The sequence below is a fragment of the Neorhizobium sp. T6_25 genome, assembly GCF_002968555.1.
Lineage (GTDB): Bacteria > Pseudomonadota > Alphaproteobacteria > Rhizobiales > Rhizobiaceae > Neorhizobium.
In genome coordinates this window covers 1-57,671 of record NZ_PVBL01000010.1, presented here as the reverse complement: position 1 = coordinate 57,671, position 57,671 = coordinate 1, and the positions used below count along the sequence as shown (strand labels likewise).

General features: G+C 62.4%; 50 protein-coding genes (1 of these 50 running past the window's edge). 25 read left to right on the top strand and 25 right to left on the bottom strand.

The genetic code is table 11. The features are described from left to right. From C5L10_RS15700 to gyrB, 4 genes are all read left to right on the top strand, one after another. On the top strand, window positions 1-788 hold the 3' portion of the coding sequence (locus C5L10_RS15700; RefSeq protein ID WP_105430447.1) for a murein transglycosylase A. It extends 331 nt beyond the left edge of the window; the window shows 788 of its 1,119 coding nt (coding positions 332-1,119); the start codon falls outside the window, past its left edge; it ends in the stop codon at window positions 786-788. Next, entirely contained in the window at window positions 785-1,378 is a 594-nt protein-coding gene (locus tag C5L10_RS15695) for a Smr/MutS family protein (protein WP_105430446.1), read from the top strand. The genes C5L10_RS15700 and C5L10_RS15695 overlap by 4 nt, the downstream gene beginning before the upstream one ends. Continuing rightward, entirely contained in the window at window positions 1,375-1,740 is a 366-nt protein-coding gene (locus C5L10_RS15690) for a helix-turn-helix domain-containing protein (RefSeq protein WP_038547381.1), read from the top strand. The genes C5L10_RS15695 and C5L10_RS15690 overlap by 4 nt, the downstream gene beginning before the upstream one ends. 139 nt (window positions 1,741-1,879) lie before the next feature. Then, window positions 1,880-4,315, top strand: coding sequence for a DNA topoisomerase (ATP-hydrolyzing) subunit B (gyrB, locus tag C5L10_RS15685; protein WP_105430445.1), 2,436 nt, complete (start codon window positions 1,880-1,882; stop codon window positions 4,313-4,315). 134 nt (window positions 4,316-4,449) lie between these two features. On the opposite strand, the gene C5L10_RS15680 is transcribed toward gyrB, so the two are convergent. Then, window positions 4,450-5,049: a nitroreductase family protein gene (locus C5L10_RS15680; protein WP_105430444.1), complete on the bottom strand. Its 600-nt coding sequence runs from the start codon at window positions 5,047-5,049 to the stop codon at window positions 4,450-4,452. Between the two features lie 155 nt (window positions 5,050-5,204). On the opposite strand from C5L10_RS15680, the gene C5L10_RS15675 reads away from it, so the two are divergent. The 9 genes from C5L10_RS15675 to C5L10_RS15635 all read left to right on the top strand — a co-directional run bounded on the left by C5L10_RS15675 (window position 5,205) and on the right by C5L10_RS15635 (window position 14,278). Beyond that, window positions 5,205-6,047, top strand: coding sequence for a fumarylacetoacetate hydrolase family protein (locus C5L10_RS15675; RefSeq protein WP_105430443.1), 843 nt, complete (start codon window positions 5,205-5,207; stop codon window positions 6,045-6,047). A gap of 261 nt (window positions 6,048-6,308) precedes the next feature. Then, entirely contained in the window at window positions 6,309-7,592 is a 1,284-nt protein-coding gene (locus C5L10_RS15670; protein ID WP_105430545.1) for a polyhydroxyalkanoate depolymerase, read from the top strand. Window positions 7,593-7,740: 148 nt separating this feature from the next. After that, window positions 7,741-8,163, top strand: coding sequence for a DUF2852 domain-containing protein (locus tag C5L10_RS15665; RefSeq protein ID WP_105430442.1), 423 nt, complete (start codon window positions 7,741-7,743; stop codon window positions 8,161-8,163). A 91-nt stretch (window positions 8,164-8,254) separates the two neighbouring features. Further along, a complete protein-coding gene (locus tag C5L10_RS15660) occupies window positions 8,255-9,016 on the top strand; it encodes a M48 family metallopeptidase (RefSeq protein ID WP_105430441.1) in 762 nt (253 codons plus the stop codon). 210 nt (window positions 9,017-9,226) lie between these two features. After that, complete coding sequence (locus tag C5L10_RS15655; protein ID WP_105430440.1) at window positions 9,227-9,883, top strand: phosphoribosylanthranilate isomerase; 657 nt, start codon at window positions 9,227-9,229, stop codon at window positions 9,881-9,883. A gap of 11 nt (window positions 9,884-9,894) precedes the next feature. Beyond that, window positions 9,895-11,115 carry a tryptophan synthase subunit beta gene (trpB, locus tag C5L10_RS15650; RefSeq protein ID WP_105430439.1) on the top strand — a complete coding sequence of 407 codons (1,221 nt, stop codon included), beginning with the start codon at window positions 9,895-9,897 and terminating at the stop codon, window positions 11,113-11,115. 1 nt (window position 11,116) lies between these two features. Continuing rightward, window positions 11,117-11,956: a tryptophan synthase subunit alpha gene (gene trpA / locus C5L10_RS15645; protein WP_105430438.1), complete on the top strand. Its 840-nt coding sequence runs from the start codon at window positions 11,117-11,119 to the stop codon at window positions 11,954-11,956. Window positions 11,957-11,995: 39 nt separating this feature from the next. Then, window positions 11,996-12,892 (top strand): acetyl-CoA carboxylase, carboxyltransferase subunit beta, encoded by an 897-nt coding sequence (accD, locus tag C5L10_RS15640; RefSeq protein ID WP_105430437.1) that lies wholly within the window; start codon window positions 11,996-11,998, stop codon window positions 12,890-12,892. 33 nt (window positions 12,893-12,925) lie between these two features. Next, the gene (locus C5L10_RS15635) at window positions 12,926-14,278 is read left to right on the top strand and encodes a folylpolyglutamate synthase/dihydrofolate synthase family protein (protein WP_105430436.1); all 1,353 of its coding nucleotides are present in this window, start codon (window positions 12,926-12,928) and stop codon (window positions 14,276-14,278) included. 81 nt (window positions 14,279-14,359) lie between these two features. On the opposite strand, the gene trxA is transcribed toward C5L10_RS15635, so the two are convergent. The 12 genes from trxA to chvI all read right to left on the bottom strand — a co-directional run bounded on the left by trxA (window position 14,360) and on the right by chvI (window position 32,055). After that, window positions 14,360-14,680 carry a thioredoxin gene (gene trxA / locus C5L10_RS15630; RefSeq protein ID WP_007770439.1) on the bottom strand — a complete coding sequence of 107 codons (321 nt, stop codon included), beginning with the start codon at window positions 14,678-14,680 and terminating at the stop codon, window positions 14,360-14,362. Between the two features lie 72 nt (window positions 14,681-14,752). Continuing rightward, on the bottom strand, window positions 14,753-18,298 hold the full coding sequence (gene addA, locus C5L10_RS15625) for a double-strand break repair helicase AddA (RefSeq protein ID WP_105430435.1): 3,546 nt from the start codon (window positions 18,296-18,298) through the stop codon (window positions 14,753-14,755). Next, window positions 18,291-21,494: a double-strand break repair protein AddB gene (gene addB, locus C5L10_RS15620; RefSeq protein WP_105430434.1), complete on the bottom strand. Its 3,204-nt coding sequence runs from the start codon at window positions 21,492-21,494 to the stop codon at window positions 18,291-18,293. Before addB ends, addA begins: the two co-directional genes overlap by 8 nt. Then, the gene (locus C5L10_RS15615; protein ID WP_105430433.1) at window positions 21,491-22,237 is read right to left on the bottom strand and encodes a nucleotidyltransferase family protein; all 747 of its coding nucleotides are present in this window, start codon (window positions 22,235-22,237) and stop codon (window positions 21,491-21,493) included. The genes addB and C5L10_RS15615 overlap by 4 nt, the downstream gene beginning before the upstream one ends. 12 nt (window positions 22,238-22,249) lie before the next feature. Beyond that, window positions 22,250-23,761 carry a tRNA (adenosine(37)-N6)-threonylcarbamoyltransferase complex ATPase subunit type 1 TsaE gene (gene tsaE, locus C5L10_RS15610; RefSeq protein ID WP_105430544.1) on the bottom strand — a complete coding sequence of 504 codons (1,512 nt, stop codon included), beginning with the start codon at window positions 23,759-23,761 and terminating at the stop codon, window positions 22,250-22,252. Further along, on the bottom strand, window positions 23,758-26,337 hold the full coding sequence (locus C5L10_RS15605; protein ID WP_371411943.1) for an ATP-binding protein: 2,580 nt from the start codon (window positions 26,335-26,337) through the stop codon (window positions 23,758-23,760). Before C5L10_RS15605 ends, tsaE begins: the two co-directional genes overlap by 4 nt. A 273-nt stretch (window positions 26,338-26,610) precedes the next feature. Further along, window positions 26,611-28,011, bottom strand: coding sequence for an adenosylhomocysteinase (gene ahcY, locus C5L10_RS15600; RefSeq protein WP_105404803.1), 1,401 nt, complete (start codon window positions 28,009-28,011; stop codon window positions 26,611-26,613). 175 nt (window positions 28,012-28,186) lie between these two features. Further along, window positions 28,187-28,465 (bottom strand): HPr family phosphocarrier protein, encoded by a 279-nt coding sequence (locus tag C5L10_RS15595; RefSeq protein WP_105430432.1) that lies wholly within the window; start codon window positions 28,463-28,465, stop codon window positions 28,187-28,189. Between the two features lie 13 nt (window positions 28,466-28,478). Then, window positions 28,479-28,880, bottom strand: a complete 402-nt coding sequence (locus tag C5L10_RS15590) for a PTS sugar transporter subunit IIA (protein WP_037086324.1) — start codon at window positions 28,878-28,880, stop codon at window positions 28,479-28,481. Between the two features lie 126 nt (window positions 28,881-29,006). After that, on the bottom strand, window positions 29,007-29,471 hold the full coding sequence (locus C5L10_RS15585) for an HPr kinase/phosphorylase (RefSeq protein WP_105430431.1): 465 nt from the start codon (window positions 29,469-29,471) through the stop codon (window positions 29,007-29,009). After that, window positions 29,468-31,222, bottom strand: coding sequence for a sensor histidine kinase (locus C5L10_RS15580; RefSeq protein WP_245448020.1), 1,755 nt, complete (start codon window positions 31,220-31,222; stop codon window positions 29,468-29,470). The genes C5L10_RS15585 and C5L10_RS15580 overlap by 4 nt, the downstream gene beginning before the upstream one ends. 104 nt (window positions 31,223-31,326) lie before the next feature. Further along, complete coding sequence (gene chvI / locus C5L10_RS15575; RefSeq protein WP_038591664.1) at window positions 31,327-32,055, bottom strand: two-component system response regulator ChvI; 729 nt, start codon at window positions 32,053-32,055, stop codon at window positions 31,327-31,329. Between the two features lie 328 nt (window positions 32,056-32,383). On the opposite strand from chvI, the gene C5L10_RS15570 reads away from it, so the two are divergent. The 3 genes from C5L10_RS15570 to C5L10_RS15560 all read left to right on the top strand — a co-directional run bounded on the left by C5L10_RS15570 (window position 32,384) and on the right by C5L10_RS15560 (window position 35,225). Beyond that, the gene (locus C5L10_RS15570; protein ID WP_105430429.1) at window positions 32,384-33,997 is read left to right on the top strand and encodes a phosphoenolpyruvate carboxykinase; all 1,614 of its coding nucleotides are present in this window, start codon (window positions 32,384-32,386) and stop codon (window positions 33,995-33,997) included. A 165-nt stretch (window positions 33,998-34,162) separates the two neighbouring features. Further along, entirely contained in the window at window positions 34,163-34,597 is a 435-nt protein-coding gene (gene arfB / locus C5L10_RS15565) for an alternative ribosome rescue aminoacyl-tRNA hydrolase ArfB (RefSeq protein ID WP_105430428.1), read from the top strand. A gap of 16 nt (window positions 34,598-34,613) precedes the next feature. Beyond that, complete coding sequence (locus C5L10_RS15560; RefSeq protein WP_105430427.1) at window positions 34,614-35,225, top strand: alpha-ketoglutarate-dependent dioxygenase AlkB; 612 nt, start codon at window positions 34,614-34,616, stop codon at window positions 35,223-35,225. Window positions 35,226-35,256: 31 nt separating this feature from the next. On the opposite strand, the gene coaA is transcribed toward C5L10_RS15560, so the two are convergent. Genes coaA through hisB form a run of 7 tightly spaced genes read right to left on the bottom strand, consistent with a single transcriptional unit; the run spans window position 35,257 to window position 39,918 of the window. Further along, complete coding sequence (coaA, locus tag C5L10_RS15555) at window positions 35,257-36,252, bottom strand: type I pantothenate kinase (RefSeq protein WP_046668093.1); 996 nt, start codon at window positions 36,250-36,252, stop codon at window positions 35,257-35,259. Further along, on the bottom strand, window positions 36,249-36,572 hold the full coding sequence (locus C5L10_RS15550; RefSeq protein WP_105430426.1) for a phosphoribosyl-ATP diphosphatase: 324 nt from the start codon (window positions 36,570-36,572) through the stop codon (window positions 36,249-36,251). Before C5L10_RS15550 ends, coaA begins: the two co-directional genes overlap by 4 nt. Window positions 36,573-36,590: 18 nt before the next feature. Then, window positions 36,591-37,379 carry an imidazole glycerol phosphate synthase subunit HisF gene (hisF, locus tag C5L10_RS15545; RefSeq protein WP_105430425.1) on the bottom strand — a complete coding sequence of 263 codons (789 nt, stop codon included), beginning with the start codon at window positions 37,377-37,379 and terminating at the stop codon, window positions 36,591-36,593. After that, window positions 37,376-38,119, bottom strand: coding sequence for a 1-(5-phosphoribosyl)-5-[(5-phosphoribosylamino)methylideneamino]imidazole-4-carboxamide isomerase (gene hisA / locus C5L10_RS15540; protein ID WP_105430424.1), 744 nt, complete (start codon window positions 38,117-38,119; stop codon window positions 37,376-37,378). Before hisA ends, hisF begins: the two co-directional genes overlap by 4 nt. A gap of 29 nt (window positions 38,120-38,148) precedes the next feature. Continuing rightward, window positions 38,149-38,799, bottom strand: a complete 651-nt coding sequence (hisH, locus tag C5L10_RS15535; protein ID WP_105430423.1) for an imidazole glycerol phosphate synthase subunit HisH — start codon at window positions 38,797-38,799, stop codon at window positions 38,149-38,151. Further along, on the bottom strand, window positions 38,799-39,290 hold the full coding sequence (locus C5L10_RS15530) for a DUF2628 domain-containing protein (RefSeq protein ID WP_172717052.1): 492 nt from the start codon (window positions 39,288-39,290) through the stop codon (window positions 38,799-38,801). The genes hisH and C5L10_RS15530 overlap by 1 nt, the downstream gene beginning before the upstream one ends. A 19-nt stretch (window positions 39,291-39,309) precedes the next feature. Continuing rightward, complete coding sequence (gene hisB, locus C5L10_RS15525; protein ID WP_105430542.1) at window positions 39,310-39,918, bottom strand: imidazoleglycerol-phosphate dehydratase HisB; 609 nt, start codon at window positions 39,916-39,918, stop codon at window positions 39,310-39,312. A 190-nt stretch (window positions 39,919-40,108) separates the two neighbouring features. Here hisB and hslV point away from each other — a divergent pair, with 190 nt between their 5' ends. The 8 genes from hslV (at window position 40,109) to C5L10_RS15480 (ending at window position 50,450) form a co-directional block, all read left to right on the top strand. Continuing rightward, window positions 40,109-40,636, top strand: a complete 528-nt coding sequence (hslV, locus tag C5L10_RS15520; RefSeq protein ID WP_038547464.1) for an ATP-dependent protease subunit HslV — start codon at window positions 40,109-40,111, stop codon at window positions 40,634-40,636. Further along, entirely contained in the window at window positions 40,629-41,147 is a 519-nt protein-coding gene (locus C5L10_RS15515; RefSeq protein ID WP_105430421.1) for a GNAT family N-acetyltransferase, read from the top strand. The genes hslV and C5L10_RS15515 overlap by 8 nt, the downstream gene beginning before the upstream one ends. Then, window positions 41,144-42,451 (top strand): ATP-dependent protease ATPase subunit HslU, encoded by a 1,308-nt coding sequence (gene hslU / locus C5L10_RS15510; protein ID WP_046636667.1) that lies wholly within the window; start codon window positions 41,144-41,146, stop codon window positions 42,449-42,451. Before C5L10_RS15515 ends, hslU begins: the two co-directional genes overlap by 4 nt. A 213-nt stretch (window positions 42,452-42,664) precedes the next feature. Further along, the gene (locus C5L10_RS15500) at window positions 42,665-43,600 is read left to right on the top strand and encodes a DUF1402 family protein (RefSeq protein ID WP_105430420.1); all 936 of its coding nucleotides are present in this window, start codon (window positions 42,665-42,667) and stop codon (window positions 43,598-43,600) included. A gap of 44 nt (window positions 43,601-43,644) precedes the next feature. Next, window positions 43,645-45,063, top strand: coding sequence for a cytochrome P450 (locus tag C5L10_RS15495; protein WP_105430419.1), 1,419 nt, complete (start codon window positions 43,645-43,647; stop codon window positions 45,061-45,063). 53 nt (window positions 45,064-45,116) lie between these two features. After that, window positions 45,117-47,144, top strand: a complete 2,028-nt coding sequence (locus tag C5L10_RS15490; protein ID WP_105430541.1) for a hydantoinase/oxoprolinase family protein — start codon at window positions 45,117-45,119, stop codon at window positions 47,142-47,144. A 101-nt stretch (window positions 47,145-47,245) separates the two neighbouring features. Beyond that, a complete protein-coding gene (locus C5L10_RS15485; RefSeq protein WP_105430540.1) occupies window positions 47,246-48,166 on the top strand; it encodes a LysR family transcriptional regulator in 921 nt (306 codons plus the stop codon). 112 nt (window positions 48,167-48,278) lie between these two features. After that, window positions 48,279-50,450 carry a malate synthase G gene (locus tag C5L10_RS15480; protein ID WP_105430418.1) on the top strand — a complete coding sequence of 724 codons (2,172 nt, stop codon included), beginning with the start codon at window positions 48,279-48,281 and terminating at the stop codon, window positions 50,448-50,450. Window positions 50,451-50,534: 84 nt separating this feature from the next. On the opposite strand, the gene C5L10_RS15475 is transcribed toward C5L10_RS15480, so the two are convergent. Beyond that, a complete protein-coding gene (locus C5L10_RS15475; RefSeq protein WP_105430417.1) occupies window positions 50,535-51,206 on the bottom strand; it encodes a L,D-transpeptidase in 672 nt (223 codons plus the stop codon). Between the two features lie 179 nt (window positions 51,207-51,385). Here C5L10_RS15475 and C5L10_RS15470 point away from each other — a divergent pair, with 179 nt between their 5' ends. Next, window positions 51,386-51,889, top strand: coding sequence for an MmcB family DNA repair protein (locus C5L10_RS15470; protein WP_105430539.1), 504 nt, complete (start codon window positions 51,386-51,388; stop codon window positions 51,887-51,889). On the opposite strand, the gene C5L10_RS15465 is transcribed toward C5L10_RS15470, so the two are convergent. The 4 genes from C5L10_RS15465 to C5L10_RS15450 all read right to left on the bottom strand — a co-directional run bounded on the left by C5L10_RS15465 (window position 51,890) and on the right by C5L10_RS15450 (window position 57,373). Further along, window positions 51,890-52,465, bottom strand: a complete 576-nt coding sequence (locus tag C5L10_RS15465; RefSeq protein WP_046607960.1) for an ActR/PrrA/RegA family redox response regulator transcription factor — start codon at window positions 52,463-52,465, stop codon at window positions 51,890-51,892. Between the two features lie 66 nt (window positions 52,466-52,531). Then, complete coding sequence (locus C5L10_RS15460; protein ID WP_245448014.1) at window positions 52,532-53,848, bottom strand: ActS/PrrB/RegB family redox-sensitive histidine kinase; 1,317 nt, start codon at window positions 53,846-53,848, stop codon at window positions 52,532-52,534. Between the two features lie 85 nt (window positions 53,849-53,933). Then, window positions 53,934-56,420, bottom strand: coding sequence for an ATP-dependent helicase HrpB (gene hrpB / locus C5L10_RS15455; protein ID WP_105430415.1), 2,487 nt, complete (start codon window positions 56,418-56,420; stop codon window positions 53,934-53,936). After that, on the bottom strand, window positions 56,420-57,373 hold the full coding sequence (locus tag C5L10_RS15450; protein ID WP_105430414.1) for an ornithine cyclodeaminase family protein: 954 nt from the start codon (window positions 57,371-57,373) through the stop codon (window positions 56,420-56,422). Before C5L10_RS15450 ends, hrpB begins: the two co-directional genes overlap by 1 nt. Between the last annotated feature and the right edge of the window lie 298 nt (window positions 57,374-57,671).

Genomic DNA, 57,671 nt, shown 5'->3' with positions numbered 1-57,671 from the left:
CGCGGGACGACGTCTGGATCCACCCCTTCTATTCTCGCCCGGACGATCTCATCGATCTCGACGACGGTAACCGCCCGACAGGATTGGACTCCGGCTACATGTTCGGGAGGCAGACGCCCGGTGGCATCGCGCCCTATCCGGACCGCGGCGAGATCGACCGAGGTTTTCTCGAAGGCCGCGGCCTGGAGATCGCCTATGCGAAGTCCAAGGTCGATGTCTTCTTCATCCATGTCCAGGGCGCTGCGAGGTTGAGATACCCGGATGGAAACATCCGCCGGATCACCTATGCCGCCAAAGCGGGTCATCCGTTCTCGCCGATCGGCAAGCTGCTGATCGACCGCGGCGAGATCGACCCGGCGAAGATTTCCATGCAAAGCATCCGCGCCTGGCTGGCTCAGAATCCGGCTAAGGTCGATGAAGTGCTCTGGCATAATCGTTCCTACATCTTCTTCCGGGAAGCGGATGTCTCCGATCCGTCGCTCGGGCCGGTGGCGGCCGCCAAGGTGCCTCTGATCCCGGGACGCTCGCTGGCGGTTGATCGCCAGATCCACACATTCGGTTTCCCCTTCTTCATCCGGTCCGAGACGCTGACCCATATGGATGGTGGCAAACCCTTCGCGCGGCTGATGCTGGCGCTCGACACCGGATCCGCGATCGTCGGCCCGGCGCGCGGCGACATTTTTACCGGCTCCGGCTTCGAGGCAGGCGAACTTGCTGGAACGGTGCGCAACGACGCGGACTTCTACATCCTCATCCCCAAGGCAGCGTCCGTCAGGTACGGCGGATGAAGGGTGGTCGCAAACTCGATCCGGAAGAGCGGATATTGTGGGGAAGGGTCGCGAAATCGGCCCGCGCCTTGCCCGGCCGCATGAAGGAGATCTTGCAATTCGAAGAAGCGGAGGCCGTAAAGATCGCCGCGGAGGAAGCGGCCGTCGAAGCGAAAAAGCCGAAACCCGCGCCGCGGCAGCAGAGTTATGCGGTCGAGCTTCCGGCGCCCGTCCCGGCCAGGCGTCCCGTAGGTTCTCATCAGCCGCTTGAAAAGCCCGTCAAGAAAAAGCTCGCCAAGGGCCGGCTGCCGATCGATGCCCGTCTCGACCTGCACGGACTTTTCCAGGGCGAGGCTCACGACCTGCTTCTCGATTTTCTGCTGCGAGCCCATGAACGCGGTCTTCGCCATGTGCTGGTGATCACCGGCAAGGGCAGCTCGATGGGCAGCGAAGGCGCGCTGCGACGCGCCGTGCCTCTGTGGTTTTCGAAAGCGGAGTTCCGTTTCCTGATCTCGTCCTACGAATGGGCGGCGCGTCATCATGGCGGGGAGGGCGCCATGTATGTGCGGCTTTCGCGCGGCAGAGGGGACAATCGCGGAGATCGGGAATGACTCCCTTCGGTCACGCACTGAGGGAGCTGCGCCGCCGCAAGGGCATCACCCAGCGCGAGCTTGCCGAGGCGATCGGCGTCACGCCTGCCTATCTTTCGGCCCTGGAGCATGGAAAGCGCGGCCGGCCGACCTTCGAACTGCTGCAGCGGATCGCCGGTTATTTCAACGTCATCTGGGACGAGGCGGAAGAACTTTTCCGCCTTGCCGAAGCGTCGCATCCGAAAGTCGTGCTTGATACCGCGGGTCTGCCCCCATCATACACCGGCTTTGCCAACCGACTGGCGCAGCGGATTCGCTCTTTGCCACCCGACGTGATAGAGGAAATGGACACGCTCCTCAAAAAAGCCGAGATGCGAGGCTGAATTCGCTACGCATCCACGGCTTTCATGCCGTATTGGCGAGGCTCAACCTTTAGAAACCGCCCCGATTTCCCTATATTCTGAGGGTGGAATGGCCGGTGATTCGCTTAACCGGCATCTCAAACGAATTGGAAGATACTTGATGACCGATACACCCGTCAGCGATAATGGCGCGAGTGCCGAATATGGTGCCGACTCGATCAAGGTTCTGAAGGGCCTCGATGCAGTGCGCAAGCGGCCCGGCATGTATATCGGCGACACGGACGACGGCTCCGGCCTGCATCACATGGTCTACGAAGTCGTGGACAACGCGATCGACGAGGCGCTGGCTGGCCATGCCGACCTTGTGACCGTGACCCTTAATGCCGACGGTTCGATCACCGTTACGGACAATGGACGCGGCATCCCGACCGACATTCACACCGGCGAAGGCGTATCCGCCGCCGAAGTGATCATGACCCAGCTTCACGCGGGCGGCAAATTTGACCAGAATTCCTACAAGGTCTCGGGCGGTTTGCACGGCGTCGGCGTCTCGGTCGTCAACGCGCTGTCCGTCTGGCTGAAGCTGCGCATCCGCCGCAACGGCAAGCTTCACGAGATCTCCTTTACCCACGGCGTTGCCGACGGCCCGCTTAAGGTCATCGGCGAATACGAAGGCCGTTCCGGAACCGAGGTCACGTTCCTCGCCAGCTCCGACACCTTCACGATGACCGAATATGACTACGGCACGCTCGAGCATCGTCTGCGCGAACTGGCGTTCCTGAATTCCGGCGTCAGAATCCGGCTAACGGACAAGCGCAAGCCGGATGTTAAGGAAGAGGAGATGCTTTATGACGGCGGCCTCGAAGCCTTCGTCCGTTATCTCGATCGCTCCAAGAAGCCGCTGGTCGAAAAGCCCGTCGCCATCAAGGGCGAAAAGGACGGCATGACGGTCGAAGTGGCCATGTGGTGGAACGACAGCTACCACGAAAACATGCTCTGCTTCACCAACAACATTCCCCAGCGCGATGGCGGCACCCATATGGCCGGCTTCCGCGGCGCCCTGACGCGTCAGGTGACGTCCTATGCGGATAGTTCCGGCATTACCAAGAAAGAAAAGGTCACGCTGCAGGGAGAAGACTGCCGCGAAGGCCTCACTGCGGTGCTTTCCGTCAAGGTGCCCGACCCCAAGTTTTCATCGCAGACCAAGGACAAGCTCGTTTCCTCGGAAGTTCGGCCGGTGGTCGAAAGCCTGATGAACGAAGCCCTGAGCACCTGGTTCGAGGAACATCCGACTGAAGCGAAGATCCTCGTCGGCAAGGTGGTGGAAGCAGCCGTCGCCCGCGAAGCTGCCCGCAAGGCGCGCGAGCTGACCCGCCGCAAGGGTGTACTCGACATCGCCTCGCTGCCCGGCAAGCTTGCCGATTGCTCCGAGCGCGACCCGGCCAAGTCCGAACTGTTCCTCGTCGAGGGCGATTCCGCCGGCGGTTCCGCCAAGCAGGGCCGTTCGCGTGAGAACCAGGCGATCCTGCCGCTCCGCGGCAAGATTCTCAACGTCGAACGTGCCCGTTTCGACAAGATGCTCGGAAGCCAGGAAATCGGCACGCTGATCACCGCGCTCGGCACATCGATCGGCAAGGACGAGTTCAACGCCGACAAACTGCGTTACCACAAGATCATCATCATGACAGACGCCGACGTCGACGGCGCCCATATCCGCACCCTGCTTCTGACCTTCTTCTTCCGCCAGATGCCGGAGCTGATCGAGCGCGGACATATCTACATCGCCCAGCCGCCGCTCTATAAGGTCAGCCGCGGCAAGTCGATCCAGTACCTGAAGAACGAAGTCGCCCTGGAAGAGTACCTGATCACCATGGGCCTCGAAGAGGCGACGCTGACGCTCGGTTCCGGCGAAGTACGTGCCGGCCAAGATATGCGCGAAGTCATCCAGGATGCGCTGCGCCTGCGCGCCCTGGTCGAAGGCCTGCATTCTCGTTACAGCCGCTCGATCATCGAACAGGCCGCGATCGCCGGTGCGCTCCATCCGGACCTGACGGACAATCGCGAACGGGCCCAGCAGACTGCCGACGAAGTCGCCCGCCGGCTGGACATGATCGCCGAAGAGACCGAACGTGGCTGGACCGGCCATGTGACGGACGAGGGCGGCCTGCGTTTCGAGCGCATCGTGCGCGGCGTCAAGGAAGTCGCCTCCGTGGACGTGGCGCTGATCGGCTCGGCCGATGCCCGCCATATCGACCAGATGACGGGGCGCCTGCAGGAAATCTATCGCACTCCGCCGGTCCTCACCCGCAAGGATGGCCAGCAGGAAATGTCCGGGCCCCGCGCGCTGCTCGAATCGATCTTCGCGACGGGCCGCAAGGGTCTTTCCATGCAGCGTTACAAGGGCCTCGGCGAGATGAACGCGGAGCAGCTCTGGGAAACGACGCTCGATCCGAACGTCCGCTCGCTGCTGCAGGTCCGGATCAACGACGCGACCGATGCCGACGGCCTCTTCTCACGCCTGATGGGCGACGAAGTCGAACCGCGCCGCGAGTTCATTCAGGAAAATGCGCTGAGCGTCGCCAATCTCGACATCTGACGTCGAGGCCTCACAACAAAAAGCGGCGGTCCTCGGGCCGCCGCTTTTTGTTTGTCCAGTTCGAAAATGTTTCACGTGAATCTTTCCTGTGGATAGGGATTCACGTGAAACAGTTTTCGAGACATCGTCGGCGTTCAGGGCTCTCCGGTGAATTTTCCCTCAAAGGCGATCTCCGAAACCGGCTTGCGCTTGCTTGGAAACTCCCGCTCGGCAAGGTCGTCGGGAAGCGTGCTCCGGTCCGCGATGCGGCCGATCGCAGCCGCTGCCTCGGCCCGGTAACCTTCCGGAATGCCCAGCACTTCGACGGCCTTTTCCTTGTCGAAACCCTCCATGCCATGGGCGTGATAACCGAGTTTCATCGCCTGGCAGATCACCGAGAACCAGGCAGCACCCGTATCGTAGGAATGGGTGTAGGCGAGCCGGCGCTCGCCATTGCTCGCGACCCGATAGGTCTTCGACACGACGATCATCAGCGCTGCCGCGTTCTGCGCCCAGCGCTGGTTACCCGGCGAAAGAATGTCGACGAGCACCGGAAAATAAGGCGTTCCGCGTAGCGCATAGATGAAACGCCATGGCTGGTTGTTGCCGGAGGAGGGCGCCCAATGGGCAGCATCGAGGATCGTCAGCATGGTCGCCTGATCGATCGTTTCCTCGGTAAACGCCCGCGGCGACCAGCGGTCGAGGAAAAATGTATCGATCGGAAACTCCGAGTCGCGGGTGTTGCTGCTTGTCATGGGCATTCTCCGAAATTTGCAGGCCGGGAGTAGATTTAACATTAACAATAGGCCCGACGACCTGCTTGGCAACAGACTTCTGGTTGGCTGAAAACGGGCGTGACAAGCCGGGACGCATGTTCCATAACCTCCTCGCTTAAATGGAGGATCATGTTTTGAAACTGATGCGCATTGGTGAGCCGGGCCATGAAACGCCGGCACTTTTTGACAACAAGGGCAAGATTCGCGATCTGTCCGGCCATGTCGCCGATATTGCCGGGCCTTCCATTTCCCCGGAAGGTCTTGCCAAAATCGCAGCTCTCGATCCGGAAAGCCTGCCCGAATTGCAGCCGACCCGTATCGGCGCCTGCGTCGCCGGCACCGGAAAGTTCATCTGCATCGGCCTCAACTATTCCGACCACGCGGCCGAAACCGGCGCGACGGTACCACCGGAGCCGATCATATTCATGAAGGCGACCTCCGCCATCGTCGGCCCGAACGACGACGTGGTCATCCCGCGCGGTTCTGAGAAGACCGACTGGGAAGTCGAGCTCGGGGTGGTCATCGGCAAGACTGCGAAATATGTCTCGGAAGCCGATGCGATGGATTATGTCGCCGGCTACTGCCTGACCAACGACGTCTCCGAACGCGCCTTCCAGGCCGAACGCTCCGGCCAGTGGACCAAGGGCAAGTCCTGCGACACCTTCGGCCCGATCGGCCCCTGGCTCGTCACCAAGGACGAAATCGCCGATCCGCAGAACCTCGGTATGTGGCTCACGGTCAATGGCGAGAAGATGCAGAACGGCTCCACCAAGACCATGGTCTACGGCGTCCGTTATCTCGTCTCTTACCTCAGCCAATTCATGTCGCTGCATCCGGGCGACATCATCTCCACCGGCACGCCTCCGGGCGTCGGCCTCGGCATGAAGCCGCAGCGTTTCCTGAAGCCCGGCGAAGTCGTCGAGCTCGGCATCGATGGCCTCGGCACCCAGCGCCAGACCTTCGTCGCTGACGTCTAAATGATCGGAGGACTCATGCCCGCCGGCGGGGGATGAGTCCTTAACCAGGCTTGGAAGGTGGAACTTTAAGGCTTACATGTCATTCTCAAGACAGCAGAATGATCTGCGGTTCCGCCTTCCTCTTGGCCAATTCAGCCGGTATCCCCCATAATGTTGCACCGCAATAGAAAAGTGCTAGCCTATCCCCACGCTGCTCCTGAACCGATCGGTTCGATGCCCCTGTCGAATGCGCTGTCGGAAATCACGAAAGGTAGCACCTCGATGTTCTATCAGTTCTACGAGATGAACCACGCCGCGATGGCTCCCGTCCGCGCCGCCGCGGATGCCATGCACTTCTTCTATTCCAACCCGCTCAATCCGTTTTCCCATACGACGATGTGCCGGACGCTGTCCGCAGGACTTGAAGTCTTCGAGCGCGTGACGCGCCGATACGGCAAGCCGGCCTTCGATCTCCCGTTCACGACCGTCGACGGCGAGACTGTCGCGGTGACGGAAGAGATCGTCTGGAACAAGCCGTTCTGCAATCTCCTGCATTTCCGCCGGGACTTGCCGGCCGGCCGTGCCCCGGACCAGAAGATCCTGATCGTCGCGCCGATGTCCGGCCATTATGCGACCCTGTTGCGCGGCACCGTGGAAGCGCTGCTGCCAAGCGCCGATGTCTACATCACCGACTGGATCGACGCCCGCATGGTGCCGATCACCGATGGCCGTTTCGATCTCGACGATTATATCGATTACATCATCGAGATGCTGCATGCGATCGGCCCCGGCGCCCATGTCATCGGCGTCTGTCAGCCCTCGGTCCCGGTGCTTGCCGCCGTGGCTGTGATGGAATCGCAGCGCGATTCAATGGTTGCGGCCTCGATGATCCTGATGGGCGGCCCGATCGATACCCGCATCAACCCGACAGCCGTCAACAAGCTCGCGGAAAAACATCCGATCGAATGGTTCCGCGACAACGTCATCATGAACGTGCCGTGGCCGCATTCCGGTTTCATGCGACGCGTCTATCCGGGTTTCCTGCAACTGTCCGGTTTCATGTCGATGAACCTCGACCGGCACGTGACTGCCCACAAGGAATTTTTCCAGCACCTCGTCAAGAACGACGGCGAGTCCGCCGAGAAGCACCGCGAGTTCTACGACGAATATCTGGCGGTCATGGACCTCACCGAGGAGTTTTACCTCCAGACGGTCGACACGGTCTTCATCAAGCATTCGCTGCCGAAGGGCGAGATGATGCACCGGAATGTACCGGTCGATACCAAGCTCATCCGTCAGGTGGCGCTTCTGACCGTCGAAGGCGAGAACGACGATATTTCCGGTCTCGGCCAGACCAATGCGGCGCAGACCATCTGCCCCAATATCCCCGATGACATGCGCCTGCATTACATGCAGCCGGACGTCGGCCATTACGGCGTGTTCAACGGCTCGCGTTTCCGCCGCGAGATCGCGCCTCGCATCGTCGCCTTCACTCAGAAACATGCCAAGTCCGCACCGAAGAAGACTCCGGTCAAGCGCGTGATAAGGGGCGGCAAGGCCGGCTGAGCCGGCGGGGTTCTTCGAATTCCGGTTTATATTTCAGCATCTTCTTGAATTTAATGATCCGTCTTCTTGAAGGCGGATCATGGGCTCACCAAATCGGAATGAGACGGGCTGGCATGTGGCCACCCGCTGAAACATCAGGGTGTGACCAATGAACCAGTCAGCATTGATTCGTCCGGATTGGACGCAGGCCACCATCGCGCTCATGGTGCTCGGTTTCGTCGTTTTCTGGCCTCTCGGCCTTGCCATGCTCGCCTATATTCTCTTCGGGGACAGGCTCCGCGGCTTCAAGCGCGATGCCAACGACCGCGCCGATCGCATGTTCGCCGGCTGCCGTCGGGCGAAGTCCCGTTACAACACGCATTTCACCACCGGCAACGTCGCCTTCGACGATTGGCGCAAGACCGAGATCGACCGGATCGAAGAAGAACGCCGCAAGCTGGATGAGATGCGCGAAGAATTCGACAACTATGTCCGCGAGCTTCGCCGCGCCAAGGACCAGGAAGAGTTCGATCGCTTCATGCGCGAGCGGCAGAACCGCTCTTCCGGCCAGAACCCGGTTGTCGATCTCTGATCCTCCCAAGGATTCACGTGAAACGTGATGGAAAGCCGGCGTCTGTGAGGCGCCGGCTTTTTTATGTAAGGGAATCGGCTAGAAAGGGTCCATGTTCGCGCTTCTGAAAAAGCCAGTCCGCTCCAAACCGAAACCGCTCGAAACGGTGAAGCGGACCCTTGATGTCGGCGATCGGGCGATGCCGCTGACGATCAGGGAAAACCGCCGTGCCACCCGCATCACGCTCAGGATCGAACCCGGCGGCCGCGCGCTCAATCTTACCGTGCCGGCGGGCCTGCTGAAGCGCGAGATTGACGATTTTCTCGACCGCCATCAGGGCTGGCTGCTGACCAAGCTGGCGAAATTCTCTGCGGACAATGCGATTCGCCCCGGCGGCCGCATCGCCTTTCGCGGCCTGCCTCACCGGATCGAACATACCGGCACGCTCCGCGGCCTCACCGAGGCGGTGCTGATCGACGGCGAACCGGTGCTGAGGGTGAGCGGCCTTGAGGATCACATGGGCCGCCGGCTCTCCGCCTTTCTCAAGAAGGAAGCGCGCAAGGATCTCGAAGTGCTGGTAGCCCGCCACGCAGCCGCCATCCGCAAGCCGATCAAGTCGGTCTCCATGAAGGATACCCGCAGCCGCTGGGGGTCCTGCTCCTGGGATGGAAACCTCAGTTTTTCCTGGCGCATCGTCATGGCCCCGCCTCTGATCATCGACTATCTCGCCGCCCATGAAGTGGCGCACCTGAAGGAGATGAACCACGGCCCGAAATTCTGGGCCCTGTGCAGACAGCTCTGCCCGCGCATGGAAGAAGCGCGCAAATGGCTGAAACAGCACGGCTCGCAGCTGCACGCGATCGACTTCGAGTAGGAGGCCGCCAGTGGGTCCTCGGGTCAATCCCGAGGATGACGAGCTTGGATGTTATCGCCCGTTGGCGATCCCAGCCGTCCGCTCTCTAGCCATCCGCCGCCTTCTCCGTCGTCATCCTCGGGATTGACCCGAGGACCCATGCCTCAAACGCGGCACGCTCGGCTATGATTTGCCTCGACTCCGGCGGAATTTCATGCCACTCCGCACCTCATGAAACCTGATATCAAGATCTGCGGGTTGAAGACCCCCGAGGCTGTCGATCGCGCCGTGGCGCGGGGTGCCTCGCATATCGGCTTCATCTTTTTCGCCAAGAGCCCGCGTTATGTCGAGCCGGACTTGGCCGGAGACCTCGCCGATCGAGTCCGCGGACGGGTGAAGCTCGTCGCGGTGACGGTCGATGCCGATGACGAGGAACTGGACGACATAGTATCCATGGTGCGGCCGGATATCCTGCAGCTGCATGGCAACGAGAGCCCGGAACGGGTTCTGCAGGTCAAGGCGCTCTTCGGCCTGCCGGTCATGAAGGCATTTTCCGTAAAGGAAGCAGGCGATCTTGACCGGGTCGATGCGTATATCGGCGTCGCTGACCGTTTTCTCTTCGATGCCAAAGCTCCCGCCGGCTCGCAGCTGCCGGGCGGCAACGGCATTTCCTTTGACTGGAGCCTGATGGCTTCCCTTGACGAGGGCGTGGATTACATGCTTTCGGGAGGATTGAACAAGGATAATGCCGCCATCGCCCTCAAATCGACGCGGGCGACCGGTATCGATCTATCGTCCGGCGTCGAAAGTGCGCCGGGTATCAAGGACCTTGGAATGATCGATGCGTTTTTCGATGCCGTTGCAGATGCGGATCGGAAAAGCGCGTGAGGGAGTAGACAGTGAACGAGACGCCAAAACCCAATTCGTTCCGTTCCGGCCCCGATGAGGATGGCCGTTTCGGTATTTTCGGCGGGCGCTTCGTCGCCGAAACGCTGATGCCGCTGATCCTGGATCTCCAGGGGGAATGGGAAAAGGCGAAGAACGATCCGGCCTTCCAGAAGGAACTGGCTGATCTCGGCGCCCATTATATCGGCCGTCCGAGCCCGCTCTATTTCGCCGAGCGCCTGACCGAACATCTCGGTGGCGCCAAGATCTATTTCAAGCGTGAAGAGCTGAACCATACCGGCTCGCACAAGATCAACAACTGCATCGGCCAGATCCTGCTCGCCAAGCGCATGGGCAAGACCCGTATCATCGCCGAAACCGGCGCCGGCCAGCATGGCGTTGCCTCCGCGACCGTTGCCGCGCGTTTTGGCTTCCCCTGTGTCGTGTACATGGGCGCCACCGACGTTCAGCGCCAGGCGCCGAACGTCTTCCGCATGAAGCTCCTCGGCGCTGAAGTCCGTCCGGTCACCGCCGGTCACGGCACGCTGAAAGACGCCATGAACGAGGCGCTGCGCGACTGGGTCACCAATGTCGACGACACCTATTACCTGATCGGCACCGCCGCCGGCCCGCATCCCTATCCGGAAATGGTCCGCGACTTCCAGTCGGTGATCGGCACCGAAGCCCGCGCCCAGCTGCTGGAAGCCGAAGGCAGGTTGCCTGACGTGGTCATTGCCGCTGTCGGCGGTGGGTCGAACGCGATCGGCATCTTCCATCCTTTTCTCGATGACGACAGCGTCCGGATCGTCGGCGTCGAAGCCGGTGGCCGTGGCCTCCAGGGCGTCGATCATTGCGCCTCGATCACCGCCGGAACGCCTGGTGTCCTGCATGGCAACCGTACCTATCTGCTCCAGGACGGCGACGGCCAGATCCTCGAAGGCCATTCGATCTCGGCCGGCCTCGATTACCCAGGCATCGGTCCGGAGCACAGCTGGCTGCATTCCATCGGCCGTGCCGAATACGTGCCGATCATGGACGACGAAGCGCTCGACGCTTTCCAGATGCTGACCCGCCTCGAAGGCATCATTCCGGCGCTGGAACCGAGCCATGCGCTCGCCGAAGTGATCAAGCGCGCCCCGAAGATGGGCAAGGACGAAATCATCCTGATGAATCTGTCGGGCCGTGGAGACAAGGACATCTTCACCGTCGGCAAGATTCTCGGCATGGAGCTTTGATATGACCGCTCGTATGGACAAACGTTTCGCGGCCCTGAAGGCCGAGGGTCGTCCCGCGCTGATCACCTATATCATGGGCGGCGATCCGGATTTCGAGACCTCGCTCGGCATCATGAAGGCACTGCCCGATGCCGGGGCCGATCTGATCGAGCTTGGCATGCCGTTTTCCGATCCCATGGCCGACGGGCCGGCGGTCCAGATGGCCGGTCAGCGCGCCCTGAAGGACGGCCAGACGCTCGCAAAGACGCTCGAGCTCGCACGCAGGTTCCGCGAAGGGGATACTGAAACGCCGATCGTCATGATGGGTTACTACAACCCGATCTATGTCTATGGCGTCGAGAGATTCCTCGATGACGTGATCGCCTCTGGCATCGACGGCCTGATCGTCGTCGATCTTCCGCCGGAAATGGATGACGAGCTCTGCATCCCGGCACTGGCCAAGGGTGTCAACTTCATCCGCCTCGCTACCCCGACCACCGATGACAAGCGTCTTCCGGCCGTTCTCAAGAACACGTCGGGTTTCGTCTATTACGTCTCGATGAACGGCATCACCGGCTCGGCGCTTCCGGATCCGTCACTGATCGGCGGAGCCGTCAAGCGCATCAAGGGCCACACGGCTCTGCCGGTCTGCGTCGGTTTCGGTGTCAAGACCGCGGATCACGCCAAGGCAATCGGCGCTGCTGCGGATGGCGTCGTCGTCGGTTCGGCAATCGTCAGCCAGATCGCCGGCAGCCTCACCAAGGATGGCAAGGCCGGTCCGGATACCGTTGCTGCGGTCGCAACCCTGGTTCGGGGCCTTGCAACCGGCGTGCGCGCTGCCCGCCTTGTTGCCGCCGAATAGTTTCCCACATTAGGCTTGAGTTAATCGGGAGTACGCCAAGTGAACTGGATCACCAATTACGTCCGGCCGCGCATCAACTCCATGCTCGGTCGTCCCAACCGGGACGTTCCGGAAAATCTCTGGATCAAGTGCCCGGAAACCGGGGAAATGGTCTTTCATAAGGACCTGGAAGAAAACAAGTGGGTCATCCCCGCTTCCGGCTTCCATATGAAGATGCCCGCCAAGGCGCGCCTTGTCGATCTTTTCGACGGCGGTGTCTTCGAAGCGTTCCCGCAGCCGAAGGTCGCCCAGGATCCGCTGAAATTCCGCGATTCAAAGCGGTATGCCGACCGCCTGAAGGACAGCCGCATCAAGACCGAGCAGGAAGACACGATTCTTGCCGGCCTCGGCGAGGTCCAAGGCTTGAAGCTCGTCGCCATCGTGCATGAATTCAACTTCATCGGCGGCTCGCTCGGCATGGCGGCCGGCGAGGCGATCGTCCGGGCCTGCGAACGGGCCCTCACCGAAAAATGCCCGCTGGTGATCTTCCCGGCTTCCGGTGGCGCGCGCATGCAGGAAGGCATCCTGTCGCTGATGCAGCTGCCGCGCACCACCGTTGCGGTCGACATGCTGAAGGAAGCGGGGCTGCCCTATATCGTCGTGCTCACCAACCCGACGACCGGCGGCGTCACGGCCTCCTACGCCATGCTGGGCGACGTTCATATCGCCGAACCGGGGGCCGAAATCGGCTTTGCCGGCAAGCGGGTGATCGAGCAGACGCTGCGCGAAAAGCTGCCCGAAGGTTTCCAGACCTCGGAATACCTGCTGGAGCACGGCATGGTCGACATGGTGGTGAAGCGCCACGACATTCCGTCGACGCTGGCCAAGATCCTGAAGATGCTGACAAAGCAGCCTGTCCAGGATGCGCTTCCGGCGCCCATCGCGCTCAGCGCCTGACCGAAAGAGAGCATCGAGAGCCGGAGCGGCGGGATGACCACCATGAACGAGCCCGTTGTGAGCGAGGCGGAACGGGAAATCGATAGGCTGATGACCCTTCATCCGAAGGGTTTTGATCTTTCGCTCGACAGGATCACCCGCCTGCTCGAACTCCTCGGCAATCCGCACAGGAAACTGCCGCGCGTCATCCATGTGGCCGGCACCAATGGCAAGGGCTCCGTGACCGCCTTCTGCCGTGCGCTGCTCGAGGCAGGGGGTTACGCCACGCATGTCCACACGTCTCCGCATCTTGTGCACTGGCATGAACGCTATCGAATCGGCGTCAAAGGCGGCCGCAGCCAGATCGTCGGCGACGAGATGCTGGCGGATGCCCTGCGGCGTATCGCGGCGGCCAATAATGGCCAGATGATCACCGTCTTCGAAATCCTGACCGCCGCCACCTTCCTCCTGTTTTCCGAACAACCCGGCGATGCGGTGATCCTCGAAGTCGGCCTCGGTGGCCGTTTCGATGCCACCAACGTCATTTCTGATCCGGCTGTCTCGGTCATCATGCCGATCTCGCTCGACCACCAGGCCTATCTCGGCGATCGGGTCGAACTGATTGCCGCCGAAAAGGCGGGAATCATGAAGCGCGGCCGCCCGGTCGTCATCGGCCAGCAGGAATTTGAGGCGGCCCGCGACGTGCTGATCTCGACCGCTGAGAGGCTCGGCTGTCCGACCGCCGTCTATGGCCAAGAATTTTCGGCCCACGAGGAATTCGGTCGCCTGATCTACCAGGACGAGTTCGGCCTCGCCGATCTGCCTTTGCCGCGCCTGCCGGGGCGTCACCAATACGCCAATGCCGCTGCCGCCATTCGCGCCGTCAAGGCGGCCGGCTTCACCGTCACCGAAGCGATGATGGAAAAGGCGATGGCGACCGTCGAATGGCCGGCCCGCCTCCAGAAGCTGACCGAAGGCAAACTGCTGCAATATGCGCCCGAAGACTCTGAAATCTGGCTGGATGGCGGGCACAATCCCGGCGCGGGCGAGGTGATTGCCGAGGCAATGGCCTCCTTCGAGGAACGACAGGCCCGGCCGCTCTACATCATCGCCGGGATGATCAACACCAAGGACCCGATCGGCTACTTTCGCGCCTTTGCCGATATCGCCGAACACGTCTTCACCGTGCGCATCCGCGGCAGCGAATCGGGCCTCGACCCGGTGGTTCTTGCCCATGCCGCCTTTGACGCGGGTCTGGTGGCCGAACCCGCCGGCTCCGCGGCCGAGGCTCTGCAGGAAATCACCCGCCGCCAGGTGCCGGGCGCCCCGCCACCGCGCATCCTGATCGGTGGCTCGCTTTATTTCGCCGGCAATGTGCTGGCAGACAACGACACCCCGCCGACCTGACCGCAGAGGCTGCGATAGCGAAAGAAAAAGCCCGGCTGCAGGGAACAGCCGGGCTTTTTCATGCGGGCATGCGACTGGAAGTTAGGCGGCGCTGGAAATCCAGGCCGAAAGGGCAGTCTTCGGAGCGGCGCCAACCTTGATGTCGGCGACTTCGCCACCCTTGAACATGGCAAGCGTCGGGATCGAACGCACGCCGAACTGGGCAGCCAGCTCAGGATTTTCATCGATATTCAGCTTGACGACCTTCACCTTACCGGCGAGCTCGTTCGAAATTTCTTCGAGGCTCGGACCGATCATTTTGCAAGGGCCGCACCATTCAGCCCAGAAATCCACGACGACCGGCTGAGCGGAATCGAGGACTTCGGTCTGGAAGTTGCTGTTATCGACTTTTACGGTAGCCATAGGGCTCTCCTTCACGATTCTCTGTTGGTGTAAATGTGAGCTTCCCGCTCAAAGTTTTCAATGGCCGCTATCTCACTTTGTTTTGAGTTCCGCAAGCGAGCGTGACAGCAGTTCCGCCGGCAGCGTAACCACTTGCGCGGACTCGGTATAGACCAGCACGCAGTCGAAATTCTTTGCCGGATAAAGCGGCCGCAGGATTTCGCGATAGATGGCGAGCTGGGCGCGATGCGAGAGCGGTATTGCGTCGAGGTTCTTCGGCGGCACTCGATTGGTCTTGTAGTCGAGGATGATCACCCGATCCTCGGTCACCACCAGCCGGTCGATGCGGCCGGAAATCGCATAGTCGCGGCCTTCCAGCGCCAGCGTGCCCATGATCGAGACTTCCGATTGGCTCCGCTGCGAAAACACCGGCCCGAGTTCGGCATGCGCAAGCACTGACATGACGCTGGCGACGAGCTTTTCGCGCTCCGCTGCCGGCCAGAAACGGGCCGCACGGTCCGCATAACGACGGGCGGCGGAGTCACGTTCGGGCTCTGGAAAATCCGTCAGCATCTGCAGCATGCGGTGGACCAGCTTGCCCTTCTGCAGCGCCAGTCCCGCGCTGTCCTTCTGATCGGCAAACAGCGGCGAAGCGACGATCAGGTCGTCCGCGTCGTCATCGATCATCGTGCCGGCGCCGGAAGGGCTGAGCGGCCGCGGCAGGATTTTTTGTGGAGGCAGGGGACGGGAAAGCGCTGGCGGAAGCGGCTTTCTGTCCGCTGCCGTCGCCTCCTTGTGCGCCGCCTTCGGCGCCTGTCCGGGAGCGGCCGGAAGCCGCCATTTGAAACCGCCCCATTCGCCATCCGAGCCGCGAAACTCCGCCGGGCTGCAATGGTGTTCGTCGGCGGCGAGCGCCTTCGAGATCATCGACTGCCAGGTATCGGGATTGTCGATCTTGCCGCGATAACCGCAGACGATCAGCCGGTCGGCCGCCCGTGTCATCCCCACATAGAGCAGCCGGCGATATTCTTCCTCGGTCGAAGTCCTGATCCGATCGTCGTCGGCTGATGTCATCGCATTGGTCAGCATCTTGCCGGGCACCCAGGCGGGTACATTCTCGCCGGCGATCCGAAGCAGCCGGAATTTCGGCACATGCGAGGAGATGAACGCCTTCGAGCCGCTGTCGACGAGGAACACCACCGGCGCCTCTAGGCCCTTGGAAGCGTGCACGGTCATGATCCGCACCTCGTTGCGACCGCCGTCCTGTTCGCGCTTCACCTCCGGCGATTCGATTTCCAGCGTCGAGATGAAGGCCTGCAGGCCCGGCAATCCACTTGTCTCGTGGTCGAGCGCGAAGGTCAGGAACTCGTCGAGAATATCGCCGGCCTCGGTACCGAGCCGGCCAAGGAATTTCCGTCGCCCGCCTTGCGCGCCGAGGATCCGGGCAAACAGGTCGTGCGGGCTGAGCTGCCGCGAGAGGCTGAGAAGATGCTGAAGCCGGTCGGCCGCATCGCGGAACCGAAGCGGTTGCTCCTCGCTCAAACGGTTGAGCTGAGCCCAGGCGCTTGTGTTCTCCGCCCGCCGCGCCGCGACTTCGAAGACGTCCTCTTCCGAGAGATTGAAGAGAGGGCTTTTGAGCAGCGCCGCCAGCGAAAGGTCGTCCTGCGGCAAAAGCAGGAAACGGCCGAGCGCCAGGAGATCCTGCACCGCGATATGGCTGGTCAGCCGCAGCCGGTCGGCACCGGCGACGGGAATGTTGTCGCGGCGTTTCAGCGCGCGGGTCAGCTCGTTGACGAAGGCATCACGCTTTCGAACCAGAACGAGGATGTCACCGGCCTCGATCGGCCGTTCGACGCCCTTTTCGATAATCGTCTCCTTTCCGATCATCTCCTCGATCCGGTTGGCGATCCGGCCGGCGAGAATGGCGGAGGGCGCCTTGTCGGGCGTCGAATCGAATGGCGCCGTCCAGTCTTCCTCCTGTTCGGCGACTTCCGGCACCACCACGTCCCAGAGGTCGACGGCGCCCGGGTGGCCGATCCGGTTGGAGCGGTGCTGCACCGGTTCGCCGAGCGCGCTGAGGCCTCGAAAGTTCTCCTCCAGAGAAAACACCTGATCGACGGCAGCGAGCACATCGGCCGTGGAGCGGAATGAGAGCGGCAACCGCACTGAGTGGAAGGTCTGGTCGCTGGCCCGCACCCGTTTTTCCGTCTCGCGGCGTTCTTCCGCAAACCGTTCCGGCCGGGCGCCTTGGAAGGAATAGATCGACTGCTTTTCGTCGCCGACGGCAAAGATGGTGCGGCGGGTCTCGCGGGCGCTGGCGCCGGAATAGAAATCCTCCGCGAGCGACTTGATCACCGTCCACTGGATCGGGCTGGTGTCCTGCGCCTCGTCGACGAGAATGTGGTCGATGCCCTGGTCGAGCTTGTAATGCACCCAGGCGCCGACGCCGTCTCGGGTGAGGAGATCGGCGGCGCGGGCGATCAGGTCCTCGAAGTCGAGCAGGCTGCGCTGTTTCTTCAGGTCCTCGTAATCGTCGTTGAGGCGTTGCGCCAGCGTCAGAGCCGCCTTGGTGGCGAAGAACATCCGGATCAGCCGTAGCCGATCGCGACAAGTGACGACATGGGCACGGGCGGTTGCCACCGCTTCGGCGAGTTCCGGCGCCGTCGTTGTCATCGCCTTGGCGATCAGCGAACTGTCGGCTTTCGGCTTGCCCTCGCGGGTAAGGAAAATCTGGTCGAGATGCTGGGCCCGCTTCAGGACATCCGGCTCCTTGGCGACCAGTCGAAGGCCGTAGGCCACCTCAGTGACCTTCTGCCCGCCCTTCTGGTCGGCGAGCGCCAGATAAAGATCCAGCGTCAGGCCGGAGAGACCGGGCAGGGGCCAGTAGGCTGCTGCTATACTGTCTTCCGTGTCCGCCGGCCCCAACCCCAGCGCACGCTTCAGTTCGACGCCGATGCCGCCGTGGCGCTCCGCACACGCAATGAAACGGCGGATAGCGGTGCGGTTGGCGATGATATCGCCGAGCAGCGTTTCCAGCCCGAATTCGTCGCCGAGATCCAGCACGTGCGCAAAGGCTTCGGCCAGCACCGGGTCTTCTTCCGCAGAGGTCGCCGTCAGCAGCGAGCGGCGTGCGTCAGCCAGCAGGGCGGAGGCGGCGCGGTCGTCGAGCACCGAAAAATGCCCGGCGACATTGGCTTCGAGCGGAAACTGGTGCAGCAGCGCTTCGCAGAAGGCATGGATGGTCTGGATCTTCAGCCCGCCCGGCGTTTCCAGAGCCTTCGCGAACAGCCGCCGCGCCCCGGCGAGCTTAAAAACATCGGGCTCAGCACCTTCGATGCCGGCAATCCGCTTGCGCAGCTCGTCGTCGGAAAGCACCGTCCATTCCGAAAGCCGCTGGAAGACGCGGTTCGACATTTCCGATGCCGCGGCCTTGGTATAGGTGAGGCAGAGGATCGACGATGGCCGGCAGCCGGCGAGCAGCAGCCGGATCACCCGCTGGGTCAGCACATGTGTCTTGCCGGAACCGGCATTGGCCGAAACCCATGCGGAACTGATCGGATCGGAGGCGAGCGATTGCTGCACCGTCGTCCAGTCGATCCACTTGATCGGGTCGTTGCCCTCCGGAGCCAGATCACTCATCGACTTCCGCCTCCTCGTCGTCAGCCGTCGACCATTCGGCCACACGGGCGAGGTGGTCGTATTCGCCGCCGAAATCATTCTGCGCCATCGGAACGAGGCGCGATGCGAAGCCAGCTTCTCCATTGCGCAGGATGATCACGAACCGGGTGAGCTGTTCGAGGGATTCGTCGGCCAGATCGATCGCGGATTTCGGTTGCCGCTTGGCCGTCGCGCTCGAACCCTCGTTGTTGACTTTGTCTTCTCGGAACCGGTCGCCGGGACGCAGCCGGACATAGAGCAGCTGGTCGGGCGTCAACGGACCCGCATCCTTGAACGCTCCGGCTCTGAGCGCCGCCGCCTCAAGGCCGAGCTGCGGATCGAGCAGCGCCCGAGCCTGGGATACCGAGGGGTTGAGACCGGTCTTGTAGTCGATGAGATCGGCGAGACCCGATCCCTTGATATCGATCCGGTCCGCGATACCAGTGACGCGGATGCCGGCGGGCTCCAGCTCCCAGCCGGCACCGACTTCCGTCATCGTCCTGCGGATATCCGGCGCCCGCTCGACTTCCCAGTCCAGGAAGGCACGGGCGACTTCGACAAAACGGGGCCGCCAGACGCGGTCGATATGGGTTGGCAGCTGTTCGGCGTCGAACAGTTCCTCGGTGATCCGGCGCATCGCCTCTTTGGCCGCAGGCGTGCCGGGCTTGTGGCCTTCGCGCGTGTAGCGGTCGATGATCGCGTGATAGAGCGTGCCGCGTTCGGAAGCGCCGGGATCGCGGTTGAACGGGTCGAGCGGATCGAGTTTGAGGATGCGGCGGGCATAGATCGAATAGGGGTCGCGGCGCAGGCGCCCGACCTCGCTGAAGGAATATTTCACCGGCTGCAGGGTTGCCGGCGGCTTCGGGGCCGGGCGCTTGGCGACCGGCTGGTTTTCGCCGGCGTCGATCATCGAAGCCCAATCGCGATATTGGTGGCCGCGCGCCCTGAGCTCGTCCGCAAACTGCCGTCCACCCAGGGCCAGCAGCCGCTGCAGCCAGCGTGAGGCGACGGTCGGCGTCGATCCCTGGCGCGTCGAGCGCGACAGGATCAGATGCCGGGTGCCGCAGGCCATTTCAAAGTCGTGGGCGAGCTGGCCGATCCGCCGTTCCGGCGGCTCCAGCCCCATGTCGGTCTTCATGGTGCGGGACAGGAAAGGGTTGTTGACGGTCTGGCCCGGCCAGGATCCTTCGTTGAGCCCGCCGAGGATCATCGTGTCGACGCTCTGCAGTCGGGCTTCGAGCGTGCCGAAGATGAAGATGCGTGGATGACTGAGCGAACGGGGCTTTACCGCTTCGCCCGTCGTCAGTGCCATGACGATGTCGATCCACTGGGGACCGTCCGCCTCCATCTGCCCGTCGGTGTCGATGACTTCGGAGAGCAACCCCGCCAGCCGCTCGCCAGCTTCGCCGGACCAGAGCGCCGCAAGGTTTTTCCCCTCATCGACGCAGATGGCTTCCAGCGCGCGGCCCGTGCGTTCGGCCCAGTCGGAGAGCGTCAGCTTGGCGGTGAGGCCACGCCCGTCCAGCCGGCGGCGGATGAGGGCCGAGGCGAGCGGCTCGACCGCCTTCGCCAGCCGCCGGGCGAGGTCGCAGGCCTTGTCGACAGCGTCGGCGGGCAGCGACAGCCGCCAGTGAGGCGTATGCCGGTCTTTGAGCTGGGCAGCAAGCTGGGTTTCGAGCAGCGGCTCCAGCGCCGAAATGTCCATGTCGCCGAGGCCGCCGCGCAGCGCCAGGATTTCGAGCGCTTCGACGGAAGACCGCAGATCGGCGGTGGACAGGCCGAGCCGCATCAGCGGGTGTTTGATCAGCGCCACGATCGCCACCGGGTCGCCCGGCCGAAGCGTCGCTTCGAGGAGAAGTTGGGTCAGCGTGCCCTGCGGCGTGCCGGAAAGCGGCGAACCGGCGGAATCGTCGGCGAGCAGGCCGAAACGGGAAAGCTCGGCGGTCACCCGGCGGGCCAGTGCACGATCGGGGGTGATCAGTGCCGCCTGGCTCTCGCCGCCTTGCCTGCCCGGCTGCTCGAGCGCAAGCCGGAGAGCGATGGCGATCGCCACAGCCTCCTCGCGTTCGTTCGAGGCTTCGATCAGCGAAACATCGGCAAAGGCTTGGGCCAGGAGGGAGGGATCGGCGCTGTCCCGCCAGGTGCTCCAGCGGTCGGTCGCCTTGGCGGGTACCAGCGCCTGGGAGAGCGCTTCGGCGCGGAAGGCGAGATCGCCGGGAACTTCGCCAAGCACCGCCACGTCTTCCCGCGTCACGCCGAGCTTCCTGAGCAGCCGTGACAGGCCGAATTGCGAATGGCTGCGGCTGGCGGGTTCGGGTTTACCGTCAAAGGCTTCTTCGCCGATCATCGCCCACTGATCCGCCGGCATCGAGAGGTCGAGCCCCGGCAGAACGACGGTGCCGTTCGGAAGGTTGGAGATCGCGGCGATCAGGTCGGCAGCGGCCGGCACGGAGCCGGTCGAACCCGCCACGATCACCGGTCCCTTGTGATCCCTGGACGAAATCCGCCGTGCCTCGCCGCGCAGGATCGCCGCCTGGTGTTTCGCCGGTGAAGAACGGCGCAGTTCTTCGAGACGAAGCGGCCAGAAGGCGCTGGCGATCGACAGGAATTCGGCGGTCAGCTGCCACCAGAGTGCATGTTCGCCGGTGTCGAGTTTTTTTAGATCCGCCCAATCGCGCTCCTCGGTTTCGACCGCGTCGATAAGCTCCGCAAGCGCCCGGGCGAGCCAGATGGCATCAGCGGGGCTAGCCGGTGCGACGAGCGGGGATTCCGAATGCACGTCGAGCACGATTTTCGGAAGCTGGTTGCGCCAGGCAAGGATCAGCCGGCCGAGTTCTAGCAGGCGCGCGGTGCCGCCGATCGGCAGCGCCAGGTCCATCTCCTCAGGCGCCACCAAGTCGAAATAACCGCTGTCGTCATCGGTTTCGCCGAGCGGCCGGATGACCGGCAGGATCGCCGATCGGCCGCCGAGCAGGTCGACGAATTCCGAGCGCAGCACGCGGGCCGACCGTCGCGTCGGCACGTATATGGTAACGTCGGCGAGCGAAAGCGGATCGGACGGATCGTAACGAAAAGTCTCGTTGAGCCGGCCGTCGCAGAGTGCCGCCGCGACGGTCTTGAGGAACGGCGCTCCGGCGGGGATCGAAAAAACGCGCTTCTTGCCGGATAGCGTGGTCATGCCTCCACCGGATAGCGCGCGATCACCGCTTCGGCTTCCGGCAGCGCCTCCGGCGTGCCGACGGTGATCCAGTGGCCGTCGAGCATGGTGCCAAAGAGCCGGCCGCGGGCGATCGCCTTGTCGAAATAGATATTGATGTTGAAGGCATCGGACGGTGCGTCATCCAGAAAGGACGGGGTCATCGCGAAGGCGCCGGCATAAACGACCGGATTGGCCGGATCGTCCCGGTAACGCCTCAACCGGCCATCCGAATCCATGCCGAAATCGTTGATACCGTTGTGCCCGGTCGTGTTGTCGATATCGACGCAGAGCATCGCCATGTCCATGCGCTCCGGATCGAAGAACTCCGCCAGTTGCTGCAGGTTGGTCGGTTTACCGGGTGTCTCGCCGATCCAGAAGAGGTCGGCATTCATGATGAAAACCGTGCTGCGATCAAGGAGCTTCAGCCCCTTTACGATCCCGCCGCCATTGTTCATCAGCGCGTCGCGCTCGTCGGAGATCAGGATTTCAAGGCCCTTGTAGGCTTCGAGATGCGCCGCCATCTGGTCGGCGAAGTGGTGCACGTTGACCACCGCACGCTCGACGCCGGCTTCCTTTAGCGAATCCAGCACGTAGTCGATCATCGGCTTGCCGGCGACCGGCACCAGCGGCTTCGGCATCGTGTTGGTGATCGGCCGCATACGGGTGCCGAGCCCTGCGGCAAGCACCATGGCCTGCTTGATGGCGACTTGTTGGATGGTCATCGGAAACCGTATTTATGATTCGGGTGGTTCTATTCCAGCCCGGCGACACCAATCGCGCAAGGGGGTGAGCACATCGTGGCTCAGCGCCGTCGCGAGATGGCGGAGCGTCCGCGGCATATGCTTCAGATAGCCCGGCTTGCCATCCCGCTGCAAGAGCCGCACCCAAAGGCCGGCGAGTTTGCAGTTGCGTTGCGCCGCCATGATCGCCCAGGCCTTCAGGAACGTCGGTTCATCGAAGGCTCCGAGTGCCCGGCGAAGCGTCACGTAATCCAGCATCAACTGGTCGGCAAGCGCCTTCGGGATATCCACCCGCGCGTCCTGGACGATCGAGGCCAGATCATAGGCGGTCGGGCCGATCATCGAATCCTGGAAATCGATCAGGCCTACGCGTCGAACGCCCGACTCATGCGGCCGCCAGATGATATTGGGCGAATGGAAATCGCGCAGCAGCAGGTTCTTTTCGACGCCGTCGAGTTCGAGGATGAGATTGTCCCAGATCGCCAGATATTCCTGGCGTTCCTCGTCGGTCGCCGCCGTGCCGCGCTTCCAGGGCAGGTGCCAGTCGATCAGAAGCCGGGCTTCCATCTTCATCGCGGTCGGATCGAAGTCGGGAATGTGGTGGATATGGCCGTCCCCGACCGGCAGGTCCTGGCGCATCTCGTGGCTGTGCAGGAAGGCGAGGCACACAATGCTTTCGCGATAGCGTTCCTCGATGGGATTGCCGTCTTCGTCGACGGCCCCCTCTACGCCGAGATTTTCGATCAGCAGGATGCCCTGGTCGTAATCGACATGCAGCACTTCCGGCGCCGCCAGGCCCAGCTCGCGCAGATATTCGTCGATCGCCACGAAGGGATAGGGGTCTTCGGCCAGATGCGCGACCTTGGGATAAGGCTTTCCGTCGAGAACCGGCGGCCCTTCGGCCGGGCGCGGCCAATCCATCAGGATCAGCGTTTCGCCGTTTGTGATCGTCACGCTCTCATAGGCGCGCGTCGAAGCGTCGCCGGTAAGGAACCGCCGCCGGGCGCCGAGGTAGCCATGGGTGTCCAGAAATTCCCGGATCGCCAGCACACGGCGGATGCGCTGCATCTGCGCGTCCGGGGCGGTGATCGTCGCCGTCCGGCCGCTACCGCTCTGTTCGAGCCTGAGCTGGATGCGGGCCTGCGGCAGCAGGTCGTCGGCAATCTCGGGCCATTCCACCAGGCAGATGCCGTTGGAAAGCGCCTCGTCGAAACCAAGTTCGTCCAACTCGGAAGAATCACCAAGCCGATAGAGATCGAAATGCGCCACCGGAATACGCAGCTCGTAGCTCTGCACCAAGGTGAAGGTGGGGCTCGGCACTTCGAGCTCGTCTTCATCGCCAAGCGCGCGCAAAAAAGCCCGGGCGAAGGTCGATTTGCCGGCACCAAGATCGCCGGAAAGGGCGATCCAGTCGCCCTTCTTCAGCGCCAGCGCCATATCCGCGCCGAGGCGGATCGTTTCGGCCTCGTCGGCAAGCGTCAGGGTAAGGGCCGTCTCACCACTCATTCGGCGGCGACGGACCGCGCCGTCGTGCCGCTTGGAATGCGGCATGTAACCGTGGTTCCCTGGCCGGGCTTGCTGTCGATCGCGACATCGCCGTGATGCAGCGTCACGAAGCTTTCGACGATCGAAAGGCCGAGGCCCGCGCCGGAGCGCTTGCCGCCCTTGGCATTGGCCGAGAAGCGGTCGAATACCGTTTTCAGGATATCTTCCGGAATGCCCGGACCCTTATCGGTTACCGAGAAGAACACGTCGCTGTGGGTGCGCCAGCAGTTGAGCGTGATGGCTGAGCCGTCCGGGGCAAAGTTGGTGGCATTGGTGAGCAGCTTGATGAGGATCTGCTTCAGCCGCTGCTGGTCGGCGACGATGGTGCCGAGACCGGCCGGCGCGGTGATCGCCAGCGTAACGCCGTTTTCGTGCAGCCGGTCTGCAATCTGCATGGCCACGTCGTCGAGCAGGTCATCGATCGCCATTTCGGAATAGTTGAGCTGCATGATCCCGGCATCGACGGTCGCCAGATCGAGAATGTCGTTGACGATCGTCAGGAGAACCGACGATGACGTCGAGATATGATCGATATATTCCGACTGCCGCTCGTTCAACGGGCCGATGCCCGGCGTCTTCAGCAGATCGGTGAAGCCGATGATATTGGTCAGCGGCGAGCGCAGTTCGTAGGAGACGTGCTGGACGAAATCGTTCTTGAGCTCGTCTGCCTTCTGCAGCGCCTCGTTCTTTTCCTTGAGCGCCCGTTCCGCCCGCGCGCTTGCCGTCATGTCGACGAATGTGAGCATCGTCTGCGCGTTCGGCAGCGGCGTCACGGCATAGTCGAGGATCAGGCCGGAGTAGAGTTCGAACGTACCCTGCAGCGAGGGGCGCTCGTCGTCGAAATTGGTCAGCATCTGGCCGAAGCGGCGCCAGCCATCCTGCTTGTCGTAGGATGGCGCGCAGGCGGTCTCGATCGCCTTGATATGCGTGCCCGGCTTGGATTCCTCGGCGGTAATGCCCCAGAGCGCCCGGAAGGCGGGGTTGGAGAGGCGGATGCGCCCGTCCGGCCCAAAAACGGCGACGCCTTCGGAGAGATGGTCGATCGTTTCGCCCTGAACCTGAACCAGCGTGTTGTAACGGGTCTCGAGATCCACCTGTTCGGTAAGATTCTCAAACACCCAGGTGGCGCCGCCCTGCGGATGGGCGGTGGCGATCACGCGCAGTGTCTGACCGTTCGGCAGGTGCCAGAGGTCGGTCTGGGTGTTGGGAGATTGATAGACGGACAAGGCCGCGTCCTTCCAGCTCCGCCAGCTGAGCTGCTCCGGCAGCTTGCCTTCGCTGCGCAATTTGTCGAGCAGCTCGCTATTGTCCGGCCTGGAATCGAGGAAGGGCAGGGTAAACCCCCAGAGCTGTACAAAAGCCTGGTTGTAGAACTGCAGCCGGCGCTCGCCGTCGAAGATGGCGACAGGCGTCGCCAGATGGTCGAGCGTTTCGGCGTGGCTCTTCAGCGTCCGCTTCAGTTCCTCACGTACGGCTTCCGCCTCGGAAACGTCGACCGCCAAGCCTGCCGAACCGCCGGGTATGACGACATCGACGACGTCGAACATTGCCCGATTTCCGTGCACGACCGTGGATATCCGGTCATGGAAAGGCGAGGTGGGGGTTGCCGCCGACCTGATCTTTTCGCGTGCGATCGAGCCCAGAAATTCGCGGCCGTCCTCGAGCGCCTGCGCAGGCGTCGGAGCCTCCACGGCATCGCCATAGGCGTGGTTCACCCAGGTGAGCCTGCCCTGCGAATCGCGGCGCCAGACCGGGTGCTCGATGGCGTCGAGCAGCGAATGGAACATCATGATCGAGTTCGTCAGCCGCTCGCGCTCGATCTTGAGTTCGGCGAGTTCGGCGCGCAGGTTGTTGAGTGCGATGAAGCGGACGAAGGCCTTGCCGCCTGAAACGCGGCCCTGCACTTCCAAAATCTCGTCGCGGTTGGTCTCGACGACCATGTCAAAGGAGCGGGCTTCGACCCGCAGCAGTTCGACGGACTTTTCCAGTTCGCTGGCCGAACTGCCGCGCATCCAGCGGCCGAAGGCGAGAAATTCGCGGTCCTGCTGCGGTGCGCCGGTTTCCACCGGCAGCTGGCCGAGGAATTCAGGCTTCGATGAACCGCTTTCCCATACGACGATCCGGCGGTTCTTGTCGGCTATCAGAGCCTCGAACTTGGAAATCCGCTGCTGCGCATCCGAAAGGGCGCTGCGCATTTCCTGCGTTTCGGCTTCCATGTTGCCGCGCTGACGCACCAGCCAGATGGCGGAAAACAGGGCGGCACCAAGCGCGCCCATCACCAGCGATGAAACGATGACTTCCGTCGAGGAAAACAGCCGGACGGCTGCATCGCCCGACTGCTGCGCAAGCGCTGCGGTCGCGAGCCCTGAAAGGGAGGTGCCCGAAAGGAAAGCGCTGCCGAACAGCGCTAGGCGGCGAAGTCTTCCAACGGTCGCACTACCGTCCGCAGGCCCCGAAACGAAACGCAAAGCCGGAGCGTCCGCTCCGCCGCAAAGGGGATCGGCCCGTTCTGACGAGCTCATTTTTTTTACCGACATATCCGGTCTGTCTCCGTCCAATTGCCGCTCATCGACAAGACATACCACATCGCGCCTTGCCCGTAGCCGGACGGCTCCCAATCACATGGTGGGAACGTGACGATGGTCGAGAACCGCTTTGGGCTTTCGGCATCACGCTCCAGGGAAGGCGCGAATCAAGTTCTAAAACAATACTTGCTTAGGGAATCGCCGGGAAGGGATGCGCCCAAAAAAGAAACCGCGGCCTTTGTCAAGGCCGCGGCTACCATATCTTGTGGATTGACCGGCTATTGATTAGTACCGGTAGTGTTCAGCCTTGAACGGGCCCGTCTGCGAGACGCCGATGTAGGCTGCCTGCTCGTCGGAGAGTTCCGTCAGCTTCACGCCGAGCTTGGCGAGATGCAGGCGGGCGACCTTCTCGTCGAGGTGCTTCGGCAGGATGTAGACGTCGTTCTTGTACTCGCCCTGCTTGGTGAAGAGTTCGATCTGGGCAAGCGTCTGGTTGGTGAATGAGGCCGACATCACGAAGGACGGATGGCCGGTGGCGTTGCCGAGGTTGAGCAGGCGGCCTTCCGACAGAAGGATGATGCGGTTGCCCTTCGGGAACTCGATCATGTCGACCTGCGGCTTGACGTTGGTCCACTTGAGGTTCTTGAGCGCGGCGACCTGAATCTCGTTGTCGAAGTGGCCGATATTGCCGACGATCGCCATGTCCTTCATCGCACGCATGTGGTCGATGCGGATGACGTCCTTGTTGCCGGTCGTGGTGATGAAGATGTCGGCGCTGTCGACGACGTCTTCGAGGACGACGACTTCAAAGCCGTCCATGGCGGCCTGCAGGGCGCAGATCGGATCAACTTCGGTGACCTTGACGCGGGCCCCGGCGCCGGCGAGCGAAGCGGCAGAACCCTTGCCCACGTCGCCGTAACCGCAGACGACGGCAACCTTGCCGGCCATCATCACGTCGGTGCCGCGGCGGATGCCGTCGACCAGCGATTCCTTGCAACCGTATTTGTTGTCGAACTTCGACTTGGTGACCGAATCGTTGACGTTGATCGCCGGGAAGGGCAGCAGGCCCTTCTTGGACAGTTCGTAGAGGCGGTGGACGCCCGTTGTGGTTTCTTCGGTGACGCCCTTGATCGCGTCGCGCTGCTTGGTGAACCAGCCCGGCGATGCCTTGAGGCGCTTCTTGATCTGCGCGATGAGGATTTCTTCTTCTTCCGAGGTCGGGTTCGAAAGAACGTCTTCGCCGGCTTCGGCGCGGGCGCCGAGCAGGATGTACATGGTGGCGTCGCCGCCGTCATCGAGGATCATGTTGGTGAGACCGCCGTCGGCCCACTGGAAGATCTTGTCGGTGTAATCCCAGTATTCCGTCAGGGATTCCCCCTTGACGGCGAAGACCGGGATGCCCGCGGCAGCGATCGCCGCAGCAGCATGGTCCTGGGTGGAGAAGATGTTGCAGGACGCCCAGCGGATTTCTGCACCGAGGTGCTGAAGTGTCTCGATCAGAACGGCCGTCTGGATGGTCATGTGGAGCGAGCCGGAGATACGGGCGCCCTTCAGCGGCTTGGTGGTGCCGAATTCTTCGCGGCACGACATCAGGCCCGGCATTTCGGTCTCTGCGATGTCGAGCTCCTTGCGGCCGTAGGCGGCAAGATTGATATCCGCGACGACGTAATCCTTCTCAGTGCTCATAAAGCTCTCCATGTTCGGTGGTGCCCTTTCCGGCGGGGTACCGCCGGACGTGGCAAGACCCGCTTTGGCCAAGCGGAAACTGGCCAGCGGTTTAGCAGGCTTCCGGCAAGCTGGCAACGGGATATAAAGAAGTCTTTATATGTTTATGTCAGTGAAAGGTTAAGCTGCGGGCGCGTCAGGCTTCTTCGCCGAACTTGTTGGCGACGAGCTGTTCCAGCGCGTTCAACGCTTCCTCGGCCTGATGGCCTTCGGCTGAGACCTCGATCGAGCAGCCCGTGCTGGCGGCGAGCATCATCAGGCCCATGATCGAGGTACCGCCGACGGTCGTTCCGTCTTTGGAAACGGTAATCCGCGCATCGAAGCTTTCGACCATCTGCACGAATTTGGCGGAGGCGCGCGCATGCAGTCCACGCTTGTTGACGATCAGGAATTCACGGGAAGAGGGGGATGACATCCGGTCTGGGTTCTCATTTGCCGCTGAGGACGCGGCTTGCGACATTGATGTATTTGCGGCCGGCTTCGGAGGCCTCGGCGAGCGCCTTGTCCATGTTGTTGTCGCTGCGCACGCCGGCAAGCTTGATCAGCATCGGTAGATTCATGCCGGCAATCACTTCGATCCTGCCGCTTTCCATGACGGAAATGGAAAGATTGGAGGGTGTGCCGCCGAACATGTCCGTCAGGATGATGACGCCATGGCCTTCGTCGGCATTGGTGACGGCATCGACGATATCCTGCCGCCGCTGATCCATGTCGTCCTCGGGACCGATCGATACGGTTTCGATGAATTTCTGAGGCCCGACGACATGCTCCACCGCATGACGAAATTCCTCAGCCAGCTTGCCATGGGTGACAAGCACTAGTCCGATCATGAAAACTGCCCCCTGCTATGGAAACTCGGCGCCAATATCGCATTGCAATAAGGCGGTCCAGCGGTGGGATGCCATCTTCTCCAAGTAGACTCGAAGTTCAAGTTAAAAAATCAGGCTGCGGGGTGATCAAAACGGCATCTCGCCGTGAAAATCAGACGCGAACGCCGCCAAAACTGCCAAAGGGTCCGCTGCACCGCGCCATATCCGGACAAGCGGAAGGTCGCCGAGACCGGGGACCAGGAAGCGTTCGTTTTCCGGCGGGAGCCTTTCATCTTCGGGCAGGGAGATGATCTGGACCGCAAGGTCCAGCGCTGCGGCGGAGAGGCTTTCGAGACGGGCGATGCCGCTGCCGCGCAGTTCGATGAGGCCGGCGATCGGTTCCGGCCGGGTGGCGAGCAGATGATCGCCGTGGCGCGAGACGAGCACCTGATCGTCGGCCACCAGGGCTGCGAAAGCGCCCTGACGCCGGACCGCGGCGACACAGGCGAAGGCGAGCATGGATTTGCCGCTGCCGGACGGGCCGGTGAAGAGGAGGCCCTTGGTGCCGATGACGATCGCGGTCGCATGGATATTGACCGGCTTCGTGCTCATTGGTCTTCGCCGCCCGGCAGCGACAGCGTGAAGCGCGCCCCGGTCACGGCATCCGTCTTGGCGTCGTGCACGTTTTCCGCCTTCAGCGATCCGCCATGGGCCTCGGCGATCTGCCGGCTGATAGACAGGCCGAGGCCGGAATTCTGGCCGAAGCTCTCGCCGTCGGGCCGGTCCGTATAAAAGCGTTCGAAGATGCGGTCGATATCCTCCGCCTGGATGCCGGGACCGTTGTCCTCCACCGTCACGATCACGCGGTCCCTGGTGTGGGAGAGCCGGATGGTGATGCGGCCGCCCTTCTCAGGCACGAAGGATCGTGCGTTCTCGATGAGGTTGGTGATGATCTGCCCGAGGCGAAGATCATGGCCGTTGACCAGGAAGGCCGACCGGTTGCCGGCCTTGTTGTCCACGGCGAGACTGATTTCCACCGGCTTACGGCCGCTGCGGATCTGCCTCGAAATATCGACGAGATTGCCGAGCAGGTTTTCCATGTCGACGGGCGTCGAATCCGAGCGGGCAAGCTCGGCATCCAGCCGCGAAGCATCGGAAATATCGCTGATCAGGCGGTCGAGGCGGCGCACGTCGTGGAAGATGATTTCCGTCAGGCGCTGCTTCGACTCCTCGGACTTCGCCAGCGGCAGCGTCTCGACGGCGCTGCGAAGCGAGGTCAGCGGGTTTTTGAGCTCGTGGCTGACGTCGGCGGCAAAACTCTCGATCGCATCGATGCGGTCGTAGAGCGCGTTGGTCATCTCGCGAAGCGCGATCGAAAGATTGCCGATTTCATCCTGGCGATAGGAGAAGTCGGGGATTTCCTCGCGCTGTTTGGCGCCGCGCCGCACGCGGATTGCGGCGGCCGCCAGCCGCCGCAGCGGATTGGCGATGGTCGACGACAGCAGCAGCGACAAGAGGATGTTGACCAGCGTCGCGACGCCGAAGACGCGCATGATCGCCAGCCGTTCCGCATGCACGATCTTGTCGATGTCGCCGGCCTGGGTCGACAGAAGAAGCACGCCGAGCACGGCGCGGAAACGCTGGACCGGCACGGCGACGGAAACGATCAGCTCGCCTCGGTCGGTGACGCGCACGAGCGCGCCCCGAACGCCGGTCAGCGCGTTCATCACCTCCGGATAGATTGAACCGTCGCCACCAGGCGCTTCCTTGTAGACCGGCAGGTTGCCCGGCTGCAGCAGGCGGTTGATGAGGCCTGCAAACCACTCGCTCCAGGTCTGCGCTTCGTTTTCCACCGGCGGCAGGTCGAAACGCAGCACCTGTCCGCGCGAATAGAGATGGCGCGAATCGAGCAGCAGGTTTGCGTCGGCATCGAAAATCCGGGCGCGTGTGCGGGTCGGAGAAATCAGCCGCCTCAGAACCGGCGCGACGCGCTCTGGATCGATCGGAAAATCGAGGTCCTCGTCGTTCGGCACCGGCGTAATGCTCTGCCCGGCCTGCAGTTCAAGGAGTTTCTGGGGGTCGATGGTGATCGAGTTGGTATCGACCGAGGCTGAGGCGGAAATCGCGCCAGCGATGATCTCGCCCTGGGTCAGCAGGCTCTCGACGCGAGCGTCGATCAGCCCCTCGCGGAACTGGTTGAGGTAGAGAATGCCGGCGACCAGCACCACCGTCGCGGCGATATTGAAGAACAGGATGCGGCGGGTGAGGCTCGAAAAGACCGCGTGGCCGAACACCCGCCGAATGAGCGTGAAGGGACGCGACCAGAACCTCCGCGGCGCGCGGCGTGTCCCAGCCTTCTCCATTCGGGCGATATTGCTGTCGAACGTTTGATCTGCCACTGCAGTCCTTCCACCGGGCCAGCTTAGCGCTGGTCCGGCCGTGGCTTCAAGTTAACCTTTCGCAAGGGTCAAGCCGCCTCGCGGAATCGATAACCCACGCCATAAAGCGTTTCGATCATATCGAAGTCGTTGTCGACCATCTTGAACTTCTTGCGCAGCCGCTTGATGTGGCTGTCGATGGTGCGATCGTCCACATAGACCTGCTCGTCATAGGCGGCGTCCATCAGCGCATCGCGGCTTTTGACGACGCCGGGCCGCTGGGCCAGGGAATGCAGGATCAGGAACTCGGTCACCGTCAGTGTCACCGGCTCGCCTTTCCAGGTGCAGGTATGGCGCTCCTGGTCCATGGCAAGCTGGCCGCGTTCGAGGGTGCGGGCTGCCTGCTGATCGGCTGCCGTCTTGGCCCCGGCACCGCCGGCGGCTTGTGCCTCGCGGCTGCCGGCGCGTCGCAGGATCGCCTTGACGCGCTCCACCAGAAGACGCTGCGAGAACGGCTTGGTGATGAAGTCGTCGGCGCCCATCTTCAGCCCGAACAGTTCGTCGATCTCTTCATCCTTGGAGGTGAGGAAGATCACCGGCAGGTCGGACTTCTGTCGCAGGCGGCGCAGAAGCTCCATGCCGTCCATGCGCGGCATCTTGATATCGAAGATCGCCAACTGCGGAGGGCGGGCGATCAGCCCGTCGAGCGCGGAAGCGCCATCCGTATAGGTCTCGACCTTGTATCCTTCTGCCTCGAGTGCAATCGACACCGACGTCAGGATATTGCGGTCGTCGTCTACGAGCGCGATTGTCTGCATGCTCTCCATCTCCGTCATCATCTATGCGCAGCTCCTGGAATTTACCCCAGCCAGGCGGCATCAGCCGACGCGCTTCTTGAGTATAAAGGTGGAACAAATTGTGGCAAAGATAAAGGGGCCGCTGACGATCGTGCGTTTTGGCAATGAGCTTTAAGATAGTGCGGATGCGGATTGAAACAGTTATTAAACCGATTTAAAGAGGAATAAAATTTTTTAAATCGATTAAATAATTGATATTATTAAAGAATTTTCAAAGGGCCTCTTGCCCTTTTAGAAATCTGTCATTAATTTCACGTCAGTCCCCACGGCAAGCTGAAGGAGTGCGCGCATGGAGGAGTTTGGACTTCACAACCCGTCCAAGGGTTTAGCGGCGATCGGTCTCGGCGGTGTATCGCGTGTTTATTACAATTCGTCCGAGGTTGAACTCTACGAAGAAGCAATCCGCCGCGGTGAAGCCGATCTGACGATCGACGGCGCCCTCCGCGCCGTCACCGGGCAGCACACCGGCCGCTCCCCCAAGGACAAGTTCATCGTCCGCGATGCCGGCACCGAGAACCGTGTCTGGTGGGGCAGCGACAACAAGCCCATGAAGCCTGAACACTTCGAAGTCCTGAAGCAGGACATGCTCGCCCATGCGGCCGGCAAGACGCTGTTCGTCCAGGATCTGGTCGGCGGCGCCGATGCCGAGTATGCGCTTCCGACCCGCGTCGTCAGCGAATTCGCCTGGCACGCCCTCTTCATCCGCAATCTTCTGATCCGTCCGGATCGCGCCACGCTCGAAAGCTTCGAAGAGAAGCTGACGATCATCAACCTGCCGAGCTTCAAGGCGGATCCCGCCCGCCACGGCTGCCGCACCGAGACCGTGATCGCCTGCGATTTCACCAATGGCCTCATCCTGGTCGGCGGCACCTCCTATGCCGGCGAAAACAAGAAGTCGGTCTTCTCCGTGCTCAACTACTTCTTGCCGGAAAAAGGCGTCATGCCGATGCACTGCTCGGCCAATGTCGGCCCGGACGGCGATACCGCACTGTTCTTCGGCCTGTCCGGCACGGGCAAGACCACGCTGTCGGCCGATCCGAACCGCACGCTCATCGGCGACGACGAGCATGGCTGGGGTGAAAACGGCGTCTTCAATTTCGAAGGCGGCTGCTATGCCAAGGCCATCAACCTTTCGGCCGAAGCCGAGCCGGAGATCTATGCGGCGACCCGTCGTTTCGGCACGGTGATCGAAAACGTCGTGCTCGACCAGAACCGGGCTCCGGATTTCAACGATGGTTCGCTGACCGAGAACACCCGCAGCGCCTATCCGCTGCATTTCATCCCGAATGCATCGAAGACCGGCACGGCACCGCAGCCGAAGTCGATCATCATGCTGACCGCGGATGCCTTCGGCGTCATGCCGCCGATCGCCAAGCTGACGCCTGAGCAGGCGATGTACCACTTCCTCTCCGGCTACACGGCCAAGGTCGCCGGCACGGAAAAGGGTGTCACAGAGCCGGAAGCGACGTTCTCGACCTGCTTCGGCGGGCCGTTCATGCCGCGTCACCCGGCCGAATACGGCAACCTGCTCAAGGAACTGATCGCCCGCCACGGGGTCGATTGCTGGCTCGTCAACACCGGCTGGACCGGCGGGGCTTACGGCGTCGGCCGCCGTATGCCGATCAAGGCGACCCGCGCCCTCCTCAGCGCTGCGCTCGATGGCAGCCTGAAGAACGCCGAGTTCCGGACCGACCCGAATTTCGGTTTCGCGGTGCCGGTCGCCGTTGAAGGCGTCGACAATGCGATCCTCGATCCCCGCTCGACCTGGGCGGACGGCGCCGCGTTCGACGCCTATGCCAAGAAGCTCGTCTCGATGTTCATTCAGAACTTCGGGCAATACGAAGACCACGTCGACAGTAAGGTGAGAAGCGCAGCTCCGGTCATGCTTGCCGCCGCCGAGTAATCTTTGAAGGATTCACGTGAAACCGCCGGCCCGGGATAACACCCTGGGCCGGCGGTTTTCTTTTTGCCGGCTTTGTGGGAAAGATGCGGGCCTGCCGCATGTCGCCCGAACGTGGGTGCCGGTTCCGGACAACGGCATGCGCCCAAGAACAAAGACCAGAGACCTATGGCCAGCAATCCCCTTGTCATCAACAACCGCATCACCATCGCCGGATGGGAACTGACGGAACAATTCGTGCTGGCGGGCGGGCCGGGCGGCCAGAACGTCAACAAGGTCTCCACGGCGGTCCAGCTTTTCTACGACATCGTGAATACGCCGTCCCTGCCGGAGCGGGTGAAGGAAAACGCCATCAAGCTCGCCGGAAAGCGGGTGTCGAAGGATGGCGTACTGATGATAGAAGCGAACCGGTTCCGCAGCCAGGAGCGCAACCGGGAAGACGCACGCGAGCGGCTGAAGGAACTGATCCTCAAGGCGGCCGAACCGCCACCGCCGCCGCGCAAGAAAACCAATCCGACCAAGGGTTCGGTGGAGCGACGGCTGAAGGAAAAATCCGGCCGTTCGGACGTCAAGAAGATGCGCGGCCGGCCAAGCGGCGACTAACGGCGGAGATTGATCTTTGGCGACGCTTGCGAATGGCATCAGGCACCTTCCCGACTATCTGGATCGACCGGCACAGGAGCATCTGGTCGAGCTGATACGAGACGTTGTGGCCGAGGCGCCGCTCTACACGCCCGAAATGCCCGGCACCGGCAAACCCATGTCGGTGCGCATGACCAATTGCGGCCCGCTCGGCTGGGTAACGGACAAGGACCAGGGGTATCGCTACCAGTCCTTTCATCCGGTGATGAAAAAGCCGTGGCCCGCGATGCCACGGGAGCTGCTCGATCTCTGGGAAAAGCTCGGCGGCTATCCGAAACCGCCGGAAGCCTGCCTGATCAACTTCTATTCCGACGACGCCAAGATGGGCCTGCATCAGGACCGGGACGAGAACGATCTGGCCGCCCCCGTTCTCTCCGTCTCGCTGGGCAACAGCTGCCTGTTCCGGGTCGGTGGCCGGAACCGGAAGGATCCGACCGGCTCCTTCCGGTTGGCAAGCGGGGATATCATTGTGCTGGGCGGAGAGGGGCGTCTGGCGTTCCACGGCGTCGATCGCATTTATCCCGGCACGTCGACGCTGTTGAAGAACGGCGGACGCATCAACCTGACGCTCCGCCGCGTGAACAGCTGACGATTTAATTCAATAGCCGACGATCGATCGCCTACAGTTTCCGCAGTTCGACCGTTTCGACCAGGTGATTGCGGCCCTTGCGCAGGATGAGGTCCGCCCGGGGCCTGGTCGGCAGAATGTTCTGGCGCAGGTTCTTCAGGTTGATGTTTTCCCACAATCCCTCGGCAACGGCGCGGGCCGCATCCGCATCGATCGCCGCGTATTTCTTGAAGAACGAGGTCGGATCGCGGAAGGCGGTCTGGCGCAGCTTCATGAAGCGCTGGACGTACCAGTTGTGGATCTGCTCTTCGTCGGCATCGATATAGATCGAGAAGTCGAAGAAGTCCGAGACGATCGGAACGATCTTGCCGTCGGCCGGCAGCGCCCGCGACTGGAGAACGTTGATGCCCTCGAAGATCAGGATGTCCGGCCGGTCGACCAGGGTGTATTCGTCCGGCAGAACGTCATAGGTGAGATGCGAGTAACGCGGCGCCTTGACGTTCGGTTCGCCGGCCTTGATCGCCGACAGGAACCGCAGGATGGTGCCGATATCGTAGCTTTCCGGAAACCCCTTGCGCTCCATCAGGTTTTCCCGGCTCAGCACGGCGTTCGGATAGAGGAAGCCGTCGGTGGTGATGAGATCCACTTTCGGGCTCGACGGCCAGCGGGCGAGCAGTTCCTTCAGGATACGTGCCGTGGTCGACTTGCCGACCGCGACCGACCCGGCAATGCCGATGATGAAGGGCGTCTTGGTGATGTCGGAAAGGCTCAGGAAACGGTTTCGCTGCTGGAAGAGGCGTTGCGTCGCCTCCACATGCGTCGACAGCAGGCGCGACAGCGAGAGATAGATGCGCCTGACTTCATCGAGATCGATCGGGTCGTCCAGCGAACGCAGCCTCTGCACCTCGTCCGCGGTGAGCGTCAGAGGCGTGTCTGCGCGGAACTTCGCCCATTCCTCCGCACTGAAGCGGTGATAGGGCGAATAATATTCCGCATTCGAGCCGGTTTCGAGCTCAGGCGTCTCGGCAGGCTGGGAAACGATGTTCATGATGTCGGCCGGCTTGCCTTTTCTTGAAGGCCGGACTGGCCGGTCCTTCGCTGGAGTTCGTCGAGCACATCCTGCAACGGTACCGCCGCAATATTCAAGACGACCAAAAGATGATAGAGAAGATCGGCGCTTTCCGCCGTCAGATTTTTGGCGTCGTGCCTGATCGCGGCGATCACCGTTTCGACAGCTTCTTCGCCGAGCTTCTTTGCGGCCTTCTCCTGGCCGGCGGCGACCAGTTTTGCCGTCCAGGATTCCTCCGGCGAGGCCTTGGCCCGCTCGGCGACGATCCGCTCGAGGTCGATCAGGGAAAATTCACTCATAACATTCTCTCCGACCGCTCAATCGAGCCGCATGGCGATGCCGTGCCCTGCCATATAGTGCTTTGCCTGACCGACCGTATAGGTCCCGAAGTGGAAAATCGATGCAGCCAGGACCGCCGTCGCGTGGCCCTGTTTGATGCCGGCGACCATGTCGTCCAGGTTTCCGACGCCACCCGACGCGATGACCGGTGCTCGGACGCTGTCGGCGATCATCCGCGTCAGCTCCAGATCGTAGCCGCTCTTGGTGCCGTCCCGGTCCATGGAGGTGACGAGCAGCTCGCCGGCGCCGCGCTCGACCATCTTGACGGCGAACTCGACGGCATCGATGCCGGTCGCGTTGCGGCCGCCATGCGTGTAGATCTCCCAGGCGCTGAGATTGTCGCCACCGATCGCCTGGCTGCGCCGCCGCTTGGCGTCGATCGACACGACGATACACTGGTTGCCGAACTTGTCGGCAGCCTCCGCCACGAAGTCCGGATTGTTGACCGCCGCCGAGTTGATCGCGACCTTGTCGGCGCCGGCCAGCAGCAGCTTGCGAATATCGCCGACGGCACGCACACCGCCGCCGACGGTGAGCGGCATGAAGCAGTGGTCGGCGGTGCGGGCGACGACGTCGAAAATCGTCTCGCGATTGTCGGAGGAGGCGGTGATGTCGAGGAAGCAGAGCTCGTCGGCACCGGCAGCGTCGTAGGCTTTTGCGGCCTCGACGGGATCGCCGGCATCGATGAGATCGACGAAGTTGACGCCTTTCACGACGCGGCCGTCCTTGACGTCGAGGCAGGGGATGACGCGGGCTTTGAGGGTCATGCGGCACGTCCTTGTCTGGAGCGGATCAGGGCCAGCGCTTCGTGGGGGTCGATGCGGCCGTCATAAAGCGCGCGGCCGGAAATTGCGCCTTCGAGCCGGACCGCATCCGGCTCCAGCACGCGGCTGATATCGTCGAGCGAGGCAAGCCCGCCCGATGCGATGACCGGAATGGAGACGGCATTGGCGAGTTCCAGCGTCGATGCCCAGTTGATGCCGGCGAGAATGCCGTCGCGGTCGATATCGGTATAGATGATCGCCGAAACGCCGGCGCCTTCGAATTTCTTTGCCAGCTCGATCACGCCGAGCTCGGACGCCTCCGCCCAGCCCTCGACCGCCACCTTGCCGCCCTTGGCGTCGATGCCGACGGCGACCTTGCCGGGAAACTGCCTGCAGGCCTCAATGACCAGCGCCGGATCGCGCACCGCGACGGTGCCGAGGATGACACGGGCGAGCCCGCGCGACAGCCAGTTTTCGATATGGTCGAGCGTGCGGATGCCGCCGCCGAGCTGCACGGGGTTCTTGGTGGCCTTGAGGATCGCGTCGACGGCGGCGCCGTTGACGCTTGTCCCCGCGAAGGCGCCGTTCAGGTCAACCACATGCAGCCACTCGAACCCCTGGTCCTCGAAGGCCTTGGCCTGGGCTGCCGGGTCGGGATTGTAGACGGTGGCCTGGTCCATGTCGCCGAGCTTGAGGCGCACGCACTGGCCGTCCTTCAGGTCGATTGCAGGAAAGAGGATCATGTCTTCGGTCCTTGAGAATTCGCGCGAGCTCAGGGCTTCCAGCGCAGGAAATTGGAGATGAGGGCAAGCCCCAGTGTCTGGCTTTTCTCAGGGTGAAACTGGGAGCCCGCCACATTGTCCCGGCCGACGAACGCGGTCATAGAACCGCCGTACTCGGTGGTCGCGATCACGTCGCTGCGATGCTTGGCCGCCAGATGGTAGGAATGCACGAAATAGGCGTGCAGACCGTCCGACCCGGTCGGGATGCCGTCAAATAGCGGGTGGGGGTGATGGATATCGAGCGTGTTCCAGCCGATCTGCGGGATCTTAAGGCTGGGATCGCTCGGGGTCATCTCGACGACATCGCCTTCGATCCAGCCGAATCCGTCGGTGGTGGTCTTTTCAAGCCCGCGCGACGACATCAGCTGCATGCCGACGCAGATGCCGAGGAAAGGGCGGCCCTTGTGCTCGACGACGTCGAGGATGGCTTCCCGCATGCCCGGCACGGCGGCTAGGCCGGCGCTGCAATCCGCGTAGGCGCCGACGCCCGGCAGCACGATGCGGTCGGCGGTCGCCACCGCTTCGGCCTTGTCGGTGAGGTCGATCACGGCGTTGATGCCGGCTTCCCGGGCGGCCCGTTCAAAGGCCTTGGTCGCGGAACGGAGGTTGCCGGACCCGTAGTCGATGATTGCGACGCGCATCAGCGTCCTCCATGTTCGAAAAGGCCCATGTGCGGGGCCTGCCATCCGGCGGCGGGCGGCTTTGCCTGTTTTGCCCACTCGGCCGAGACCGGCATAGGTTGTTGTTCCGGCTGCGGCAGGCCAGAGAAATAGATCTCCTCGGCTGTGCGCAGATCGTGGGCGGAGATCACCATTTCCAGTGTCCAGCCGCGATGGACCAGCGCCTCGGAGCGATAATGTCGGCCCTCGAGTGCCGTGAGCAGGTTGGTGGCGAAACCGAGCAGCAGGCCGGCGGTCCAGAAACCAGGAACCTGCATCAGGATGCCGCCGCCGATCTGGACCAGCAGCACCACGATCCCGGCAATCCACAGCCTATGCCAGAACAGCCAGATCCACGGAAACAACAGCGCGAGCCAGGAAAACCCGTCCCGCAGGACGAGGATCGACTGGAGATCCCTCTCGGGTCCGCTTCGCGGGTCATTGGGCGGTGTCAGAACGAGATAGCTTCTCAAGGATTGTCTCCTCAAGCAGTCAGACCAGCATTCCCTTGGTCGAAGGAACGCGATTGGCCTGCCGCGGGTCGATTTCAATGGCGGCGCGAAGTGTCCGTGCCACGGCTTTGAAGCAGGTCTCGGCGATATGATGGTTGTTGGCGCCGTAATCGTTCAGGACATGCAGCGTGATGCCGGCATTCTGGGCAAGCGCCTGAAAAAATTCCCGCACCAGTTCCGTATCGAACGTGCCGATCTTCGGCGCGCTGAACGCGACGTTCCAGACCAGGAACGGCCGGCCGGACACGTCGATGGCCGCCTTGGTCATGGTCTCGTCCATGGCAAGGTCGAGCGAGGCGTAACGGGTGATGCCGCGCCGGTCGCCGAGCGCCTTGGAGATCGCCTGGCCGATCGCGATACCGGTGTCTTCCACCGTATGGTGGTCGTCGATATGCAGGTCGCCGGTGACCTCGATGTCCATGTCGATCAGCGAATGTCGCGAGAGTTGGTCCAGCATATGGTCAAAAAAGCCGACGCCCGTGGAAATCCTGGCCGCGCCGGCGCCGTCGAGATTGACGGAAACGGAAACGGAGGTTTCGTTGGTCTTGCGGACGATGTTGCCCACGCGTGCGGTAGTCGTCTCACCCATCTGGGTCTGCTCCATGCGATCGATCTGCGCTCCTTATCAGGCACTACGTCAAATATCCAGCAAAAGCAGGGCAGTGGCGGCGGCATCGCGTCATGAGATTGCATTCGCCCTGGACCGTCTTACATAAATGTCCGACGGGGCCGGAATGCTCTGAAAACCAATGCCCGCAGGACGGGCCAACAGGTGGCTTATGACAACCATTATTACTGTTCGGAAAGGCGGCAAGGTCATCATGGCCGGCGACGGCCAGGTGAGCCTTGGCCAGACCGTGATGAAGGGCAATGCCCGCAAGGTGCGCCGCATCGGCAAGGGCGAAGTGATCGCCGGTTTCGCCGGCGCGACTGCCGATGCCTTCACGCTGCTCGACCGGCTTGAAAAGAAGCTCGAACAATATCCGGGCCAACTGATGCGCGCCGCCGTCGAGCTCGCCAAGGACTGGCGCACGGACAAGTACCTGCGCAATCTCGAAGCGATGATGCTGGTCGCCGACAAATCGACCACACTGGCGGTTACCGGCAACGGCGACGTGCTGGAACCGGAGCACGGTACGATCGCGATCGGGTCGGGCGGCAACTATGCCTATGCCGCCGCACGCGCGATGATGGATTCGGACAAGTCGGCCGAGGAGATCGCTAGGAAAGCGCTGGATATCGCCGCCGATATCTGCGTCTACACCAACCACAACCTGGTCATCGAAACGCTGGACGCCGATGGCTGAAGGCGTTCCCCGCTACTCGTTTCGCGATGTCACCCGTGAGGATTTTCCTCTCTTGGCGAAATGGCTCGCCGAGCCGCATATCGCGAAATGGTGGGGGAATGTCGACGAGGAACTGGCCAGCATCGAATATTCGATGACGAGCGTCGAGACCCGGCCGATGATCGCGGAACTGGACGGCAGGCCGATCGCCTATCTCCAGTATTACGACCCGCATCTCGAAGAGGATCATCCCTATCAGGATCAGCCGAAGGGCACGCTTGGCATCGACATCTCGATCGGCAATGCTGAGCTTGTCGGCATCGGCCATGGCAGCGCGATCATCCGCCAGCTGACCTCTGAACTTTTCGAAAGCGGCGCGAAAAGGATCGTCATCGATCCGGATCCGGAGAACGCCCAGGCGATCCGCGCCTATGAAAAGGCCGGCTTCCGCTATGTCGACACCAGGACGTCCATTTACGGTCCGGCCCATTTCATGGCGCTGGATGCACCAGAAGAAACGGATTTGACATGAGTAACTTTTCACCCCGGGAAATCGTCTCCGAGCTGGATCGGCACATCATCGGCCAGCACGACGCCAAGCGCGCGGTGGCGATCGCGCTGCGCAACCGCTGGCGCCGTCACCAGCTCGACGAGAGCCTGCGCGACGAAGTGATGCCCAAGAACATCCTGATGATCGGCCCGACCGGCGTCGGCAAGACGGAAATCTCGCGTCGCCTGGCGAAGCTTGCCGGCGCGCCTTTCATCAAGGTCGAAGCGACCAAATTCACCGAAGTGGGGTATGTCGGCCGCGATGTCGAGCAGATCATACGCGATCTCGTCGAGATCGGCATCGGCCTCGTGCGCGACAAGATGCGCGCTGACGTGCAGGCGAAGGCCCATATGAGCGCCGAGGAACGGGTGCTCGATGCCTTGGTCGGCGCGACGTCGTCGCCTGCTACCCGCGAAAGCTTCCGCAAGAAGCTGCGCGCCGGCGAGCTTGACGACAAGGAAATCGACATCGAGGTCACTGACACCGGCGCCGGCATGCCCGGCTTCGAGATCCCCGGCATGCCGGGCGCCAACATCGGCGTCTTGAACCTGTCGGAAATGTTCGGCAAGGCGATGGGCGGCCGCACCAAGAAGGTCCGTACCACCGTCAAGAAATCCTATGGCGAGCTGATCCGCGACGAATCCGACAAGCTGATCGACAACGAGGTCATTCAGCGCGAGGCCGTTCGCTCGGTCGAAAATGACGGCATCGTCTTCCTCGACGAGATCGACAAGATCGCCGCCCGCGACGGCGGCATGGGCGCCGGTGTGTCCCGCGAAGGGGTGCAGCGCGACCTGCTGCCGCTGGTCGAAGGCACAACGGTCTCGACCAAATACGGGCCGGTGAAGACCGATCACATCCTGTTCATTGCCTCGGGCGCCTTCCATGTCTCCAAGCCCTCCGACCTCCTGCCGGAACTCCAGGGCCGCCTGCCGATCCGGGTCGAGCTGAGGCCGCTCACCAAGGAGGATTTCCGCCGTATCCTGACGGAAACCGAGGCAAGCCTCATCCGCCAGTACAAGGCGCTGATGGAAACCGAAGAGCTGACGCTCGATTTTACGGCCGACGCGATCGACGCTCTGGCGGATGTCGCCGTGCACCTCAACTCCTCGGTCGAGAATATCGGCGCCCGCCGGCTGCAGACCGTGATGGAACGGGTGCTCGACGAAATCTCGTTCAATGCCCCGGATCAGGGCGGCACGGCCGTCACGATCGATGCGGAATACGTCAAGAAGCATGTCGGCGATCTTGCGGCCGACACGGATCTGTCGCGCTACATTCTCTGAGCGGGCAATCGTGGCAGCCGGGCAACGTCCGGCTGCTCATTTGCCGGCACTGACGGGATTTTGAACGCCCGCGTCTCGACACGGTCCTTGTGCCTCGCGTAAGGGAAGCGCGTTTTCATGGAAATATCCGGCGCTTGAGTGAGTCGGTCTGGAATGGCTTTTAGCATTCGGTGCCGGAGATCGGCATAGTCGAAGTCCTGGGACACGCAAATCTTGAAACGCATCCTTCTGGCATTGATCCTTGTCGTCGCCCCGTCCGCGGCCTCTTCCGCGTTCGCAGGCGGCCTCACGATGGTTCCCGAAGGAAATCGTCACGTGGAGCAGCCGAAGATTCCCGGCGCCTCGGTGCGCCGGACCCGGGCCGGCCGCACAACCTTCGATGACAAATACGAGAAGATCCGCGACCTGCTGGCTTCCGACAAGAAGCTGATCGCCAAGGTCAGGTCGACGGCCGCCGATTACGGTATCGATCCGATCCACATGATCGGCGCGATCGTCGGCGAGCACACCTACAATGTCGATGCCTACGACCGGCTGCAGACCTATTACGTCAAGGCCGCCGCCTATGCGGGCAACAGTTTCCGTTTCGGCTACGGCGACGAGAGCATCGAGCAGTTCCTCGACCGGCCGGAATTCAGCAAATGCGGCGATTTCGCCGATTCCTACAAGCTCTGGACCTGCCGCGAAGGCATATGGGAAAAGAGCTTTCGCGGCCGTTCGGTCGGCGGCACCTCGTTTCCGGACAACCGATTCAGCGCAGTCTTCTTCCAGCCCTTTTATGCCGGTCAGACTTTCGGCCTCGGCCAGGTCAATCCGCTGACGGCGCTGATGCTCTCGGACATGGTGGCCAGAACCTCCGGTTACCCGAAGCTCGACGAGAACAAGGCCGCCGCGGTCTATGATGCGATCATGGATCCGGACAAGTCGCTCGCCTATATGGCAGCCAGCATCCGCCGCTCCATCGACGACTACAAGACGATCGCCGGCATGGATATCTCCCGCAATCCCGGCATCACCGCGACGCTTTACAATACCGGCGGTTCGGCGCAGCGCGCCACGGCCTTGGCTGCCCGCGGCGGCCCGCCGGAGGAGAATTATTATGGCTGGCTGGTCAACGACAAGCTAGCCGAGTTGAAATCTCTCCTCTGACGGCTGATATTCCCTCCATAGGAAACCCCTGAGGAGGGCTGTCCATGGACATCCGCCCCGAACCCTTCGTTCCGCCGGCACCTCCGCTTCGAGATCGGTTGCTGAACCCGATCGAGGTCATCTGGACAGCGCTGCGCAATCCGCTGGAGCTCTGGGGCAAGGTTTCCTACACGCTGCCCTGGTTCGAGACGAAGTTCTTCAAGGAACGGACGCTGATCGTCAATCATCCCGGGCTTATCCGGCATGTCCTGGTGGACAATGTCAGCAACTACGAGATGTCGGAAATCCGCCAGCTCGTCCTTCGCCCGATCCTCCGGGACGGCCTGCTGACGGCGGAAGGCGAGGTCTGGAAACGCTGCCGCAAGGCAATGGCACCGGTTTTCACGCCAAAGCATTCCCGCGGTTTTGCCGGCCAGATGCTGAGCCAGACCGAGGAGTTCTCAAGGAAATATGACGAGGCCGGCGCCGAGGGCTCGGTCCGGGATATTTCCGTCGACATGACCGAACTGACCTATGCCATCCTCGCCGAAACCCTGTTTTCCGGCGAGATCGCCGGGAACAAGGAGACCGTTGCCGACGATGTCGATCAGCTTCTGCATCGCATGGGCCGGATCGACCCGATGGATATGCTACGTGCGCCGCCGTGGGTGCCACGCGTCACCCGCATCGGCGGCAGGCGGATCCTCGACAAGTTCCGGCGCGTGGTCGCAGAAACGATGCTTATGCGGCAGGAGCGGATGCGCAACCATCCGGGCGACGTGCCGCAGGATTTCCTGACGCTGCTGCTTCAGCTTGCCGGTCCGGACGGGCTGACGATGGGCGAGATCGAGGACAATATCCTCACCTTCATCGGCGCGGGGCACGAGACCACGGCACGGGCGCTGGCCTGGACGCTCTATTGCGTCGCGGAATCGCCATCGGTACGGCAGAACATGGAGGAAGAAATCGATCGTGTTCTGGCGACCGGCGCCGATCCAGTGGAATGGCTGGAACTGATGCCCTGGGTGCGGGCGGCGTTCGAGGAGGCATTGCGGCTCTATCCGCCGGCGCCTTCGATCAACCGCGAAGCGATCAGCGACGACAGCTGGACGAGCCCGGAAGGCAAGACGGTCAGGATCGACGCCGGCGTGACCGTGCTGGTCATGCCCTGGACGCTGCACCGCCACGAACTTTATTGGGAAAAGCCGCGGGCCTTCATGCCCGAGCGGTTTCTGCCCGAGAACCGCGGCAAGCTGAACCGGTTCCAGTATCTGCCTTTCGGTGCGGGGCCTCGCACCTGCATCGGCGCCACCTTCGCCCTGCAGGAAGCGGTGATCGCGCTTGCAGTGCTGATGGCTCGCTATCGTTTCGACGTTACGCCCGAAACAAAAGTCTGGCCGGTCCAGAAGCTGACCACCCAGCCGCGCGATGGTCTGCTGATGCGGGTCAGTCCGCGACATCAGAGGTCTCCGCTGGTGAATTGATCTTGGCGGCCTATGCGCTATTGATCCCTAGACCCGATCTTCAGGATTTTCGCGTGGCCTCTTCCTTTCCTCCCGGTCCTCTCCTTCTCGGAATCGATACCGGCGGCACCTATACGGATGCGGTGCTGTTCCGCGATGGCGAAGGCGTTATCGCCAAGGCGAAATCGCTGACGACCCGGCATGATCTGGCGGTCGGCATTGCCGGCGCCGTCGATTCGGTACTGGAAAAGAGCGCGGTTTCCGCTTCGGCTATCGGCCTCGTTTCGCTGTCGACCACGCTTGCCACCAATGCGCTGGTCGAGGGGCAGGGCGGCCGGGCCGCCCTGATCATGATCGGCTTCACTTCGGAGGATCTGACACGCGGCGGACTTGCGGAGGCGCTGGGAAATGATCCGGTGATCTTCCTGCCCGGAGGCCATGACGTGCACGGCAACGAAACGCCGCTCGACATGGGGGCTCTGGAAGCGGCCATGCCCACGCTTGGCGGAACGGTGTCTTCCTTTGCTGTCGCAGGTTATTTCGCCGTCCGGAATCCGGCTCATGAAATCCGGGTGAGGGACCGCATTCGCGCGCTTTCGCATCTGCCCGTCACCTGCAGCCACGAGCTTTCGTCGAAACTCGGCGGTCCCCGCCGTGCGTTGACCACGCTTCTGAACGCCCGGCTGGTGTCGATCATCGACCGGCTGGTGGGTTCCTGCGAAGGCTTTCTGACCGCGCGCGGCATCGAGGCGCCGATGATGGTGGTGCGCGGCGACGGTGCGCTGATTTCGGCCGCCGAAGCACGGCTGCGGCCGATCGAGACCATCCTCTCCGGCCCCGCGGCAAGCCTCGTCGGTGCGCATTTTCTCACTGGGCTCGATCAGGCGGTCGTTTCCGATATCGGCGGCACGACCACGGATGTTGCGGTTCTCGATGGCGGGCGGCCGAAGTTGGCGGAAGAAGGCGCCGTCGTCGGCGGTCATCGCACCATGGTGGAGGCCGTGGCGCTGCGCACCTACGGGCTCGGCGGCGATTCCGAAGTCCATATCGACGACCGCGGCCTCGAAGTCCGGCTCACGCTCGGTCCGCGCCGGCTTCTGCCGCTCAGCCTTGCCGCGATGGCGCATGGCGAGATCATCCTGTCGACGTTGGAAAGGCAGCTGCGGGCCAGCCATGCCGGACGGCACGACGGCCGCTTCGCGGTCCGAACCGGCGTGCCGGATGTGATGGCCCAGGGCCTGCAGCCGCCGGAACAGGCGCTTTTTGCCCGTGTCGGCAACGTGCCGGTTTCGGTCAATGATCTTCTGACCATCAATTCGCAAAGGGCGGTTCTAGATCGGCTGGTTGCGAGAGGGCTGGTGCATCTCTGCGGCATCACCCCATCCGATGCCCTGCACGTGCTTGGCCGCCAGAACCAATGGCACGGAGAGGCTGCAAGGCTTGGGTTGGAACTTGCCGCCCGGCGCAAGGATGGCGCAGGACGCGGGATCGCCGCTTCCCCGGAAGACTTGGCCGAGAAGATCGTGAGCCGGCTGACGCGCCAGTCGGCCGAAGCGGTGCTCGCAGCCTGCCTTTCCGAAGACGGCGCCGAGGCCATCGATCCTGCGGTTTCGCTTGCCGTGGATCGGGCTCTGAGACGGGTTCCCGGTATCGCGCGGTTCTCCGTCTCGCTGGATCGTCCGCTGATCGGGCTCGGCGCTTCGGCACCCGTCTATTATCCGGCGGTCGCGGATATGCTGGGCGCGCAGTCGGTCATTCCGGCCGATGCCGATGTCGCAAACGCCGTTGGGGCGGTGGTCGGCCAGGTCCGTGCCAGCGTCACCATTGTTGTCACTTCCCCGGAAGAGGGCCGCTTCATCCTCTCTGGAGCAGGCGAGCGGCTCTCAGTCGCCGGCGAAACGCAGGCGGTGGCGATGGCCCGCGAACGTGCAATCACAGCCGCTCTGGCGCAGGCGAGTGCGGATGGTGCCAAGGACGCCGCCGTGACCGTCTCGGAAGAACTGGATGCGCCGGAAATTGAGGGCTCGCGAAAGCTCATCGAGGCGCGGATTACTGCCGTGGCTGTCGGCCGGCCGAGGATAGCAGTTTTCCAGGTGGCTTAGTCGGCCCATGCTCCTCGACGCTGGGCGTGTACGACCTTTAAGCTCTATTCAAAAGGGCGTAAGTTGGCCGGCATTTATTCCAGCCGGGAAAAATTGCAGTGATCACCAATCTTGCCGATCTGGAAATCTTCGTCAAAGTGGCGGCCACCGGAAACATGTCGGCGGCTGCAAAGAGCCTTGGCATTTCCCCGGCAGTGGTTTCGAAGCGTATCAAGCGGCTTGAGGAGCAGCTGGGGACGCGTCTCCTGCAGCGGACCACCCGCCAGGTCGGGATGACCGACGCAGGCAAGGGTTTTTACGACAGGATCGCCAACGTCTTGACCGGGATCGAGGATGCCGAGCAGTTCGTCTCCGGCCGGTCGACCGAGATCGCCGGCAATCTGCGCATCTCCGCGCCGACCTCGTTCGGGCGGATGCATATCGCGCCTCATCTGCCGGCATTCATGCAGGCAAACCCGCATCTGTCGATCGACCTGATGCTGTCGGACGAGTTCACGGATATCATCGCCCAGGGTTTTGACGTGGCGATCCGCATATCCGAGCTGAAAGATTCGAGCCTTGTCGCCCGCAAGCTTGTGCAGGTCCGGCGCATTCTTTGCGCCTCTCCCTCCTACATCGAGCGGCACGGCGCCCCGACAAGCATTGAGGAACTGGCAGACCATCAATGCCTCACGGCCCATAATGGCGAACCCTGGAGGTTGGAAGGTCCCAAAGGCCCGCTGATTTACCGACCGGCTGGAAGGTTGAACACAAATTCGAGCGAGGTCATCCGCGAAGCAGTAATCGCCGGCCTCGGCATCGCGCTGAGATCCACCTGGGACATCGGCAACGAACTCCAGGACGGGCGTTTGGTGAGTGTAATGCCCGGATATGAAGGCTCAAAAAATGTCTCGGTCTCGGCGGTCTATCCCAGCCGGCAGCATCTTCCCTCCAAGGTTCGGGCGTTCATCGAGTATCTGGCGGACCTCTATGGGCCAACGCCTTATTGGGAGCGGCATTCCCCGGAGGCAGGTCGGAAATAGCTGCTATAGGCAGGGATTATTTCCAATATGGCATAGGTCATTCAATATTTGTGCAATTGCAATTTCGCTCGCTAACAAAGACAGTCGCGGCATGAAAAATTCGGAGGAACCGATGACCCGCATCGAAAAAAATGGTCTCGCAATCGACGAGAAGCTCCACGACTTCCTGGTGAAGGAAGCGCTGCCGGGCACCGGTGTCGACGCCGACCGCTTCTTCTCCGAGTTTTCGAAGATCGTCCACGTTCTGGGGCCGAAGAACCGCGAACTTCTCGCCAAGCGCGACGCCTTCCAGGCAAAGCTCGACGGCTGGTACCGCGAGAACGGAGCACCCAGCGACTTCTCCGTCTATGAGGCCTTCCTGCGCGACATCGGGTATCTGCTGCCGGAAGGGCCGGACTTTACGGTTTCGACCGACAAGGTCGATCCGGAAATCGCCGAGATCGCCGGCCCGCAGCTCGTCGTACCGGTCATGAATGCCCGCTATGCGTTGAATGCCGCCAATGCCCGCTGGGGTTCGCTCTACGATGCGCTCTATGGCACGGACGCCATTCCCGAGACGGACGGTGCCGAAAAGGGCAAGGGTTACAACCCGATCCGCGGCGCCAAGGTCATCGCCTGGGCTCGGGACTTTCTCGATCAGTCGGTGCCGCTATCTGGAGCAAGCTGGACGGACGTCACCTCGTTTGTCGTGACGGACGGAACGCTTGCCGCAGCAGCCCAGGATGGCAAGACGGTCAATCTTGCCGATCCGGCGCAGTTTGCCGGCTATCTCGGAGAACCCGCCAAGCCGACGCACCTGCTGTTGACGAAGAACGGCCTGCATATCGAAATCCTGATCGACGCCACCACGGCGATCGGCAGGGATGATCCCGCCCGGATTTCCGACGTCCGGCTGGAATCGGCACTGACCGCCATCATGGACTGCGAGGATTCGATTGCCGCGGTCGATGCAGAAGACAAGGTCGTCGTCTACCGCAACTGGCTCGGCCTGATGAACGGCGACCTTCAGGAGGAGGTGGCCAAGGGCGGCAAGTCATTCATCCGCAAGCTCAACCCGGATACCGCCTTCAATTCGCCCGCGGGCGGCGAGGTCACCGTGAAGCGCCGCTCGCTGATGCTGATCCGCAATGTCGGTCACCTGATGACCAATCCGGCAGTGTTGGATAGCGAGGGCAGGGAGGTGCCGGAAGGCATCATGGACGCCATGGTGACGGCGCTGATCGCCATCAACGATATCGGCCTGAGCGGTCGCCGCCAGAACTCGCGGGCTGGGTCCATGTATGTGGTGAAGCCGAAGATGCACGGGCCGGAAGAGGTCGCCTTCGCCTGCGAGATCTTTGCCCGTGTCGAACAGGCACTCGGCCTTCCGACCAATTCCATGAAAATGGGCATCATGGATGAGGAGCGCCGCACCACCATCAACCTCAAGGCCTGCATCCGCGAGGCGCGAGAGCGGGTCGTGTTCATCAATACCGGCTTCCTCGACCGTACCGGCGACGAGATCCACACGTCGATGGAAGCAGGCCCGATGATCCGCAAGGGCGACATGAAACAGGCCGCCTGGATTGCGGCCTACGAGAACTGGAACGTCGATATCGGCCTTGAATGCGGACTGTCTGGCCATGCGCAGATCGGCAAGGGCATGTGGGCCATGCCGGACATGATGGCGGCGATGCTGGAACAGAAGATTGCCCATCCGAAGGCCGGCGCCAACACCGCCTGGGTTCCGTCGCCGACGGCAGCCACGCTGCACGCAACCCACTATCACAAGGTCGACGTTGCCGCTGTCCAGTCAGGTCTGAAGAGCCGCAGCCGCGCCAAACTGTCGGATATCCTCTCCGTGCCGGTTGCCGTGCGGCCGAACTGGACTCAGGAGGAAATCCAGCGCGAACTCGACAATAATGCGCAAGGGATTCTCGGCTACGTCGTCCGCTGGATCGATCAGGGCGTCGGCTGCTCCAAGGTGCCGGACATCAACAATGTCGGCCTGATGGAAGACCGCGCAACGTTGCGCATTTCCGCCCAGCACATGGCGAACTGGCTCCATCACAAGCTCACCAGCGAAGAGCAGATCGTCGAGACGATGAAACGCATGGCCGGCGTCGTCGATGGCCAGAATGCCGGCGACCCGCTCTACATCCCGATGGCCAGGGATTTCGACGGTTCCGTCGCCTTCCAGGCCGCGCTCGATCTGGTGCTCAAGGGTCGCGAGCAGCCGAACGGTTATACCGAGCCGGTCCTGCATCGCCGCCGTATCGAGCTGAAAGCCAAGCTTGCCGGCTGACCGGAGAGCAGAGAACTGAACAAAGAAAAAGGCCGCCGGAGAGCTCCCCAGGCGGCCTTTTCGTATTCTCGTCGAATTTCGCGATTACTGGACCACCACGACCTTGGTTTCGCGGCCCGGACGGACGCGGCTGTAAAGGTCGATGACGTCCTGGTTGATCAGGCGGATGCAACCAGACGAAGCGGCGGTGCCGATGGAGGCCCATTCCGGCGTGCCGTGCAGACGGAAGAGCGTATCCTGGCCCTTTTCGTTGAACAGGTACATGGCGCGGGCGCCGAGCGGGTTGCTGAGACCGGGGCCCATGCCGTCTTCGACGTATTTGGCAACGTCCGGACGACGGCCGGCCATTTCCTTCGGCGGGTGCCAGGTCGGCCATTCCTGCTTCCAGGCGACGTAGGCCGTGCCCGACCAGGCAAAACCCTGCTTGCCGACGCCGATGCCGTAGCGCATCGCCTTGCCGTTCGGCATGATGTAGTAGAGATGGCGTTCACGCGTGTTGACGACGATCGTGCCCGGCTTTTCGCTGGTCTGATAGCTGACGATCTGGCGGACATACTGCTTGTCCACCTTGTTGATCGGGATCGCCGGCAGAGTATAGCCGGCGTCTCTCACCGAACCGTAGGAGTCGGTAAAGATCTGTTCGGTGTAAGAGGCCGTGGCCACCTGGGTGCCGCCGCCGGGAATCGTGGAGGCGCAACCGGCCAAGGCAGCAGTTGCCAACAGGCCGAGTGCGAGCATGCTAGTGCGAAAGCGCATGGAGATCTCTTGGATAAACGAATCGATTTAGACGGGCCTCTGGCCCATCTTTGATGACGGGTTATTTTCGATTAAACTACGCTTGGCAAGCGCTGCAGCACATCAAAACAGAGCCGGCGCATGATTGAAAAAAGCCATGGCGTTTTTGCAACATCATGGAAGCGGTTTTTCGGGATTCTATGACTATACTCAACCTCGCCAGTAATAATCCCTTAATAGATGGCCGCCAGTCGGCTCGCGCCATGCTGGTGCGCAAGGGCGTCCAGATCCTGCTCCACGACATGCGGCATGCGATATTGCCGGAACTCGTGCTGTCGAGCGGAAGGCGCGCCGACCTGGTGACCATTTCGGAAAAGGGCGAGATCTGGATCGTCGAGATCAAGACGTCGATCGAGGATTTTCGCGTCGATCGCAAATGGCCGGAATACCGTTATTTTTGCGACCGCCTGTTTTTCGCGACTCACAAGGACGTGCCTCTCGACATCTTCCCGGAGGATTGCGGCCTTTTCCTCTCGGACGGTTATGGCGGGCATCTGCTACGTGACGCACCGGAACACAGACTGCCGCCCGCCACCCGCAAGGCGATGACGCTGAACTTCTCGCGCGCCGCCGCCCAGCGCCTGATGTTGGCGGAATGGGCGACCGGCAAGACGTTCGACGATGCCGGGAACGATGGCGGCTGATTATTTCGGCGCGCGCTTGGCGAGGATGCGCTGCAGCGTACGGCGATGCATGTTGAGCCGGCGCGCCGTCTCGGACACATTGCGCTCGCACATCTCGTAGACCCGCTGGATATGTTCCCAGCGCACGCGATCCGCCGACATCGGGTTTTCCGGCACGTCCGCGCGCTCGCCCGGCCGCTGCGTCAGCGCGCCAAAAATGTCGTCGGCATCGGCGGGCTTGGCGAGATAATCGAGCGCCCCGAGCTTTACCGCGGTCACGGCCGTTGCGATATTGCCGTAGCCGGTCAGCACGATCACCTTGGTGTCCTCGCGGCTCTGACGGATCGCTTCGATCACATCCAGTCCGTTGCCGTCGCCGAGGCGCAAATCCACCACCGCATATTTCGGCGGCCGCGCCTTCGTCTTGGCGATGCCTTCCGCGACGGACTCCGCCGTGTCGACCAGGAAGCCGCGGGTCTCCATCGCCCGGGCCAGCCGGCGCAGGAACGGCCCGTCGTCATCGACGATCAGCAGCGAAGGATCAGGCCCGAGTTCTGGGTCGGCATGAGCCTTGGTCGGTTCCGGGTGTGTTTCCATCTCTTTTTTCTCCGCGGGTTTCGAAGGCCCGCTTGCCTTTTCATGATGATCGGCCGGCTGGCCGGCCTATTTCAAGTCCTGCGCGTCCATCACAGAGCGTGGCCATTCGATATGAATGCGGGCACCCGGTTCGCCGCTGTCGCGGTTGCCGAAGCGGATCGCGGCCCCGGACCGTTCGAGCAGCGTCTTGGCGATGAAGAGACCGAGGCCAAGCCCACCGGCCCGTTCGTCTTCCTTGGGCCTCTTCGTCATATAGGGTTCGCCGATCCGCGAAAGAATATCCGGCGCATAACCCTGGCCGTCGTCCTCGATGGTGATCGCCACCCGCTCGGCGTCGTGCTCCACCGTGACGATCACCTTGTTCTTGGCATAATCGACGGCATTTTCGATCAGGTTGCCGAGCCCATATATAATGCCGGCATTGCGGTTGCCGACCGGCTCGTTGGCCCGGTCGTTTTTCTCGACGAGCTCGATCTCGATGCCGAATTGCCGGTGCGGCGCCACCACCTCCTCGACCAGGGAGGAAAGAGGCAGCCGGCGCATATGTTCCTCGCTCTCGGCGGAAAGCGAGGTGAGCCGGCGAAGGATGTCGCGGCAGCGCTCGCTCTGGCTTCGCAGCAGCAGCACATCCTCGCGGAACTTGTCATCCGGCGCCAGTTCGCGCTCCATCTCCTTGGCGACGACGCTGATGGTTGCGAGCGGCGTGCCGAGTTCATGGGCCGCGGCGGCGGCCAGCCCGTCGAGCTGCGAAAGATGCTTTTCCCGCTCCAGGACCAGTTCGGTCGCCGCCAGCGCATCGGCAAGCAGCGTCGCCTCATGGCTGACGCGATAGGCATAGAAGGCCGCGAACATCATCATCGAGGCGATCGAACACCAGACCCCGAGCTGCATGACCGGCTGGATCCGGAGTGGCTCGCCCTCATACCAGGGCACCGCGTAGGGCGAAAAGGCGAGCACCGTGGTGCAGGTCAGAGCAAAAACGATCAGGACAAGCGAATGGCGCAGCGGCTGGGAAGCGAAGGCGATGATGACTGGAACGCAGATCAGCGGTGCAAAGGGGTTGGCAAGCCCGCCGGTGATGAACAGCAGCGCCGCCATCTGCAGCAGGTCGAAACCGAGCAGTGCCAGCGCCGATTTCGGGCCGAGCCGATGGGTCGGCGGAAACCAGGCCGACAGGGTGAGGTTTGCGACCGCAAGCGCGCCGACCAGGATGCCTGCTTCCTGAAGAGGCAGCGGAAACTGCAGCAGCAGCCCGACGATGACCACGGTGATCGTCTGGCCGGCGACCGCAAGCCAGCGCAGACGCACCAGCGTCTGAAGCCGGATTCGCCGGCTCGAAGGGCCGAATTGCGCAAAACGCACTGAAGGACTGTCTACGCTCACGCTCTGCTCTTTACCTTGCCTTATACAAGTGACTTGCGGCCGCCTTCATAAACCGGCTCGGCTTCAGGTCGCAGGCGGCATTCTGTCACGTCCCGCGCGGTTTGGCACGTGTCGTAGGCGCAGCCTCGGCCGGGTCCTCCGGCCAGGGATGTTTGGGATAGCGACCGCGCATTTCGGCCCTCACATCCTTCCAGGAACCGGCCCAGAAGCCGGGCAGGTCCCGCGTCGTCTGGATCGGCCGATGCGCCGGCGAGTTCAGTTCGAGCAGCAGCGGCAGCTTCCCGCCGGCAATCGCCGGATGTTTCTTCAGCCCGAACAGTTCCTGCACCCGGATCGCCAGGACCGGTTCCTCGCCATCGTAACGGATAGGATGCCGCTCGCCCGTAGGCGCCTCGAAATGCGTCGGCGCCAGCTTGTTGAGACCCTGGGAGACCTCATGCGGAATGAGAGAACGCAGCCCTTCCGAAAGGCTGCCGGGATTGATGGAATCGATGCCCGACGTATTGCCCTGGAACGGGACGAACCAGTCGTCGAGCCGGGCAAGCAGCGCCTGGTCGCCCATGTCCGGCCAAGGCGCGCCGATCGACCGATTGAGGAAACCGATCCGGTCGCGCAATTGGGCACCTTCCTTGGAGAACGGCAGGACCTGAAGCCCCAGTTCCCGCACGCCGTCCGCAAGCGCCTGTGCGGCCCGCTCGCCACTCGGCCGTGGCAGCGGCCTTTCCTCAAAGATGATGGCGCCGAGCCGCGTCACCTTGCGGGCGCGCACCTGCCGGCTCGCCCGGTCGAAGAAACACTCCTCGCTCTCGCGGATCGCGCCGGAAAGCTCAGCCTCGACGTCCGCCCGGCTGATCTCCGCTGCCGCGAGAATACGCGCCTGCGCCGCCCGTCCGGTCAGGTCGGCGATGACAAGCATCTGCGACGCCGCCAGCCGCTCGGTCTCCTGCAGTTCCGCGCCGCGCCCGTTCGCCATCACGAAACGCCCGCGCCCGCCGCGCTGGAGCGCGATCCGGTCCGGATAGGCATGCAGGAGAAGCCTGCCGGCGAGTACCGTTTCCGTCGATTGCGATCGCCTCGGCAGGTTCGAAGCGACCCTGTCCGCAAGCTTCCTTGCAGCATCGGCCCTGTCGCCACGTTCGTTGCGGAACCGCCGCAGCCGTTCGTCGAGATCGATGTCGCTACCGCCGAGTCCCTGTTCGGTCAGGAGCACGGCAAGCAGGCTTGCCTGCCTGCCGAAACCCTCCTCCGCCGCCGAGATCGCCATGGCAGCAAGCCGTGGCGGAAGCGCCAGTTCCCGCATCAACCGGCCCTTTTCCGTCAGCCCGCCCTGCGGGTCGAGCGCGCCGAGCTGGGTCAGCAGCACCTTTGCCTCGTTGAAAGCCGGCCCGGGAGGCGGATCGAGAAAGGCAAGCCCCTTCGGGTCCTGGACGCCCCAATGGGCAAGATCGAGAACCAGGCCGGAAAGGTCGCTTGCCAGTATCTGCGGCGGCGTGAACGCCTGCAGCGCTGCCGTCTGTCCCGGATGCCAGAGGCGCATCGCGATGCCCGGTTCGGTACGGCCGGCACGACCCGTCCGCTGGTCGGCCGAGGCGCGGGAAACACGCACCGTCTCCAGCCGGGTGATCCCGGTCGAGGGCTCGAACACCGGCAGGCGCTGCAACCCGCTGTCGATGACGATCCTCACTCCATCTATAGTAATGGAGGTTTCGGCGATCGACGTCGCCAGCACGATCTTGCGCTGCCCGGCGGGCGCCGGCCGGATCGCCAGATCCTGCTCCCTCTGGGAAAGATTGCCATAAAGCGGCACGATCACGGTCTCCGGCCCGAACCGGTTCGCGAGCCGCTCGGCCGTGCGCAGGATTTCCGCCTGGCCTGGCAGGAAAGCGAGGACGGAACCCGTGTCATTCGCGTGCGCCTCGACGATCGCCCGCGTCATCGCGTCTTCGATCCTTTCGTTCGGTGCGCGATCGCGATGCTGGATGTCGATCGGAAAAGTCCGGCCTTCGCTCTTGATGACAGGAGGCTCGCCAAGCAGTCCCGCCACCCGCTCCACATCCAGTGTCGCCGACATGACGAGGATCTTCAGATCGTCGCGCAGTGCCGATTGCACATCCAGCGCCAGCGCCAGACCGAAATCCGCGTCGAGCGACCGCTCGTGGAATTCGTCGAAGATCACCGCTGAGACACCGGTCAGCTCCGGATCGTCAAGAATCATCCGGGCGAAAACGCCCTCCGTCACCACTTCGACCCGCGTCTTCGCCGAGACCTTGTTGTCGAGCCGCATCCGGTATCCGACCCTCTCGCCAACCTGTTCGCCGAGCAGCGACGCCATACGGGACGCGGCTGCACGCGCCGCCAGCCGCCGCGGTTCGAGCAGGATGATCTTTCCCGTGCACCAGGCCTGGTCGAGCAGCGCCAGCGGCACCAGCGTCGTCTTGCCGGCGCCCGGTGGGGCGGAAAGCACGGCGCGCGTGCCATCGGCGAGCGCCTGCATGATATCGCCGAGAACCTCGGTGACGGGAAGCCTTGGCAGGTTCTTCGTGATCGGACCTGCCTCATGCGCTGAAGCCATCAGTGCGAAACCTGTCCGCTGACATGACGATAGGCGAGGATTGCTCCGGCAAGATCCTCGAGCGCTGCGCCCACCGACTTGAAGAGCGTGATCTCCTCCGCGCTTGTGCGGCCGGGATGTTTTCCATGCGCGAGTTCGGCGAGTTCTGCCCTGATCCCGTCCTTCGACAGCGCGCCGCTTGCAAGCGGCAGAACGATGTCGCCACCTTCCTTCATGGCGCCGGCACGCGTATCGACGAAAACCGACGCGCGCCGCACCGCCTCGTCGTCGCTCTCGCGCATGCTCGGCTTGAAGGCGCCCACGAGATCCAGATGCGCGCCCGGCTTCAGCCATTCGCCGCGGATCAGCGGCTCGCTCGATAGCGTCGCGCAGGAAATGATGTCCGCCCGTCCGGCCGCGACGGCCAGATCCTTGACGGCCACCGCGTCGAGCCCGAGCATCCGTGCTTCGCGCGCGGTCTCTTCGGCCTTTTCTATATTGCGCCCCCAGATGCGGAAATGTTTGAGCGGCCGCGTGATCGCATGGGCCTGCATGAGGTTGAGCGAAAGCCGGCCGGTTCCGACCATCAGCATGGTCTCGGCATCTTCCCGCGCAAGATAGCGGGCGGCGAGCGCCGAAGTCGCGGCGGTGCGCCGCGCCGTCAGCTCGCCGCCCTCGACGATCGCCAGCATCTGCCCGGTCTTGCCCGAGGAAAGAAGGTAGCTGCCGAAGATGGTCGACAGGGACCGGAGATGATTGTCCGGAAACAGATTGAGGATCTTGACGCCGATATGGTCGCCCGGCACCCAGGCGGGCATCAGCAGCATGACCGCATTTGCCTCACCCGGCACCTCCATCTCATGATGGTGGCGCACCGGCATGACGCAGTCGCTTTTGAACATCGCCTCGATCGCTGCGATGAGTTCCGCAAAGGGGAGTGCATCCCGGGTCTGCACTTCATTCAATACCAGCATGTCATACTCCAGCCGCCAGAAATCTGTTTTACCCTAACAACGCGAAATCGCCGCGTAAAATGGGTTTTTCGGTGCTCCGGAGATGCCCTTTCGTTAAGCGCTGCTCATTTTATGGCCGGAAATCGCGTGTTTTGGGCAGGCCCCGAGAAAAATGACAGTTTTTTGAAAATGGCTGTTGACTTCAAACTGGGGTCGGCACTATAACCCGCTCACTGAACGAGGGCGGCGGCGCTGCTGGCGACGACGACTTTCGTTCTTCAGAAATCACTGATTGATTGGCGCATGCTGGTTGGGACCG

Excerpts from the sequence above, each read along its gene's own strand:
- C5L10_RS15695 (WP_105430446.1), top strand. The coding sequence starts at position 785 with ATGAAGGGTGGTCGCAAACTCGATCCGGAAGAGCGGATATTGTGGGGA.
- C5L10_RS15690 (WP_038547381.1), top strand. The coding sequence starts at position 1,375 with ATGACTCCCTTCGGTCACGCACTGAGGGAGCTGCGCCGCCGCAAGGGC.
- gyrB (WP_105430445.1), top strand. The coding sequence starts at position 1,880 with ATGACCGATACACCCGTCAGCGATAATGGCGCGAGTGCCGAATATGGT.
- C5L10_RS15680 (WP_105430444.1), bottom strand. The coding sequence starts at position 5,049 with ATGACAAGCAGCAACACCCGCGACTCGGAGTTTCCGATCGATACATTT.
- C5L10_RS15670 (WP_105430545.1), top strand. The coding sequence starts at position 6,309 with ATGTTCTATCAGTTCTACGAGATGAACCACGCCGCGATGGCTCCCGTC.
- C5L10_RS15665 (WP_105430442.1), top strand. The coding sequence starts at position 7,741 with ATGAACCAGTCAGCATTGATTCGTCCGGATTGGACGCAGGCCACCATC.
- C5L10_RS15660 (WP_105430441.1), top strand. The coding sequence starts at position 8,255 with ATGTTCGCGCTTCTGAAAAAGCCAGTCCGCTCCAAACCGAAACCGCTC.
- C5L10_RS15655 (WP_105430440.1), top strand. The coding sequence starts at position 9,227 with ATGAAACCTGATATCAAGATCTGCGGGTTGAAGACCCCCGAGGCTGTC.
- trpA (WP_105430438.1), top strand. The coding sequence starts at position 11,117 with ATGACCGCTCGTATGGACAAACGTTTCGCGGCCCTGAAGGCCGAGGGT.
- C5L10_RS15635 (WP_105430436.1), top strand. The coding sequence starts at position 12,926 with ATGACCACCATGAACGAGCCCGTTGTGAGCGAGGCGGAACGGGAAATC.
- trxA (WP_007770439.1), bottom strand. The coding sequence starts at position 14,680 with ATGGCTACCGTAAAAGTCGATAACAGCAACTTCCAGACCGAAGTCCTC.
- addA (WP_105430435.1), bottom strand. The coding sequence starts at position 18,298 with ATGAGTGATCTGGCTCCGGAGGGCAACGACCCGATCAAGTGGATCGAC.
- addB (WP_105430434.1), bottom strand. The coding sequence starts at position 21,494 with ATGACCACGCTATCCGGCAAGAAGCGCGTTTTTTCGATCCCCGCCGGA.
- C5L10_RS15615 (WP_105430433.1), bottom strand. The coding sequence starts at position 22,237 with ATGACCATCCAACAAGTCGCCATCAAGCAGGCCATGGTGCTTGCCGCA.
- tsaE (WP_105430544.1), bottom strand. The coding sequence starts at position 23,761 with ATGAGTGGTGAGACGGCCCTTACCCTGACGCTTGCCGACGAGGCCGAA.
- C5L10_RS15605 (WP_371411943.1), bottom strand. The coding sequence starts at position 26,337 with ATGTCGGTAAAAAAAATGAGCTCGTCAGAACGGGCCGATCCCCTTTGC.
- ahcY (WP_105404803.1), bottom strand. The coding sequence starts at position 28,011 with ATGAGCACTGAGAAGGATTACGTCGTCGCGGATATCAATCTTGCCGCC.
- C5L10_RS15595 (WP_105430432.1), bottom strand. The coding sequence starts at position 28,465 with ATGTCATCCCCCTCTTCCCGTGAATTCCTGATCGTCAACAAGCGTGGA.
- C5L10_RS15590 (WP_037086324.1), bottom strand. The coding sequence starts at position 28,880 with ATGATCGGACTAGTGCTTGTCACCCATGGCAAGCTGGCTGAGGAATTT.
- C5L10_RS15585 (WP_105430431.1), bottom strand. The coding sequence starts at position 29,471 with ATGAGCACGAAGCCGGTCAATATCCATGCGACCGCGATCGTCATCGGC.
- C5L10_RS15580 (WP_245448020.1), bottom strand. The coding sequence starts at position 31,222 with ATGGAGAAGGCTGGGACACGCCGCGCGCCGCGGAGGTTCTGGTCGCGT.
- chvI (WP_038591664.1), bottom strand. The coding sequence starts at position 32,055 with ATGCAGACAATCGCGCTCGTAGACGACGACCGCAATATCCTGACGTCG.
- C5L10_RS15570 (WP_105430429.1), top strand. The coding sequence starts at position 32,384 with ATGGAGGAGTTTGGACTTCACAACCCGTCCAAGGGTTTAGCGGCGATC.
- arfB (WP_105430428.1), top strand. The coding sequence starts at position 34,163 with ATGGCCAGCAATCCCCTTGTCATCAACAACCGCATCACCATCGCCGGA.
- coaA (WP_046668093.1), bottom strand. The coding sequence starts at position 36,252 with ATGAACATCGTTTCCCAGCCTGCCGAGACGCCTGAGCTCGAAACCGGC.
- C5L10_RS15550 (WP_105430426.1), bottom strand. The coding sequence starts at position 36,572 with ATGAGTGAATTTTCCCTGATCGACCTCGAGCGGATCGTCGCCGAGCGG.
- hisF (WP_105430425.1), bottom strand. The coding sequence starts at position 37,379 with ATGACCCTCAAAGCCCGCGTCATCCCCTGCCTCGACGTCAAGGACGGC.
- hisA (WP_105430424.1), bottom strand. The coding sequence starts at position 38,119 with ATGATCCTCTTTCCTGCAATCGACCTGAAGGACGGCCAGTGCGTGCGC.
- hisH (WP_105430423.1), bottom strand. The coding sequence starts at position 38,799 with ATGCGCGTCGCAATCATCGACTACGGGTCCGGCAACCTCCGTTCCGCG.
- hisB (WP_105430542.1), bottom strand. The coding sequence starts at position 39,918 with ATGGGTGAGACGACTACCGCACGCGTGGGCAACATCGTCCGCAAGACC.
- hslV (WP_038547464.1), top strand. The coding sequence starts at position 40,109 with ATGACAACCATTATTACTGTTCGGAAAGGCGGCAAGGTCATCATGGCC.
- C5L10_RS15515 (WP_105430421.1), top strand. The coding sequence starts at position 40,629 with ATGGCTGAAGGCGTTCCCCGCTACTCGTTTCGCGATGTCACCCGTGAG.
- hslU (WP_046636667.1), top strand. The coding sequence starts at position 41,144 with ATGAGTAACTTTTCACCCCGGGAAATCGTCTCCGAGCTGGATCGGCAC.
- C5L10_RS15495 (WP_105430419.1), top strand. The coding sequence starts at position 43,645 with ATGGACATCCGCCCCGAACCCTTCGTTCCGCCGGCACCTCCGCTTCGA.
- C5L10_RS15480 (WP_105430418.1), top strand. The coding sequence starts at position 48,279 with ATGACCCGCATCGAAAAAAATGGTCTCGCAATCGACGAGAAGCTCCAC.
- C5L10_RS15475 (WP_105430417.1), bottom strand. The coding sequence starts at position 51,206 with ATGCGCTTTCGCACTAGCATGCTCGCACTCGGCCTGTTGGCAACTGCT.
- C5L10_RS15470 (WP_105430539.1), top strand. The coding sequence starts at position 51,386 with ATGACTATACTCAACCTCGCCAGTAATAATCCCTTAATAGATGGCCGC.
- C5L10_RS15465 (WP_046607960.1), bottom strand. The coding sequence starts at position 52,465 with ATGGAAACACACCCGGAACCGACCAAGGCTCATGCCGACCCAGAACTC.
- hrpB (WP_105430415.1), bottom strand. The coding sequence starts at position 56,420 with ATGGCTTCAGCGCATGAGGCAGGTCCGATCACGAAGAACCTGCCAAGG.
- C5L10_RS15450 (WP_105430414.1), bottom strand. The coding sequence starts at position 57,373 with ATGCTGGTATTGAATGAAGTGCAGACCCGGGATGCACTCCCCTTTGCG.